This window comes from Aridibaculum aurantiacum (assembly GCF_017355875.1).
GTDB lineage: Bacteria > Bacteroidota > Bacteroidia > Chitinophagales > Chitinophagaceae > Segetibacter > Segetibacter aurantiacus.
The window spans coordinates 633770-691440 of the sequence record NZ_JAFEWC010000001.1 but is presented as its reverse complement, the minus strand read 5'-3'; the positions used below and the strand labels follow the sequence as shown (position 1 = coordinate 691440).

At 43.0% G+C, this 57671-nt stretch carries 55 protein-coding genes and 1 tRNA gene (2 of these 56 running past the window's edge); 29 read left to right on the top strand and 27 right to left on the bottom strand.

Annotated elements, in window-relative coordinates:
* The 4 genes from J4N22_RS03030 to J4N22_RS03015 all read left to right on the top strand — a co-directional run.
* Nucleotides 1-1197, top strand: the 3' portion of a protein-coding gene (locus J4N22_RS03030; RefSeq protein WP_207492234.1) for a KUP/HAK/KT family potassium transporter. The gene continues 798 nt to the left of window position 1, outside the view; 1197 of the gene's 1995 nt are visible here — the last part of the coding sequence; the start codon falls outside the window, past its left edge; it ends in the stop codon at nt 1195-1197.
* 3 nt (nt 1198-1200) lie between these two features.
* Nucleotides 1201-1506 carry a rhodanese-like domain-containing protein gene (locus tag J4N22_RS03025; RefSeq protein ID WP_207492233.1) on the top strand — a complete coding sequence of 102 codons (306 nt, stop codon included), beginning with the start codon at nt 1201-1203 and terminating at the stop codon, nt 1504-1506.
* 116 nt (nt 1507-1622) lie between these two features.
* Nucleotides 1623-2411 carry an alpha/beta hydrolase gene (locus J4N22_RS03020; protein ID WP_207492232.1) on the top strand — a complete coding sequence of 263 codons (789 nt, stop codon included), beginning with the start codon at nt 1623-1625 and terminating at the stop codon, nt 2409-2411.
* A gap of 39 nt (nt 2412-2450) precedes the next feature.
* Nucleotides 2451-3308, top strand: a complete 858-nt coding sequence (locus tag J4N22_RS03015) for an alpha/beta hydrolase (protein WP_207492231.1) — start codon at nt 2451-2453, stop codon at nt 3306-3308.
* On the opposite strand, the gene J4N22_RS03010 is transcribed toward J4N22_RS03015, so the two are convergent.
* From J4N22_RS03010 to J4N22_RS02995, 4 genes are all read right to left on the bottom strand, one after another.
* Nucleotides 3295-3906: a class I SAM-dependent methyltransferase gene (locus J4N22_RS03010; protein ID WP_207492230.1), complete on the bottom strand. Its 612-nt coding sequence runs from the start codon at nt 3904-3906 to the stop codon at nt 3295-3297. The genes J4N22_RS03015 and J4N22_RS03010 overlap by 14 nt on opposite strands.
* 274 nt (nt 3907-4180) lie before the next feature.
* Nucleotides 4181-4936: a uroporphyrinogen-III synthase gene (locus J4N22_RS03005; protein WP_242692032.1), complete on the bottom strand. Its 756-nt coding sequence runs from the start codon at nt 4934-4936 to the stop codon at nt 4181-4183.
* A 69-nt stretch (nt 4937-5005) separates the two neighbouring features.
* Nucleotides 5006-5977 (bottom strand): DUF4271 domain-containing protein, encoded by a 972-nt coding sequence (locus tag J4N22_RS03000; RefSeq protein ID WP_207492228.1) that lies wholly within the window; start codon nt 5975-5977, stop codon nt 5006-5008.
* 181 nt (nt 5978-6158) lie between these two features.
* The gene (locus J4N22_RS02995) at nt 6159-7904 is read right to left on the bottom strand and encodes a BamA/TamA family outer membrane protein (protein WP_207492227.1); all 1746 of its coding nucleotides are present in this window, start codon (nt 7902-7904) and stop codon (nt 6159-6161) included.
* 81 nt (nt 7905-7985) lie between these two features.
* Here J4N22_RS02995 and hemW point away from each other — a divergent pair, with 81 nt between their 5' ends.
* Entirely contained in the window at nt 7986-9107 is a 1122-nt protein-coding gene (hemW, locus tag J4N22_RS02990; protein ID WP_207492226.1) for a radical SAM family heme chaperone HemW, read from the top strand.
* A gap of 133 nt (nt 9108-9240) precedes the next feature.
* Here the strand turns inward: hemW and J4N22_RS02985 are convergent, their stop codons facing one another.
* From J4N22_RS02985 to J4N22_RS02945, 9 genes are all read right to left on the bottom strand, one after another.
* Nucleotides 9241-10239 (bottom strand): NAD(P)H-dependent glycerol-3-phosphate dehydrogenase, encoded by a 999-nt coding sequence (locus J4N22_RS02985; RefSeq protein WP_207492225.1) that lies wholly within the window; start codon nt 10237-10239, stop codon nt 9241-9243.
* Nucleotides 10240-10357: 118 nt separating this feature from the next.
* Complete coding sequence (locus J4N22_RS02980) at nt 10358-11725, bottom strand: efflux RND transporter periplasmic adaptor subunit (protein ID WP_207492224.1); 1368 nt, start codon at nt 11723-11725, stop codon at nt 10358-10360.
* Nucleotides 11726-11750: 25 nt separating this feature from the next.
* Nucleotides 11751-13175, bottom strand: a complete 1425-nt coding sequence (locus J4N22_RS02975; RefSeq protein WP_207492223.1) for a TolC family protein — start codon at nt 13173-13175, stop codon at nt 11751-11753.
* 60 nt (nt 13176-13235) lie between these two features.
* The gene (locus J4N22_RS02970) at nt 13236-14411 is read right to left on the bottom strand and encodes a trans-sulfuration enzyme family protein (protein WP_242692031.1); all 1176 of its coding nucleotides are present in this window, start codon (nt 14409-14411) and stop codon (nt 13236-13238) included.
* Entirely contained in the window at nt 14404-15777 is a 1374-nt protein-coding gene (locus tag J4N22_RS02965; protein ID WP_207492222.1) for an APC family permease, read from the bottom strand. Before J4N22_RS02965 ends, J4N22_RS02970 begins: the two co-directional genes overlap by 8 nt.
* Before the next feature lie 34 nt (nt 15778-15811).
* Nucleotides 15812-16255, bottom strand: a complete 444-nt coding sequence (locus J4N22_RS02960; protein WP_207492221.1) for a DUF2721 domain-containing protein — start codon at nt 16253-16255, stop codon at nt 15812-15814.
* Between the two features lie 92 nt (nt 16256-16347).
* The gene (locus J4N22_RS02955) at nt 16348-17346 is read right to left on the bottom strand and encodes a zinc-binding dehydrogenase (protein WP_207492220.1); all 999 of its coding nucleotides are present in this window, start codon (nt 17344-17346) and stop codon (nt 16348-16350) included.
* 116 nt (nt 17347-17462) lie between these two features.
* Nucleotides 17463-17672: a hypothetical protein gene (locus J4N22_RS02950; protein WP_207492219.1), complete on the bottom strand. Its 210-nt coding sequence runs from the start codon at nt 17670-17672 to the stop codon at nt 17463-17465.
* A 6-nt stretch (nt 17673-17678) separates the two neighbouring features.
* Nucleotides 17679-18857 (bottom strand): thiolase family protein, encoded by a 1179-nt coding sequence (locus J4N22_RS02945; protein WP_207492218.1) that lies wholly within the window; start codon nt 18855-18857, stop codon nt 17679-17681.
* Nucleotides 18858-19052: 195 nt separating this feature from the next.
* Between J4N22_RS02945 and J4N22_RS02940 the strand changes: the two genes are divergently transcribed.
* The gene (locus J4N22_RS02940; protein ID WP_207492217.1) at nt 19053-20075 is read left to right on the top strand and encodes a quinone-dependent dihydroorotate dehydrogenase; all 1023 of its coding nucleotides are present in this window, start codon (nt 19053-19055) and stop codon (nt 20073-20075) included.
* 115 nt (nt 20076-20190) lie between these two features.
* On the top strand, nt 20191-20721 hold the full coding sequence (locus tag J4N22_RS02935; RefSeq protein WP_207492216.1) for a YcxB family protein: 531 nt from the start codon (nt 20191-20193) through the stop codon (nt 20719-20721).
* 137 nt (nt 20722-20858) lie between these two features.
* On the opposite strand, the gene J4N22_RS02930 is transcribed toward J4N22_RS02935, so the two are convergent.
* Entirely contained in the window at nt 20859-21554 is a 696-nt protein-coding gene (locus J4N22_RS02930; RefSeq protein ID WP_207492215.1) for an RsmE family RNA methyltransferase, read from the bottom strand.
* A gap of 106 nt (nt 21555-21660) precedes the next feature.
* Here J4N22_RS02930 and J4N22_RS02925 point away from each other — a divergent pair, with 106 nt between their 5' ends.
* Nucleotides 21661-22077, top strand: a complete 417-nt coding sequence (locus J4N22_RS02925; RefSeq protein ID WP_207492214.1) for a hypothetical protein — start codon at nt 21661-21663, stop codon at nt 22075-22077.
* Between the two features lie 65 nt (nt 22078-22142).
* Here the strand turns inward: J4N22_RS02925 and dnaB are convergent, their stop codons facing one another.
* The gene (gene dnaB, locus J4N22_RS02920) at nt 22143-23762 is read right to left on the bottom strand and encodes a replicative DNA helicase (protein WP_207492213.1); all 1620 of its coding nucleotides are present in this window, start codon (nt 23760-23762) and stop codon (nt 22143-22145) included.
* Nucleotides 23763-24285: 523 nt separating this feature from the next.
* Between dnaB and pheT the strand changes: the two genes are divergently transcribed.
* The 3 genes from pheT to J4N22_RS02905 are packed head-to-tail and all read left to right on the top strand — an operon-like array spanning nt 24286 to nt 27326.
* Entirely contained in the window at nt 24286-26712 is a 2427-nt protein-coding gene (gene pheT / locus J4N22_RS02915) for a phenylalanine--tRNA ligase subunit beta (protein ID WP_207492212.1), read from the top strand.
* Nucleotides 26713-26726: 14 nt separating this feature from the next.
* Nucleotides 26727-27014, top strand: coding sequence for a hypothetical protein (locus J4N22_RS02910; protein ID WP_207492211.1), 288 nt, complete (start codon nt 26727-26729; stop codon nt 27012-27014).
* Nucleotides 27015-27023: 9 nt separating this feature from the next.
* On the top strand, nt 27024-27326 hold the full coding sequence (locus J4N22_RS02905) for a cell division protein ZapA (RefSeq protein ID WP_207492210.1): 303 nt from the start codon (nt 27024-27026) through the stop codon (nt 27324-27326).
* Between the two features lie 46 nt (nt 27327-27372).
* Here J4N22_RS02905 and J4N22_RS02900 read toward each other — a convergent pair whose 3' ends face one another.
* On the bottom strand, nt 27373-27780 hold the full coding sequence (locus tag J4N22_RS02900; protein ID WP_207492209.1) for a putative periplasmic lipoprotein: 408 nt from the start codon (nt 27778-27780) through the stop codon (nt 27373-27375).
* A 484-nt stretch (nt 27781-28264) separates the two neighbouring features.
* Between J4N22_RS02900 and rny the strand changes: the two genes are divergently transcribed.
* The 6 genes from rny (at nt 28265) to J4N22_RS02870 (ending at nt 34135) form a co-directional block, all read left to right on the top strand.
* Nucleotides 28265-29830: a ribonuclease Y gene (gene rny, locus J4N22_RS02895; protein WP_207492208.1), complete on the top strand. Its 1566-nt coding sequence runs from the start codon at nt 28265-28267 to the stop codon at nt 29828-29830.
* Between the two features lie 210 nt (nt 29831-30040).
* The gene (locus J4N22_RS02890) at nt 30041-30682 is read left to right on the top strand and encodes a TylF/MycF/NovP-related O-methyltransferase (protein ID WP_207492207.1); all 642 of its coding nucleotides are present in this window, start codon (nt 30041-30043) and stop codon (nt 30680-30682) included.
* Between the two features lie 130 nt (nt 30683-30812).
* Entirely contained in the window at nt 30813-31160 is a 348-nt protein-coding gene (rplS, locus tag J4N22_RS02885; protein WP_207492206.1) for a 50S ribosomal protein L19, read from the top strand.
* Nucleotides 31161-31305: 145 nt separating this feature from the next.
* Entirely contained in the window at nt 31306-31545 is a 240-nt protein-coding gene (locus tag J4N22_RS02880) for a Sec-independent protein translocase subunit TatA/TatB (RefSeq protein WP_242692030.1), read from the top strand.
* A gap of 56 nt (nt 31546-31601) precedes the next feature.
* Entirely contained in the window at nt 31602-33002 is a 1401-nt protein-coding gene (gene gatA / locus J4N22_RS02875; protein WP_242692029.1) for an Asp-tRNA(Asn)/Glu-tRNA(Gln) amidotransferase subunit GatA, read from the top strand.
* A gap of 68 nt (nt 33003-33070) precedes the next feature.
* On the top strand, nt 33071-34135 hold the full coding sequence (locus J4N22_RS02870; protein WP_207492204.1) for a lytic transglycosylase domain-containing protein: 1065 nt from the start codon (nt 33071-33073) through the stop codon (nt 34133-34135).
* A 45-nt stretch (nt 34136-34180) separates the two neighbouring features.
* On the opposite strand, the gene J4N22_RS02865 is transcribed toward J4N22_RS02870, so the two are convergent.
* The 4 genes from J4N22_RS02865 to J4N22_RS02850 form a co-directional block, all read right to left on the bottom strand.
* Nucleotides 34181-35464 (bottom strand): chorismate-binding protein, encoded by a 1284-nt coding sequence (locus J4N22_RS02865; RefSeq protein ID WP_207492203.1) that lies wholly within the window; start codon nt 35462-35464, stop codon nt 34181-34183.
* A 6-nt stretch (nt 35465-35470) separates the two neighbouring features.
* On the bottom strand, nt 35471-35884 hold the full coding sequence (locus tag J4N22_RS02860; RefSeq protein ID WP_207492202.1) for a hypothetical protein: 414 nt from the start codon (nt 35882-35884) through the stop codon (nt 35471-35473).
* Nucleotides 35885-36005: 121 nt separating this feature from the next.
* Nucleotides 36006-37268 (bottom strand): adenylosuccinate synthase, encoded by a 1263-nt coding sequence (locus J4N22_RS02855; RefSeq protein ID WP_207492201.1) that lies wholly within the window; start codon nt 37266-37268, stop codon nt 36006-36008.
* Nucleotides 37269-37453: 185 nt separating this feature from the next.
* A complete protein-coding gene (locus tag J4N22_RS02850) occupies nt 37454-39697 on the bottom strand; it encodes a RelA/SpoT family protein (protein WP_207492200.1) in 2244 nt (747 codons plus the stop codon).
* Nucleotides 39698-39825: 128 nt separating this feature from the next.
* Here J4N22_RS02850 and J4N22_RS02845 point away from each other — a divergent pair, with 128 nt between their 5' ends.
* From J4N22_RS02845 to J4N22_RS02815, 7 genes are all read left to right on the top strand, one after another.
* Nucleotides 39826-40119: a DUF3817 domain-containing protein gene (locus J4N22_RS02845; protein WP_207492199.1), complete on the top strand. Its 294-nt coding sequence runs from the start codon at nt 39826-39828 to the stop codon at nt 40117-40119.
* 67 nt (nt 40120-40186) lie between these two features.
* Nucleotides 40187-40268: transfer RNA gene (locus J4N22_RS02840), tRNA-Leu, on the top strand.
* Nucleotides 40269-40524: 256 nt separating this feature from the next.
* A complete protein-coding gene (gene tig, locus J4N22_RS02835) occupies nt 40525-41883 on the top strand; it encodes a trigger factor (protein WP_207492198.1) in 1359 nt (452 codons plus the stop codon).
* 254 nt (nt 41884-42137) lie between these two features.
* Nucleotides 42138-42830 (top strand): ClpP family protease, encoded by a 693-nt coding sequence (locus J4N22_RS02830; RefSeq protein WP_207492197.1) that lies wholly within the window; start codon nt 42138-42140, stop codon nt 42828-42830.
* Between the two features lie 35 nt (nt 42831-42865).
* Entirely contained in the window at nt 42866-43504 is a 639-nt protein-coding gene (locus tag J4N22_RS02825) for a ClpP family protease (protein ID WP_242692028.1), read from the top strand.
* Nucleotides 43505-43659: 155 nt separating this feature from the next.
* Complete coding sequence (gene clpX / locus J4N22_RS02820) at nt 43660-44895, top strand: ATP-dependent Clp protease ATP-binding subunit ClpX (protein WP_207492196.1); 1236 nt, start codon at nt 43660-43662, stop codon at nt 44893-44895.
* 123 nt (nt 44896-45018) lie between these two features.
* Nucleotides 45019-45231 carry a hypothetical protein gene (locus tag J4N22_RS02815; RefSeq protein ID WP_207492195.1) on the top strand — a complete coding sequence of 71 codons (213 nt, stop codon included), beginning with the start codon at nt 45019-45021 and terminating at the stop codon, nt 45229-45231.
* An 82-nt stretch (nt 45232-45313) separates the two neighbouring features.
* Here J4N22_RS02815 and J4N22_RS02810 read toward each other — a convergent pair whose 3' ends face one another.
* The 5 genes from J4N22_RS02810 to porX form a co-directional block, all read right to left on the bottom strand.
* The gene (locus J4N22_RS02810) at nt 45314-46453 is read right to left on the bottom strand and encodes an acyl-CoA dehydrogenase family protein (protein WP_207492194.1); all 1140 of its coding nucleotides are present in this window, start codon (nt 46451-46453) and stop codon (nt 45314-45316) included.
* A gap of 113 nt (nt 46454-46566) precedes the next feature.
* Nucleotides 46567-47541, bottom strand: coding sequence for a ComEA family DNA-binding protein (locus J4N22_RS02805; protein WP_207492193.1), 975 nt, complete (start codon nt 47539-47541; stop codon nt 46567-46569).
* 50 nt (nt 47542-47591) lie between these two features.
* Nucleotides 47592-48368, bottom strand: coding sequence for an MBL fold metallo-hydrolase (locus J4N22_RS02800; RefSeq protein ID WP_207492192.1), 777 nt, complete (start codon nt 48366-48368; stop codon nt 47592-47594).
* A 55-nt stretch (nt 48369-48423) separates the two neighbouring features.
* Nucleotides 48424-48708, bottom strand: a complete 285-nt coding sequence (locus tag J4N22_RS02795; RefSeq protein ID WP_207494571.1) for a hypothetical protein — start codon at nt 48706-48708, stop codon at nt 48424-48426.
* A 334-nt stretch (nt 48709-49042) separates the two neighbouring features.
* Nucleotides 49043-50596, bottom strand: a complete 1554-nt coding sequence (porX, locus tag J4N22_RS02790; protein WP_207492191.1) for a T9SS response regulator signal transducer PorX — start codon at nt 50594-50596, stop codon at nt 49043-49045.
* 305 nt (nt 50597-50901) lie between these two features.
* Between porX and J4N22_RS02785 the strand changes: the two genes are divergently transcribed.
* From J4N22_RS02785 to J4N22_RS02765, 5 genes are all read left to right on the top strand, one after another.
* Nucleotides 50902-52116 (top strand): HD domain-containing protein, encoded by a 1215-nt coding sequence (locus J4N22_RS02785; protein ID WP_207492190.1) that lies wholly within the window; start codon nt 50902-50904, stop codon nt 52114-52116.
* An 81-nt stretch (nt 52117-52197) separates the two neighbouring features.
* Entirely contained in the window at nt 52198-53256 is a 1059-nt protein-coding gene (lpxD, locus tag J4N22_RS02780; RefSeq protein ID WP_207492189.1) for a UDP-3-O-(3-hydroxymyristoyl)glucosamine N-acyltransferase, read from the top strand.
* A 108-nt stretch (nt 53257-53364) separates the two neighbouring features.
* A complete protein-coding gene (locus J4N22_RS02775; RefSeq protein WP_207492188.1) occupies nt 53365-54777 on the top strand; it encodes a bifunctional UDP-3-O-[3-hydroxymyristoyl] N-acetylglucosamine deacetylase/3-hydroxyacyl-ACP dehydratase in 1413 nt (470 codons plus the stop codon).
* A complete protein-coding gene (gene lpxA / locus J4N22_RS02770; protein ID WP_207492187.1) occupies nt 54770-55567 on the top strand; it encodes an acyl-ACP--UDP-N-acetylglucosamine O-acyltransferase in 798 nt (265 codons plus the stop codon). Before J4N22_RS02775 ends, lpxA begins: the two co-directional genes overlap by 8 nt.
* Complete coding sequence (locus J4N22_RS02765) at nt 55557-56174, top strand: ABC transporter ATP-binding protein (RefSeq protein ID WP_207492186.1); 618 nt, start codon at nt 55557-55559, stop codon at nt 56172-56174. Before lpxA ends, J4N22_RS02765 begins: the two co-directional genes overlap by 11 nt.
* A gap of 96 nt (nt 56175-56270) precedes the next feature.
* Here J4N22_RS02765 and J4N22_RS02760 read toward each other — a convergent pair whose 3' ends face one another.
* Both J4N22_RS02760 and tsaE read right to left on the bottom strand, forming a co-directional pair.
* The gene (locus tag J4N22_RS02760) at nt 56271-57485 is read right to left on the bottom strand and encodes an alanine dehydrogenase (RefSeq protein WP_207492185.1); all 1215 of its coding nucleotides are present in this window, start codon (nt 57483-57485) and stop codon (nt 56271-56273) included.
* A gap of 63 nt (nt 57486-57548) precedes the next feature.
* A protein-coding gene (tsaE, locus tag J4N22_RS02755; protein WP_207492184.1) for a tRNA (adenosine(37)-N6)-threonylcarbamoyltransferase complex ATPase subunit type 1 TsaE crosses the window boundary here: on the bottom strand, nt 57549-57671 show its end. Its footprint extends 294 nt past the window's final position; the window shows 123 of its 417 coding nt (coding positions 295-417); its start codon lies beyond the right edge, outside the window; it ends in the stop codon at nt 57549-57551.

Here is a 57671-nt window from a genome sequence, read left to right as displayed (position 1 = left end):
ACCATTACGCCCGAAGTGAAAGCAGCGCTGAACATTAACGCCTTTTACGACCTGATGCCACAATGGTTTGTGCTGGTAGGGGTGATCATTGCTACTACGGCTGCCATCATTGCCAGCCAGGCCATGATCTCCGGTTCGTTTACGCTTATAAGTGAGGCCATGCGGCTCAACTTATGGCCTAAGCTTAAGATCAAGTACCCGTCTGAAGAAAAAGGCCAGTTGTTCATTCCCGGTATCAACGCATTGCTTTTTGTAGGATGTATAAGCGTAGTGGTGTATTTCAAAGAGTCGAGCAGGATGGAGGCTGCTTATGGCCTGGCTATTATCGTTACCATGATAGCTACTACGGCGCTATTTGCTAATTATCTTGTTCTGCATAGGGTAAAGCCGGGCATCATCTGGCTATTCCTGGCACTTTACCTTACCATAGAAGTAGCCTTCCTGGTGGCGCTGCTTGAGAAATTCCCGCATGGCGGCTACATCACACTCATTGTAGCTTCAGGCATGTTTATCATTATGTATACCTGGTACAGGGCGCGAAAGATCAAGAACAGGTATGTGGAATTCGTCAGAATGGATCACTACATTTCGCAGATACAGGAACTAAGCAACGATAAAACGGTTCCTAAATATGCTACTCACCTGGTGTACATGACCAGCGCCAATAATCCAAAAGAGATAGAGCATAAAATCATTTACTCGATACTAAACAAAAAGCCTAAGCGCGCCGACATCTATTGGTTTGTACACGTAGATGTATTGGACGATCCATATACCTGCGAGTATACGGTTGATCATATCATTCCAAACGACATCATTCGTGTAGAGTTCAGGCTGGGCTTCAAAATGGAACAGCGCATCAACCTCATGTTCCGCCACGTAGTAGCCGACCTCGTAGCTAATAAAGAAGTGAATATTACCAGCCGCTACGAAAGCCTTGAAAGAAATAATGTGACAGGTGATTTCCAGTTTATAGTAATGGAGAAATACCTGAGCCAGGATAATGAACTGCCGTTCCTGGAACGTGTGATCATGAAGCTGTACTTCTGGCTGAAGGAGATCAGCCTGGGTGAAGAAAGAGGTTTCGGGCTTGACCCGAGCAACGTAGTGGTGGAAAAGTTCCCGCTGATAGTGGCACCGGTATCCAACCTGAAGTTAAAGCGGCTGTTCCCTGAGAACTATTATGAAGAAACGTAACAGATGAAGCAGATCACACCCAAAGAATTAAAAGCAAAGCTCGCTGCAGATAGCGAGCTTTTTCTTTTAGATGTAAGGGAAGATTGGGAACACGAGGCATTTAATATTGGCGGTAAACATGTGCCGCTTGGCGAGATCATGAACTATGCACCCAGTTTGCCCAAAGACGAACCTGTGATCATCTATTGCAAAAAAGGCGTACGCAGCCAGATAGCCATCCAGCGGCTTGAACAGAAATTTGGCTTTAATAATCTTGTAAACCTGGAAGGTGGTATGGAGGCATGGAAGCGAGAAGAGCAGAATTACTAAAGATTGTAGTTACCCAGCTGATCAAGAATATTATCAAGCTTTCTAGCTATTGAATGAATAGTATCAGTATTTATCTGTCAGCTATCGTACTTTGACCTCGCACTTCAGACATACCATTGAATAACTACATCCTCTATATAATCATTGGCTACATTGTACTACTGCTGCTTATTTACCTGGTGCAGGAGCGGTTCATCTTTAAGCCTGAAGTGCTCTCAAAGAATTTTGTTTACAAGTACGATATCCCTTTTAAAGAACTGTTTTTTGATATTGAGCCCGGCGTTTCAATCAATGGGCTTCACTTTTACCGCAACGACCCAAAAGGTCTCATCTTTTACCTGCACGGCAATACCCGCAGCATAAAAGGTTGGGCTAAATATGCCCGCGACTTTTACCGCTATGGTTACGATGTGGTGCTGGTGGATTATCGCGGCTTTGGCAAGAGCACCGGCAAACGAAGCGAAAAAGAAATGCTGAACGACATGCAGTACGTATACGAAGTACTGAAGCAGCAATACCCGGAGCATCACCTGGTGGTATATGGAAGAAGTATGGGCAGCGGCTTCGCCACTAAAATAGCCAGCGACAACAACCCGCGCTATCTCATTTTAGATGCGCCATATTTCAATTTTGTAAAAGTAGTGGAGCGGTTTGCCCCCATCCTGCCTATGCGTTTTCTGCTACGTTTCCACCTGCGCACCGACCTTTGGTTAAAGAAAGTACGCTGCCATACCTACATTTTGCATGGCACCAAAGATTGGCTGATACCTATAAAGCACAGCGAGGCACTGCAGCAGATCAACCCGCACAAGATCACGCTGATACGCATTCCAGGTGGCGGTCACAACAACCTTCCCACCTACCCTGCTTACCACAACTTTATTAGGGATATTTTACAGGAATAGCAGCCAGCGCCGGATGCACAAGCTATAATTTTGCACCACATGAAAACATCCATTCAAACCAGTAGAAAAAAGAAAAAGTTCTTGCGGTGGGCCAAGATCGGCCTGCTTGTATACTGCCTGGTAGGTGTGGCTGTTTATCACTTGCAGGAAAAGTTTTTGTTCCATCCAAAAGCTTTGGCCGCCAATGCTCCGTTTGATTTCAATGCGCCGCATACTGAAGTGAACATTCCTGTAGATGCCACTACTAATTACCACCTGGTACAGTTTACCACCAACCAGCCGGCTAAAGGTGTGTTGTTGTACTTCCATGGCAATATGAAAAATGTAAATCATTATGCTTCAGCTGCTACCAATATGACCAATGATGGTTACGAAGTTTGGATGATCGATTACCCGGGGTTTGGGAAAAGCACCGGAGAACTTACAGAAGAAGCTATGTACCAGCAGGCACTGCAAGTATATAAACTGGCGCGCACTAAGTACAAACCTTCAGACATCGTTATATATGGCAGGTCTTTGGGAAGCGGTGTAGCATCGCAGCTAGCCAGCATCAGGGACTGCAAGCGGTTGATCTTAGAAACACCTTACTATAGCCTTACATCAGTTGCTGCACGCTATTTCTGGATGTATCCACTTGACCAGATGATCCGGTATAAATTTCCTACAAATGAATACCTGGCAAAAGTGACAGCACCGGTTACTATTTTTCATGGCACCGCCGATGGCGTTATTCCTTATAGTAATGCACAAAGGCTAAAGGAGGTACTGAAGCAGCAGGATGAGTTTATTACAATTGAGGGAGGCAGCCACAACGATCTCCACCGTTTCGACCAGTTGAACGTGAAACTGCACAAGCTGCTTGAAGAGTCTCCTTCACTTACTTCTACTTCACTTTAAAAGCTGCGAAATAATAATTGTTGGCGGTAGCTACCAACTGCAGGTTTACATAGTGCGATTCTACGAAATCAAGAAAAGCTTTGAATTCATGTGTAGGCACAACAAATTCGTCGAAGAAAATGATGTCATCCTTTTTCAGGTAAGGCGCCAGCATGGTAAGCGCATATAAAGTCGCCGACCAAAGATCAGCATCCATCATCAGCACATTGCGGCGGCTCTTGTCTAGCTGTTGCAAAAAAGAAGGAAGCGTTTGCTGGAACAGACCTTTGAAAAACTGCCCCCGTGCATCTGGTATTTGCGGTAATTGATTGTTGTTGCTAAAAGCTCCTTTTTTAAAAGGTCCCCAATCTTCAGGAAGACCATCAAAGGTGTCAAATCCATAGAACCTGCTGTCTGCATTTTTGTTCCTTTCCATAAACCACCGAAATGATTCGCCACCAGCTACACCAAACTCAAGGTAATTGATAGGCTGAGTTAAGCCCTCCTGGTCTATCACCCACTGGTACATCGGGTACCGTTTGTTGTAATCCCACTTGCTCTTAAAATCATTGTATGCAACATGCCTGTTTTCGTGCGCCCATTTCGACAGTTTTGTCATGTAAACCAGGTTAAGAAACAAACCAGTGAAAGGAGCAAACAGCCTGTGCAATTGCAACTTTATGAACCAGGATTTTGTAAAACGGATGAGGGACAGCTTCATGCCGCAAAGAAAAGACAAAAGCATTGAAACTGAGAAAGCTAAGACTTCCATTAGTGGAAGAAAAGGATACAGTTTTTCTTGGAGGATCCCTTCCCACACCAGCATACACTACAACGGAGGCAATAAAAAAGCAGGTCGCGCTGGACCTGCTTTCCTTTTTATAAATTATCTCTTATTTCTTTTTTGTTTCAGCAGCTAAAAACTGTTCAAGTGCTGCCACCATACTAGGTGTTTGCGGAGCCGGTGCTTTTATTTCTAAAGTAAGTCCTGCATCCTCTACTGCTTTACTAGTATTGCCCCCAAATGCGCCAATACGCGTTCCGTTCTGCTTGAATTCCGGGATATTATCAAAAAGGCTTTTTACCCCGCTAGGCGTAAAGAAACAGATAACATCATAATCACCGCCTTTCATAATTTCCGAGATATCATTACTGATGGTGCGGTACATAAAGGCAAGTGCATGTTCACACTTATTATTCTTCAGCCAGTTTACAATCTCGTTATCCTGCTGGTTCTCGCTACATACATACAAGAACTTCTCGTTTTCCTTGTGCTTGTTTATCACATCAAACATGCTCTTGTTGGTACCATCTGCGCCGTAGAAAACTTTGCGCTTGCGATACAGGATAAACTTCTGGAGATAAAGAGCCACAGCCTCTGTGATGCAGAAATACTTGGTATCCTGGCTGATCGTCACCTTCATTTCTTCGCAAATTCGAAAGAAATGATCAATGGCGTTTCGGCTGGTGAAGATAACTGCGGAGTAATAGCTAATGTCGATCTTTTGCTTTCTGAATTCTTTAGCTGGGATACCTTCTAACTTGATGAAAGGATGGAAAACAAGGTCTATGTTATATTTCCTCGCTAACTCAAAATAAGGTGAACGATCATTTTCAGGCTTAGGTTGAGTGATAAGGATTTTTTTCATAGTGTTTTCGGCTGAAGCGGTTTTTGACCCGTTTTTTACCATGCTATGTCTTTCGGTGTTTGTGCAAAATTAAAGACTCTTATCCAAATAAATCATTAACGTCTTGTAAATCAGCAGGAGGGGTGTTATCTCAAATGCCAATACGTAAAAGAAGAAATGTAATAGGTTCACTTTCACCTCTCTACGCACCTGACCAAAAGCTAACACATACCTATAAAAGAAGAGAAGTGATATTACAACTACTGAAACTGTGATACCAACATCAATAACAATGGGTTGTGAAAACGCGATGACCAAGGTTATTGGCAGCAGTACCACGCCGATTATCTTATTAATAAGGTAGACGATGAAAATATAGGTTTCAGCAGACTGCTTTACATTGAATACCCAACCGGCAAAGGTCAAAAAAACATATTTGCCGGTATACAAAATGGTTAAAAATAAGGTACCATTTAGGAAGAGCAGCCAGAAGGATTCATCTACAACATTATAATGATCTACCAGTAGCGCCAGGTAAGCACCACCCGATAAGATGAAAAATAAGTTGAGTAGCAATGACGGTAGCGCACTTTGTAGCAGGTGCTCCCTCGTTTGCTTTTGCCTGAAAGATGGCTGGAAAAACAGGTGGAACACATTGGTGAAGTACCGCGGAAATACCAGTTTGATAAAGGCCAACAACAATAGCAAGCCAGCCAACAGGTAAAACATCTCGTCTTTATCTTCCCGTTCCCGCTCCTTTATAACCAGGTAAACGGGCGGTTCAGTCATCTGCAGGTAAGGATTGTCGAGCAGCTTGAGGAAAAGGCTGTCTACAGGGCGGGCTACAGGTAACTGCTTTACTGAAACCGTATCAGGAGCAGCCGCTACAGCTGTATCATTTGCGGTGTCAATTTGCCCTGACTGCGGCAACGGATTGGCTGCTGGTGATGTTTGTCTAACAGCAGGAGCACCAACCGGCGGAGGCACAGCGCCAGTGTCAGCCTGCGCAAAAACTGCACTGCCAAACAAGCTAAAAAATATGATGAGCAAAAGGTATTTCAACCGCGGTATAATTGGGCGCAAAAATATCTTTGTGCAGCCACAGTATAAAATAAATAAAGCAAGCCGGGGTTAGGGTTTAGATGTTAGGTGTTAGTTGGTAGTTGTTAGATGTCTAACCTTTACTTCTGATCTCCAATCTCTGATCTCTGACTTCTGACCTCTGACTTCCCACCTCTGACTTTTAAAATATACTCACATACCCAAAATGGATCTTCGATTGCCGTATGTCGAAGTTGAGGTCATTGCGCTTGCCTGCGGCATAGCTGAGGTTGAAGATGCCACCTTTGGTCTCAAAAGACAATCCGACACCGGCACCCAAATAAGTATTGCGCTGGCTGGTAATGGTATTGCTTGTCCAGCCAAAGTCGGTAAAAGTAAAAAAGTTTGAATTCAGCCCGAGCAGGTAGCGGTACTCAAGGGTTCCAACGGCAAAGCTGCTGGCAAAAATAGCTTCTTCATCAAAGCCACGCATGAGTCGGTAACCACCTACCTGGAAAAGCTCGTTCCTAAAAGCATTCGGGCTCTGGTACCAACCAGCTTGCACACCCGTTTTAACCACCGCTTGTTTGCCTACAGGAAAATATTTTCCAAACCTGCCACGCAGCCGCAGCTGGTAGGTTTGCAACTGGAGCGTATCGTACAGGCTGTTGTAATCAAAAGAAGGATCTTTAAGCGACATGATGGCGTTATTCTTCTTTACCGCCTTCTGTCCCACCCCTCCAAAAAGAGAAAACTCGATGCCGCTCCGGGGGTTGAAGCGATAATTGGTAGCATTCACATCATATTCAACACCAACGTTCAGAGAGCTTACATCCGCTACTGTAGGTAGCCTTTTTGTAAATTTTACCTGCAGCGTATCAACATCCAAAATGCTGGTTGATTGTGTCTGCACCACCACTTTTGCAGTCTTATTGCTCGAGAGCATATATAACAAACCAAACTGCCCGTTCACATTCAGGAAACTAGAATCCTTCTTGAAAAGCTCGAACGAAAAATCAAACCCGAACGGTGACTTGAAGACGTATGGCTGCATGTATTGCAGGTTCAGCCTCGGCGACTTCGGTTGGATCTGCTGCCACACTACACCTATTCTTTCACCCGTTCCAAAAGCATTTTGCAATTGCAGGTTAGCATCAATGGTAAATAAAAGTTTTCCTCCCAGCTGTTCATTCGCCGGAAGAAAGCCTGCCAGCACATTCACCTGGTTGCTGCGCTTTGGTTGCAGGTAAAGATTTACGAGGCTGCCGGTATTAAGCATCGTCAGATCCCATGGCTGGCTTTGCTGAACATAAGGCAGCTCCAGCAGCCGTTGATTTATTTTGGAAAGCGTTTGTCTTCTATACATTCCGCCCCGCGGCAGGTCGAGGTACCGGTGAATAAAGTTTTGTGAAATCCTTGCTGTACCCATCATTCGCACACTGTCTATCTTGTACGAAGGGCCTTTATTTACTAAAAGGTTTCCTGAGATCCTTCCGCTGTCAAACTGCACTTCAGCCAGCTCCACCTGTGCAAAAGGGAAGCCGGTATTTTCTAAATGATCTAGCAGCCGCTCCTGCAATAGCTGGTACTGAACCAGGTTTATTGGCTTGCCTTGCATGCCCACCGAAAGATTGGCCTGCTGCAACAGCGGCCAGTATTCCTTATTAATAAGTATGCATGCTTCCGAAAGTTTTTCTCCCAGGTAAACATGAACAACAGCCTGTGAGTCAGCAACAACAACCGTATCAAGGGAAGCGGCAACATAACCTTCTGCCTGCAGTATGGAGGGTAATCGATCTATGTAAGCGCGGCAGTTTTCCTGGTTGTTGAATAGCGTTTGCAACTTCAGTTTCTTAACTGCTGCACTGTCGGCATCAACCGGAAAATAGTGTAGCTGATAAGCTTTTTGAGCATTTGCAATAACAGGTGCAAAGGCCAACATTAACATCAACAAACTTCTTATAGAAACGTATCTGGTTACCTTTGCCATCTTTACAAAAACAAGTTTACAAAAGTTTTCGCGGCTTCCATGGCAGGCATCTATCTACACATACCTTTTTGCAGGAAAGCCTGCCACTACTGCAACTTCCACTTTTCTACATCTACTAAGCTGCAGGCAGATTTCGTGCAATCGCTGCTGAAGGAAATTTTGCTGCAGAAAGACTATTTACATGAACCTGTTTCAACCATCTATTTTGGCGGCGGCACTCCTTCTATTTTAGAAATAGAAGAGCTCCGGTTGATACTGCAAACGCTGAGGCAGCATTTTTCTATAACAGAAGGTGCCGAGATAACACTGGAGGCAAACCCAGACGATATAACTACAGGAAAACTAAGAGAATGGAAAGCTGCAGGAATAACCCGTTTGAGCATGGGTGCACAATCTTTTGCAGAAGCTGACCTGGTATGGATGAACCGGGCACACAATGCACAACAGGCGCTGCAAAGCATTCAATTGGCACAAGCGGAAGGTTTCCACAACATAACCATCGACCTGATTTATGGAACACCTACCCTAAGTGATGAACAATGGAAGCTGAATGTACAGCAGGCAATCGACCTGGGAATACCTCATCTATCATGCTATGCACTTACTGTTGAGCCTAAAACTGCACTGGAAAAACTGATCAGTAAGAACGAGCTGGCACCTGTAGACAACCAGAAACAGGCGCATCATTTTGAACTGCTGATGCAGTGGATGCAGGAAGCGGGTTATGAACATTACGAGATCTCCAATTTTGCAAAACCTGGCTACCGTAGCAGGCACAATAGCAGCTATTGGCAAGGCGTTCATTACTTAGGTTTGGGGCCGTCGGCGCATTCGTTCAATGGCAGCACTCGGCAGTGGAATGTCTCCAACAACGCGCTTTACATAAAAAGTCTAGAAAAGGACCAGGTGCCTTTTGAGATAGAATATTTAACGCCAACAGAACAAGTGAATGAATACCTGATGACTGCGCTCCGCACCATGGAAGGTGTTTCTCTTAAAAAACTACAGGAGGATTTTGGTGAGGAAATAACTGCTAAAGTGCTGGCAGCAGCCAAACCATATGAGCAGGCTCAGCACCTGGTGGAAGAAAATGATTATTTGAAAACTACAACCAGTGGAAAATTGCTGGCTGATGGAATAGCCTCTGATCTTTTCCAGTAACTACTGGTGCGACAACTTCCTGATGCACCACCTGCATAGGTTTACTACACCTACAATAGCAAGCAAAACAACGGTACCACTTCCAAATATTTCGAATGAAACAGGCATAACTAAAGGTACTGAATTGGCCGTTCTACTTCAGTACGTTCTCAATTTCTTTGAATGCATCGCATGGCTCCATATGCTCCCAAAGAATGCGGTAAATATTTTCTGCTATAGGCATTGTTGCACCATACTCCTGGTTGATCTTGAAAATACACTTGCTTGCATTGTATCCTTCAGCCACCATATTCAGTTCCAGCTTTGCTGCTCTAACAGAGTAGCCTTTACCTAGCATATTACCGAATGTTCTATTGCGGCTAAATAAACTGTAGCAAGTAACCAGCAGGTCGCCCAGGTAAACTGATGCGGCATAATTTACCGGCTCAATATTATGTTCTGCAACCACCAATTTTAAAAATTGCACCATTTCATCGGCGGCATTTGCTATGTATACGCTTTGAAAATTATCGCCATACTCCAACCCATGTGCAATACCAGCTCCCAGTGCATAAATGTTTTTTAGAACGGCAGCATACTGAGCACCCAGCACATCGTGGTTTACTACCACGTTCAGGTATTCTGTATGAAAATGATCGGCTATCTCTTTTGCGGCATCTTCGTTGGTACCAGAGAATGTGAGATAAGAAAGTTTTTCTGATGCTACTTCTTCTGCATGACAAGGACCTAAAACAGTATAGTAATCATCTAAAGGAAATTCAAAACGTTCTTCCAGGTAGTGGTTCAGCAACTTGTTACAGCCAGGCAAAATGCCTTTGATAGCAGAAACAATCTTTTTGCCTTTAAAGATGTCCTTCGGCAAGTTTTCAAATGCTTCCTCTACATATGCAGAAGGTATAGCCACTACAAGCACATCTGCATTAGCTACCACCTCTTCTATCTTGTGGTCCAGGTGAAGTAAAGATGTATTGAAATAAGCAGCATGCAGGTAATGAGGATTATGCCTCCGTTGCTTCATCTGGCGGATCGTGTTCTCGTTGCGCACCCACCAATGAATTGCCTGATCACCATCTGTCAGGATCTTTGCGAGTGCTGTTGCCCAACTTCCACTTCCTATTATTCCAAATTGCATGTACTGGTTTTAAAAGTGCGGCAAACATACAAAGAACCCTGATTTACCAATTACATGAAGAATGTATGCCATTGTATTCGTTATATATAGATAAGCAACTGCTAAGAACCACGCGCCACTATTTCTTTTCAAATACTTTTTCTTTGGTTGTTACCTGTACCTTATCTCCTTCTTTCATTGTTTTACTTACAATATTATAAGGACCTGTAATTACCTGGTCGCCCACCTTCAGGCCAGAAAGTATTTCTATGTAGTTGATGTCCTGTATGCCTGTCCGAACCTTCACTTTCTTCACCTTTCCATCTGGCTGCAATACAAAAACAACTTCATCTAATTCGTCCTCAGCTGATGCTGAACGATCAAATTCTGATGCTTCTGTTTCTTCTTCCTCTTTAGCATCTTTCTTATTTGACTTGTCGCTGTTCTTCAAACGTGTAGTGACCGCATTGATTGGAACAGCAATCACATTAGCCTGTGTTTTAGATTGTATATCTGCGCTTGCGTTCATACCTGGTCTAAAAGGAAATGTCTTTGGTTTGGAAGGATCGATCAGGTCCTGGTAGCTTTCGGGCAGTAATCTTATGTGAACCTTGTAATTGGTAACATCGCTGTTAGACATAGATGCCTGCGCAGCTGAAGTGCTGCTGGCAGCGATCTTAGTAACAAGCCCTTTGAACTTTCTTTTGTTGTAAGCATCTACTTCTACAATGGCTGTATCACCATAATGAACCTTAGGAATATCATTTTCTCCTACATCTACTCTTACTTCAAAAACATTCATATCGGCAATGCGCATCATTTCTGTTCCTGCCATTTGTGCCGTACCCACTACCCTTTCACCTTTCTTCACATTCAGCAAGCTTACTATGCCATTCATAGGAGCTACCAAAGTAGTTCTGCTCACATCTTTTGCTGCACGCTGCAGTTGTGCCCTTGCGCTTTGTACCGATGCTACGTTTCCGCGAATACCTTGCTGAGCTGCTTCATAATTGGCTTTAGCAGATTTCAGCGCCTGGTCTGCCTGTTCAAATTCAGCACGCGATATTACTTTTTCATCCAGTAATTGTTTTTGCCTGCTGTGGTTTGCCTGGGCCTGCTCCAGCGTTGCCTGCAGTGCACCTAACTGTGCACGTGCATTGCCCACCTGTGCCTCCTGTGCATTCACACCTGCAGCAGCCTGGTCGCGCTGCGTGCTGTATATGTCGGCATAAATTCGTGCAAGCACCTGGCCTCGTCGTACACTATCGCCTTCCTCTACATTCAGTTCTGTTATCTCACCGCTAATATCCGGGCTTACCTTCACCTCTACTTCTGGGTAAACTTTGCCACTTGCTGTTACTGTTTCTATGATGGTTCGGGTCACCACCTTTTCAGCCGTTACTTTCGTTCCTTCTTTTTTTCCTATAACTCCTGATGATTTTAATACTACCAATAGCAGTATCACTACCACCAGGCTAATGATTATCCATAATAATTTTTTGTTCATGCTAATGTATTTAAGGGGTTGGCGGTTATAGTTGTACTCCCATGCCTTTATAAAATTCCAAAACCTTCAGTTTAAAGATATAGTCGTAGCGGTTGCTTACTGCTTCTATACGTGCACGGTTCAGGTTGCCCTGCGTGATGAGGTAATCAAGCGTTCCGAGCAAGCCAACATCCAGCCGCTTTTGTGAGATATTGAAAGCGCGTTCAGAAGCTTCTACATTCCTGAGAGAAGCATTGTATATCTGCAAAGAAGCAAAGGCATCCTGGTAAGCGCTGTAGATATTTGATTTAAGCGTAAGTTTCTCCTGCTCGTCCTGCAATTGGGCCTGCTGCACGTTTACTTTAGCACGTTCCCATTGCGACCTTGTAGACCATTGATTGAAGATGGGAAAGTTGAGACTCAAACCTATAGCCTGTCCAAAGTTGGTATTGAGCTGGCGATGTAAAGCAATAGGCCTGGTTTCAAAAACAGCTTTAGGAGCTAAAACATTATATGTATTTCCAGAACCGTCTACAACCACTGCGCCTGTTGGCTGGTTCGGCTGAATTCCAATAAGGGTAGGCACACCAGCATCTACAAAACGAGTGTTCAAACTACCGAAAGCTGTAATAGTAGGATACATACTTGCTCGTGCTGATTTCGCTTGCATCTCAGACGCCTGGATGCGCATGCCGGTCATTAGTTGTACGGGTTGTGTAGTAACAGCAACTGCATATACATCTTCGGGCTGAAGCGCTGCAAGGCTTTCAACAGGTATGGTTTCCACAGGTGGCGCTTCTATATCGAAAGGCGTAGCAAGATCAATGTTCAGGTACGACTGCAGGGTGATCAGGGCCTGCTTTTCTAAAGCACGTGTTTGCAGTAACAAAGCTGAGTCCCTCACCAACTGCGCTTCAATCTGGATGGCATTCAGTTCTGGCTGAGAACCTGCGTTTACTAATTTTCGTGTGTTTGATAACTGAGCTCTTGTTTGCTCCAGTTGTACTTCATTTACTCTTATTTGTTCGCGGCGGAGCATTACCTGCAAAAAAGCATTTGCCACCAGTAGAGAAATATCATTCTTAGCGCGGCCCACACCTACTGCATCTGCCTTAGCGAACAATTCATTGGCAGCAATATTGTGCTTACGTGCACCCCAGTTAAAGATGTTGTACTGTGTTTGCAAACCAATATTCCCGGCTATGAAGTCGGAACTCTCAAGGGTACCGGTAGTAGGATTTTCGTTGAGACCATGCTGGTAGTTAGCGCTGATATTGCCATTCAAAGTTGGCAACCTGCTCATGCGTGCCTGCTGGTAAGATACCTGTGAGAGTTTAGCCTGGGCCAGCGCCTGCTTTACAGTAATGTTGTTGTTGGATGCATATTCTATACACTGGCGGATGCTCCATTTTTGTTGGGCAGAGGTGGCAAGTGTAATGAGCAATAGAAGGGTTGAAAGAAAAATTCTCATATGAACAAAAATACTGGAATTAGATACTCTATTTAAAGAACGTGATGAATGGATAAAAGATCACTGATCCAGCTTATTAAATGCTTGTTCTAAATCTGCAACCAGGTAAGCCGCATCCTCTAACCCTAAGTAAAGCCGTATCATCCTATGTTCAATATTAGCCGCATCAAACTCTTCTTTAGGTATGCCTGCACAGCGAGGAATGACCAGCGATTCATAACCACCCCAACTTACTGCCATCAATATATGCTGCAGGCTATTACAAAAAGTTTCTACCTGTTCTACATTGGATGCTTTCAAAACAAATGTTAGCAAGCCACATGCGCCTGTTAGTTGTTTTTGCGCCAGTTCATATTGAGCAAAGGTTTCGTCTAAGGGAAAAAATACCTGCTCCACTTTTGGATGCTGCTTTAGATAAGCTAAAACTTCTTTTGTGGTGCGGCTTCCTCTTTCGAGTCGTGCGGGTAAAGTACGAAGTCCACGCAGTAGCAGCCACGCATTGAACGGCTGGATACCGCTGCCGATATTCATATACTCGCTATTGAATATCTTTTCTATAGCTGCCCTGCTACCAGATAAGACACCAGCAACTACATCGCTATGGCCGCTTATATATTTCGTAGCCGACTGCAGAACAAGGTCTATCCCAAGCCGTATAGGTTTTTGGTATAAGGGCGTACTATAACTATTGTCGCAAATGGTGATGATCTGGTGCTGCTTAGCCAGGTCTGCAACTGCTTGCAGGTCTTGCATTGCATAGTCCCAGCTGTTTGGCGATTCCAGGTAAAAAACAGTTGTATTAGGAAGTATAGCTTCTTCAAAATTCTTCATATCAGTTCCATCTACATAGGTATGATGAACATTGAACCTCGGCAGAATAACTTCAAACATTCGCTGTGCCCATGAATAAGGTTTGCGAACAGAAACAATATGATCGCCTGCTTTTACATTGGCTAATACTGCGGCAAAAATGGCTGCGGCTCCACTATTGAAAACAAGGCAATCTTCCGCTTCATCCAGTGCAGCTAATTTTTTACGAAGTATATCAACAGTAGGATTTAAGCCCCGGCTGTACAGGTATGTAGCATATTCATCGGTGAATGCTTTGCGCATTTCTGCTACATCTTTAAAGGCAAAATTGCTGGTTTGCACAATGGGCGGCGCAATAGCATTGAAATATTGCTCCCGCTCTTCACCCAGTTCGGTAAGTATGTACGACAGGTCCATATTAATCATCCGTATTTTGTTCTACCGCAGTGGCAGGGTCAATATATTTTGGTGGCCGTTTCTTAATGACGAAGTAAAGAAGGATAAATCCTACCATCACACCTACACCAGTGATAGCAATATTGGTAGAGGTAACGGCTATACTTATACAAACAAAAACATATGCAGCTATAAACAACAGCGGCATCAGTGGATACAACCGCATTTTGTAAATGCCTTTTTTATCCAGGTGTTTTGTACGCTTTCGCAAAATGAAAATGGTAGCTGCCGATGTGGCCATACCAAATGAATCGAGGAAAATGCTAAAGGACAAAATGCGATCGAACGTTTCTGCAAAAAACACTACAACCATTGCTATGGCAGCAAATGTGGTGAGTGCTACTATATAAACATTTCGCCGCTGCCACCGCCGCTGAAACACTTCAGGCAACACGCCATCCTCGCTCATGGCAAACATGACACGCGGGTTGCTTAGCAGCGTCACATTTACATAAGCGAGTACTGAAAGAAATAGCAATACAGAAAATACATTGGCGCCTTGTGTTCCAAATAATTTACCCACCACCAACGATGCTATTTCCCTGCTGTTCTTCAGTTCGTTAAACCCGATGATATTGTAGTAAGCAATATTTACCAGCAGGTAAAGTAGAATGATGACGCCTATGCCGAGAAAGATACCTTTAGGCATAGTGCGAGGTGCATCTTTTATCTCGCTACCAAAGTTGATGGTTTGCTGGTAGCCGCCATAGGTAAATGAAACAGCCACGAGGCAAAGACCAAACGAGGTAAGGATGGTGGAGGTAGAAGCGCCTTCGTCTATAGGCTGTGTAAGCGGAACATTATTAGCGGCATAAGCTGGTGGGTATACAAGAGCAGCGATCAGCAGCAATACCATTGCGATCTTGATGATCATTAGCACATTCTGCGTCTTCGAGCTCATGCGAAGACCAAGCACATTTACACCATAAAACAGTGCAATAGCTGCAATAGCAATAGCCATCGAAACCGCATCCGTACTTCCTGGAAAGAAAACTCCTTTTATATACCCGGCACCAATCAATGCAACACCTGCAATGGAAGCCGCATTTGAAATGAGTATACTACAGTTAAGTGCAAATGCCAGTGAGGGATGATAAGCGTAAGAAAATATTTTATAGTACCCGCCGGTAACAGGGTAGCGCGATCCTATTTCTGCATAGGTAAGCGCTCCACATAAAGCTACCAGTCCACCTACTATCCAGCCTGCAAAATAGATGGATGGAGTAAGTGCAGCTCTCGCTGCGTCGCTGGCAGTTCTAAAAATTCCCATGCCTATCACCAGGCCAATGACGATCATGGTTAGCGAAAACAAGTTGAGCTTCTGGTTGCTTTGCATGCAGCTGTGTTAGTTGGTAATAATGTTACTTAGCTTAGTCTCTTTCAAACTTCTTCTTTATATACTTCACCAGCGAATGGTCTTCCAGTCCTTCCATATCGCTCAGCTCCAGTTCCAGCGCTTTGGTACTTACCTGTATCTCTACAAGAGAAAGCACGAGTGAAAGAATAAAAAATACCAAGCTAAAAGCAAATAAGATGTGCGCCCACGCCATGTTCTGTATATAGATGCAATACATGCAAAAGATGCAGGCAAGGAAACTCATTACGCCCATGGCCTGCATATTCTTAATAAGCCGCAGCCTGTAGCGCAGGTTTCTTATTTGTCCATGAATGATTTCTTTTTTATCGCCTTGCAAGTATTCTGCATGAAGGCTTCGTACCCTGTTTGCCAATGCAAGAAAACGATTGGTATGTGCTAGCATGATCAAACTAATAGCAGGAAACAATAGTGCAGGCGTGTTGATGCTGATCTCCATGCGTGGAAGTTACGTATAGCTATGGATGTAATAAGAACCTTAAGCTAAATTAAATGCAAGTCAACTGAAAACCTGTTCTAGCTATCGCTGTATCAGAAGCCTTGCAACACCAGCTTACCAAACTGGCTGGCCTCATCCATTTTGCGAATGGCAACTTCGGCATCGGCCATTGGAAAAATTTTATCAATGACAGGATGAATCTGATGCGTTTCAAACAGCTTGACCATTTCTTCAAATTCAGCCGGAGTACCCATTGTAGTGCCCATAATATTGAGGTGTTTCCAAAAAATCTTTTGCGGGTTGAGCGATGTGATGGGACCTTGCGTGCCGCCATAGAAAACGATGCGTCCACCAAGGTTTGCCAGGTCTACAAAATTTTTAAAACCATCGCCGGCAGCGCTATCAATGATTACATCAAATCCCTCTACTGCAGATTGAAATAGTTTATGCCAGCCATTGATCTTATAGTTAATACCCAGCTTTGCGCCCAGCTGTACAGCACGGTCAATCTTATCATCACTTCCCGAAGTAACATATACTTCAGCACCTGCAGCAAGCGCCAGTTTCATCGCCATCAGTGCTACACCTCCACCAATACCAGATATCAAAACTTTGTTTCCCTGTTTTACCTTACCACGTGTAAACAATGCCCGGTAAGCTGTAAGTCCTGCCAGGGGTATAGCCGCTGCTTCCTCCCAAGACAGGTACGCAGGTTTATTGAATAAAGCCGAAGCAGGAACTACTACATATTCAGCAAAAGTTCCATTATCAGGAAGACCTAATATTTTAAATTGTTTGCTATGGAAGTTGGGATCATCACCCCAATGAAGACCAGGGTTGATGATTACTTCTTTATCCAGCCAATGTTCATTTGCACCATCTCCTACTTCTGTTACTACCCCAGCCCCATCACTTCCTAAAATGATCGGGTAGCGCAATCCAGCGTATTGCCCTTTTTGTATCCAAAGATCACGATGATTGAAAGCTGCTGCTTTTATTCGAACCAATACTTCTCCTGCTGCTGGCTTGGGTGTTTCTACTTCCTGTACTTGTAATGACTGCTCCTTATCCTGTAAAACTATTGCTCTCATTATTTACAAATTATAGCATGCAAAGTTGTGGCTAAAACATACATCATAAGGCAAAAAAAAGCTCCGCATCGCGAAGCTTTATACCTAATACTTTTAAGAATTCAATCCATTCACTGCTATACTGTTTTCTCCTGTGTCATTCTCTTATAACGCTTGTAGTTGTCAACCATCCATACTGTGAATAATAGCAGCCTTACTACATCCTTAAACGTGTTGAAGTCCTGCTGGGCGTATGTTTCTAATATCAGTGAATATATACTTAAGGCTAAACCAGCAATAGCCAGGAACATAAACAGCAGGGGCACCCATGTTTTATTCCTCTTCATATAGTTTTAGTTGATGTTTTCTATGATACCAGCAATACCCTGGCCACCACCTACACATGCTGTCACCAATCCGTACTTCTTGTCCAGGCGCTTCATTTCATGTAGTATCTGTACGGTTAGTTTACTACCGGTACAGCCTAAAGGATGACCAAGCGCAATAGCTCCTCCATTGATGTTCACGATGTCAGGATTAAGACCCAGCTCACGAATCACTGCCACCGACTGCGATGCAAAAGCCTCGTTCAGTTCTACCAGGTCAATCTCATTCAGGTTCATGTTTACCTGTTGCAACACTTTAGGTACAGCAGCCACAGGACCAATACCCATGATGCGAGGATGTACTCCTGCATTCACACAACCTACCAACCTACCAATCGGTTTAAGCCCTAGTTCGTTCACCATTTTCTCGCTCATCACTAGTACAAAGCTGGCTCCATCGCTGGTTTGTGAAGAGTTACCTGCCGTTACCATTCCACCTGCTGCAAACGCTGGTTTCAGCTTACTGAGTGCATCTAAACTTGTATCAGCACGAGGACCTTCATCTGTATCTACAACATAAGAACGCTTCTTCTTTTTTCCATTCTCATCCAGGTATACCTGCTCTACATTTATCGGAATTATTCCAGGTTTGAAAAATCCATTTTGAATAGCATTGATTGCCTTTTGATGTGAGTGATAGCTGAACTCATCCTGTTCCTCCCGACTTACCTTATATTCTTTAGCAACAGCTTCTGCAGTTAAACCCATATTCAGGTAATAATCCGGCTCATCGCTGGCAATGGAATAGGCAGGAACTGTTTTCCAACCGGCTGTTGGCACCATGCTCATGCTTTCTACCCCACCTGCTATTATACAATCAGCCATACCCATTCTAATTTTGGCAGTAGCAATAGAAATGGTTTCTAAACCGCTGGCGCAATAACGATTTACTGTCATACCCGGCACATCAAAACCCAATGCCCTGGCGGCTATTATTCTTCCTACCTGCAAACCTTGTTCGGCTTCAGGTACGGCATTACCAACTATCACATCATCAACACGCGTTGGCTCCAGTTGAGGCACTGAAGCCACCAATCCTTTTATAACTTCAATCGCAAGATCATCAGGACGCTTAAAACGAAAACCTCCACGTTTGCTTTTGGTTACAGCTGTCCGGTATCCTGCTACTATATATGCTTCTTGCATGATTACAGATTTAGTTTCCAAATATAAGATAATAGGTTGCATAAACAACCAAACAGGCCGACTGGCTCACAGTTAACAATAAGTTCAGTTTGTGTATTTAACGAAAGGAATATTATGCAGGAAAACGAAGTCCAAGACTCACCTTCCTGTAAACCTGCTTGTTTATGTGCTTTTTCCAATTGAACTTCGCGGCTCATGTACAAATTACTCCGAAACCTTCTTTTCAATTTTGATGCTGAGGCTGTTCATCATTTTTCGATGAATTCACTGCAAATTGTGGGTAACCTTAAGCCGGCTCAAAAAATACTGGCAAAGGCGTTTTCTCATATAGACGCTTCGCTCCATCGCCACCTTTTTGGTCTTGATTTTAAAAATCCTGTTGGCCTTGCAGCTGGTTTTGATAAAAATGCCCTATTTATAAAAGAACTGGAGATGCTGGGTTTCGGACATGTAGAAATTGGAACCGTTACACCACAGCCACAACCAGGAAATGATACTCCCCGCTTGTTTCGCCTGCCACAGGATAAAGCGATCGTAAACCGGATGGGCTTTAACAACAATGGTGTAAAAGCTGTAGCTGCACGACTTCGTGCCACTGAACGCAACATTATTATTGGAGGCAATATTGGTAAGAATAAAGTTACCGCCAATGAGGATGCATGGAAGGACTACGAGATCTGCTTCAGGGAGTTGTTTGACTGTGTTGATTATTTTGTGGTAAATGTTAGTTCACCCAACACTCCCGGCTTACGCGAGTTGCAGGAACGTTCTTCTTTACAAAAAATTCTTGGTCATCTTCAAACCATCAACAAAGGGAATAGCAGGCCAAAGCCGCTGTTGCTAAAGATCGCACCAGACCTTACCACTACACAGCTGGATGAAATAATACAACTGGCAGAGGAGGTAGAGCTGGATGGACTGGTAGCCACCAATACCACCATCAGCCGTGAAAATTTACGTACACCTTCATCTAAAGTAGAAGCGATTGGAGCTGGTGGCTTAAGCGGTGCACCAGTTAAAGCAAGATCAACAGAAGTGGTAAAATATATAGCAAACGCTACCGGCGGAAGATTACCAATCATAGCCAGCGGTGGAATTTTTACAGGTGAAGATGCACAGGAAAAATTAGCTGCAGGTGCTTCCCTGGTGCAGGTTTGGACGGGCTTTATTTATGAGGGCCCGGCTATTGCTAAAAGGATCTGTAAGCATTTAAGTTGATCAGTTGATTGGTTGATCAGTTGATCGGTTGATAAGTCCAATAGCGTTAGTAAATTGATCAATCAAGTACTTCATAATTCATATTCATAGTTCATAGTTCATAATTATAACCCACATGCACATACGCGTACGGCTCACCGAAAAGATCATTAACGACTGCCTGCAGTTACACTACCACGACCAGCCTACAGGCCGCAGAATGAGGCAGCGACTGTACCTGATACCACTGGTGATGCTCGGTATAGCAGCATTTATTCTATACAATGAACTTCGTAGTCCTGCAGTTGGTCAAAATTTCTATATGGCTTTGTTGTATGTCAGCTTTGCTTTTATCTACTACTTCTTTATGCGTCACCGCATGATGCGTGCAGGTGGTAAACTTTTGAGGAACCTAGGTGAAAACTCGTCATTTGAAATGGATGTAAATGAAGAAGAACTGACCACGACCACAAAAAGCCAGTCTTTCTCACAACCATGGTCAAGCTTTACTGGCGGCCTTATCAGCAACAACAACGTGCTGCTTTACCAGGCAAACAACTCATTTTCTATGTTCAATCACAGCTTTTTCGAAGCAGGTGATTTCGATCGTTTTAAACAACTGGTACAAGACAATGTACAGCCGGTGATAGTGGTGAATAAAGATTAAAACAATTGCGGATTTCTGATTGAAGATTGCGATTGAAGATTTGTTTACACCTACTCAACTTGAACCCTCTCACCAATCAACCTATCAACTGATCAACTGATTACTGATCAACCTATCAACTGATCAACCAAACCTGCCTATACACAAAGCAAACTAGCCGCCACTACTCCTGCTGTTTCTGCACGCAGTCGTGTATCTCCAAGTGTAACAGGTTTATAATTATGTTCCAGTGCTAGTGCTATTTCTTCTTTAGTAAAATCACCCTCGGGACCAATAAGAATCTGAACAGATGATGCAGCATGAAAATCCCGCACATGATGCTTCTGTTCATCTTCGCAATGGGCTACCAGTTTTTCAGAAAAATCGGAGCTTTCTATGGCTTCTTTAAAAGCTACAGGCTGGTGTAAAACAGGTAGCCATACTTGCTGGCTTTGCATCATTGCCGAAACCACGATCTGCTTCATTCTTTCGTAACGGAAGTGCTGCTTTTCGGTACGGTGGCACAACAGCGGAATAATAGATGTAACGCCAATCTCAGTAGCTTTTTCCAGGAACCACTCAAAGCGGCTGGCGTTCTTTAAAAGTGAAATAGCAATGCTCACCTGCTTGTCTTTTTGCGGTTTATAAGAGCTTTCAGATATCCTTACTGAACATCTTTTTTTATGAGCATCTGCTACAACAGTTGTAAAAAGATTACCTCTCCCATCAGTAAGATGTAATGCTTCACCCTCCTTCATCCTAAGCACCTGTACAATATGTTTGGATGCATCTTCATTGAGCGTCATAAACTCACCATTGATTGCTTCATCATGAAAAAATATAGGCAGCGACATGGGTCAAAAATAACAGTAAATGCACTTATACCTGTGGTAGAAAGGTGACTACAGTTAATGCAACGGTTTCTCTTTTTGCTATGTCAAGCTGCTAAATCATAAAAACATGCAATACAAAAAATCTTTAGCTATAGTTGTTTTTACAGCTATTACGGCTTTTTATTCCTGTACTAAAAAAGCAGAAACAAGAAATGAACTGGTTGGTAAATGGAAATGGGTAAAAACAGAAGGTGGCATAGCAGGTCATATACTTGAAACCCCTGAAACTACCGGCCGCAATGTACAATTGCAGTTTCATCATTCAAGGCATTATGAGCTTCACACCAATGGCAGCTTATCAGCAGAAGGATCGTATACTTTGGAAACTAAAAAATGCATTCATGATCATGCTGATAAAACCTTCATTCGTTTTTCTGGCTCTACGCCTGCTCCTATGATGGTAGAAAAAACCATAGCCGATACGCTGGTTTTATCAGATGAAGCTTTTGATGGAATGAAAAGCAGTTATGTACGAGTACAATAAATGCATAAAAGAAGCCCTTCAAAAAACTGAAGGGCTTCGGTATGCTAAGTTAAACGTAAGCTTCTTTAGAAAGGTGGGGCCTCATCAAAGCCTTCATCAAATTCGCCACTATTCATCTTACTTCCTTTTTGAATGAATAAGCGGGCATTATCATCCACTCCACTGCCAGCTGCAGGGCCGCCTCCTGGCTGCACCGGCTTCCAGCTTCCACCGCCACCACTGCCAGCACCAGGATTGAATCCTCCACCACCGCCGGTACCAAAGTCGTCACTTTCTTCCTCTACAAATTTTTGTATATGAAGCAAAGCGCGCAGCTTAATGGTTTCCAAGCTACCATTACGGTGCTTGGCTATACGAACGTGCGTTTCACCACGGTTACTTTCGCCCATCTCGTTGGTGTTTATCTCGTAGTATTCCGGGCGATATAGGAACATTACCATGTCCGCATCCTGCTCTATCGCTCCAGATTCACGAAGGTCACTCAGCTGCGGCATCTTACTTTCTTTACGCGTTTCCACCGCACGGCTCAACTGGCTCAGCGCAATGATCGGCACACTCAATTCTTTTGCAAGCCCTTTCAGGTCACGCGAAATACGGCTGATCTCCTGTTCACGGTTTGTTTGCTTACCATCGCCACTGCCGCTCATTAGCTGCAGGTAGTCAATGATAATCAATCCAACTTTATGTTTATTCACCAGTCGTCTTGCCTTTGCACGAAATTCAAAGATGTTCAGACCGGCAGTATCGTCAATATAAATAGGAGCATCGCTAAGTTTGGTAACACCCTTTGTGTACAGCTGCTGCATTTCGTAGTCTTCCAATTTACCACGGCTGATCTTCTCCAGCATGATACCACTTTCCGCACTCAGGATACGCGCAACCAGCTGTGCAGAGCTCATCTCCAAACTGAAGAAAGCCACTGGAGTTGGTTTTTCGGGGTGTAGTGCAGCGCTACGCAAAAGGTTAAGTGCAAAAGCTGTTTTACCCACAGCCGGACGAGCTGCCAGGATGATAAGATCCGTTGCCTGCCAGCCATAAGTCACTTTATCCATTGAAGGGAAACCGGTTGGTACGCCCGATATCTCATCAGTCTTATTTCGAAGTTCGTCTATACGCTGGATGGTCTTTACCAACACGCTACCTATGTCATCGAAGTTCTTCTTCAGGTAGTTGTTGGTGATGTTGAACATCTTCGACTCACTCTCATCAAGCAGGTCGAATACATCCGTACTATCCTCGTAAGCATCACCAATGATCTCTCCGCTAATGCGTATCAGTTCGCGCTGGATGAATTTCTGCAGAACGATACGCGCATGCGCCTCAATATTTGCTGTAGAAACCACCATGTTGGTAAGCTTCGTTACTGCATAAGGACCACCCACCATGTCCAGCTCTTCCCGCATTTTCAGCTCTTCTACTACAGTAAGAATGTCTATAGGTAAACTCTTTTGAGCCAGCGATTGAAAAGTTCTGAAAATCCTTTGGTGAGCGTCTACGTAAAAACACTCAGGCTTTAGTATTTCTACTACAGTATCAAACGCACTTTTTTCCAGCATGATAGCTCCCAACACTGCTTCTTCCAGTTCTTTTGCCTGCGGTGGTACTTTACCATATACCATCGTACTCAGGTCAAGGGAAGGCTTCCGGCGGTTTTTCCGGTCTTTGTTCAGGTTGGTCAAATCCATTTATATGTAGTAAGGTGGTTAAGAAAAACGTCTTGTTTCACCGTTATCATTCATTCAAAAATGTTAAGAAAATGTTTCCCCAATATGTCTTGAATGTTATGAGAAGTGGTGAGGAGGGCGAATATAGACTCGAATATTTTCAGGAAAAAAATTTTGCTGCTTCTATATTTTTACCATAGTTGTTCCTGCTGCTATCCCCATAAAACATGGGGTTATTCACCAATAAAAAAAGCTTGTGCACAATCTTAAAAATTTTTCACCCGCTGCTGCAGTATTATCCACACAAGTTGTGCAGAAAGAAAAATGAGAAAAAAATGATTTTGGTACAGCAGGCGCTTCAGCAGCAGCGGGGAAATATTTCCACGGAAAATTTTCATCTTTTATTCCCATGCTACTTAGAAAAGCCATATATAACCGCTGTTTTTCATCATCCCAATTAAAAAATTTTACAGCCTGTTTTACCGATTCTTAATGCTGCCCTGCACCTGCTATATTTGCACATCTTAATAAAGCAGCATCTTCCATGACGATAAGTTACAATTGGCTCAGTTCGTATTTACCCGTTGCAGTTGAACCACAAAAACTCTCAAAAATCCTTACCTCAATAGGTTTAGAAGTAGAAAGCCTGGAGCAGTACGAAAGTATAAAAGGCGGATTAGAAGGAGTGGTAGTGGGTGAAGTAGAAACCTGTTCTCAACATCCTAATGCCGATAAACTAAAGCTGACCACGGTAAATGTGGGCAAAGCTGAGCCGCTGAAGATTGTTTGCGGTGCCAGCAATGTAGCTGCAGGACAAAAAGTGCTGGTAGCTACCATTGGTGCTACTATCCATCCTACAACTGGCGAGCCTATGACCATGAAGGCTGCAAAGATCCGCGGCGAAGAAAGCCAGGGAATGATCTGCGCGGAAGATGAACTGGGATTGGGAAACAGTCATGAAGGAATAATTGTACTTCCCTCCGATGCTAAACCAGGCACTCCTGCCTCTGAAGTTTTTCCTGTTTACACTGATTGGATATATGAGATTGGTCTTACACCTAACCGTATGGATGCTATGAGCCATTTGGGTGTAGCGCGTGACGTGTGTGCTTACATCACCATTCACGATAGAACAGATGCAAAACCGAAAACACCTTTCAGCAATGCTTTTAAGGTAGACAACCAGTCGCTGCCCATAAAGGTGACTGTAGAAAATAAAGATGCTTGTAAAAGATATGCAGGTGTAAGTATAACTGGTGTAACCGTAGCAGACAGCCCGCAATGGCTAAAGGATAAGCTCGTTGCTATTGGCCAACGTCCCATCAATAATATAGTAGACATCACAAATTATGTGCTGCACGAAACAGGGCAGCCACTGCATGCTTTTGATGCCGATGCTATAAAAGGAAACCATGTGGTTGTAAAGAACCTGGAAGCAGGCTCTGGCTTTGTAACATTAGATGAAAAAGAAAGAAAGCTGGAAAGCGAAGACCTGATGATCTGTAATGCAGAAGAAGGAATGTGCATAGCAGGTGTATTTGGTGGAGCTCACAGTGGTGTTACTGAGGCTACTAAAAATATTTTCCTTGAAAGCGCCTGGTTCAATCCGCCCAGTATCCGCAGAACTTCATTCCGCCATGGATTGAGAACAGAGGCTGCTGCACGGTTCGAGAAAGGTGTAGATATTTCTAATACGGTAAACGTGCTGAAACGCGCTGCACTTCTTATAAAAGAAGTTGCCGGTGGCGAAATAGCATCTGATGTAGTAGATGTTTATCCTGATCCTGAGCCAAAAACTGAAGTAGCGCTAAAGTTTCACTACCTGAAAAAGCTGAGCGGTAAAAACTACCACCCAGACTCTGTCAGGAAGATCCTTACCAGTCTTGGATTTGAGATTCTGAAAGAAGGTATGGATGAGATACGTGTAGCAGTGCCTTTCAGCAAACCGGATATTTCGCTTCCGGCAGATATAGTGGAAGAGATATTACGAATAGATGGGCTGGATAATATCGAGATAAATGGTGAAATGCATTTTACGCCAGCCATTGATGAGAACACTGCTAAAGAAGCGCTGAGAGAAAAAGCAGCGGCTTACCTCGCAGGGCTTGGCATGAGCGAGATCGTTACCAACTCCATCACAAACAGCCAATATTATACAGAAGAGCAACAAGCACTAGCAGTTAAAATGATCAACAGCTTGAGCGCAGAACTGGATACCATGCGCGTTTCGATGCTGGAGACTGGATTGGAAACTATATCCTACAACATCAACCGCAAAAACACCAACCTGCAGTTTTTTGAATTCGGTAAATCTTATTCAACAACCAAAGTTGGCGAATACAGGGAGCAGGAGCAACTGGCTATTTATCTAACAGGTACTATTGGCCAGGACAGCTGGAACAGCAAAAGCAAACCTATAGATTTTTACCAGGCAAAAGGTATTGCAGCTGCCGTGTTACAACTAGTTGGAATTGGAACTCCAACCATCACTGTTCAAGAAAGCAACAACTACAGCATTCTGCTAAAGGCTGCATTGAAAAATACCAGCCTACTCACCGTAGGAGAAGTGTCTCAGCAAAAGCTGAAGCAGTTTGATATTAAGCAGCCGGTTTACTTCATAGAAGTACAATGGAAGGAAGTACTGGATCTTGTTACAAAACAAAACATCACATACAAAGAAGTTTCAAAATTCCCTGCTGTTCAGCGCGATCTTGCTATCGTAGTTGACAAAGCACTTCAGTATAATTCAGTGCAATCAGTGGTTGAAAACCTGAAATTGACACGCCTGCAACAGGTACAACTGTTTGACATTTTTGAAAGCGAAAAGTTAGGTGCAGGTAAAAAATCCATGGCCATCAGCTTCACTTTCCTTGATGCTGAAAAGACAATGACGGATAAAGAAATTGATTCGATGATGAATAAGATCATCCAGTCGTTTGAGAAAGAATTGTTGGCTGAAGTAAGAAAATAACTGAAATTAGGCAGATGCAAAGCCTGGACGAACAAGTAAAACGTATAGAAGCAAAAGTGCAGCAATTGCTGAAAGAGTACCGGCAATCGCAGCGCGAAGTGCAGCGTTTGCAGGAAGATAAACTGGCTTTGCAACATCAGTTACAGGTGCAGGTGCAAAAGTCAAATGAACTGGCGCAGACTATATCTGTGATGAAGATCCATTCACTTACTGAAAACGATACCTCTAAAAAAGAGCTGGAGAAAAGGATTAACTCGTACCTGAAAGAAATTGACAAATGCCTTGCACTGCTCCAGGCTTAAAGTTTCAATATGGCTGAAAATGATAACCTGATTCCTGTAAACATCTTGATTGCTGACCGCAGTTACCGGCTTAAGATTGAGCCTGAGGACGAGGAGATGGTACGACGGACCATGAAGATGATCAATGAGAAGATTGTTGAGTACCGCATGGAGTTCTCTGGCAAGGATATGCAGGATTATGTGGCTATGGTACTGTTGTGGTTTGCTACCGAACTGCAGAAACCATCTACCACCGCACCGGTTAATAATTCTGAAGCCATTAATAAACTGCAACGGCTGGAAGAGCTGATCACCAAATCGCTTGAAAATTAAAAAAGCTCCTGTTAGTACAGGAGCCCATGTAGGATACGGACCAGCTTTACTTCATATTTACTTTATAAACTGAAGAACAAAACCAGGACCCAGTTGTAGTGGTATACTTGATCATATAAGTAGGAGTTGCTCCTTTAGGATCATTATCAACCACTGTATAATTTTTTACTTGCACAGAATTTTGATCTTTATACTCTACGTATATCTGGCAAAACAAAGTTTCATCAGAACCGGCTAAAACTTCTATACTTTGTAAGTTCTTTTCGTACTCAGTTGCAAATTTCAATGTCACCTGCTTATTCCCCGATTGTGACGCACTTACATTAACCACAGAAATATTAGGGTTTTTCAACACTAGTTGTTGATTACTGTTGTTGGCCACTTGTACATCTGCTTGTTTGGTACAGCCTGAGATAAGCAGTGCAAAAAGGATTCCGTTAAAGAATCTTTTCATACATAAAAATTTAAAAGGAATAAATGCGGGTATCAGCTTAGCGGCTATTCAAGAAGATATTGGAGGATAACAGAAAAGATGGTACTACAAGAAGAAAGGATGCATCCGTTGATACACAAAACCCACTGAAGGAGAACCATTTAAACAAAATGAACCGACTTGTGTACGCGCAAAAACCTTATCAATTTTATCTCTATATATAACAGCTTGTATTTTCAACCAGCAGGTATTTATTATTTTAAATATGCAGGTATTCTTGCATTCCAACTTCAGAAAAAATATTTCTAATTAAAAAGAAAAATAGATTCTAACTGGCTTAATTAGAAGGAATTGTTGCAGGATTTTCTTGCAAAAACGAGCGGTTTTAGCTACCGTTTTTTATCACCTATTATAATTATCTTCGCCCCCTTACACCTCATTCAATTACAAAATCAAAAATCTGATTTGGGATGGGACATTATAACCAATAAAAAACAACTATAGCATGGATCCGATCATAATATCCATAATCGCAGTCGTAGCAGGAGTGATTGTAGGAGTAATAATAGGAAAATTCGTATTTGCAAAAGATACCCGTAAACAAGTAGAAGAAGCAGAACAACAAGCTCAAAAAATTATTTCAGATGCACAGCTCCAGGCAGAAACGCTGAAGAAAGAGAAAATACTGGAAGCGAAAGAAAAGTTTGTACAGCTAAAGAGTGAGCACGATAAAGAGGTACTGGACCGTAATCGTAAGATCAGCGATGTTGAGAACAGGCTTAAGCAAAAAGAAGTTAGCATCAATCAAAAAGAGAATAATCTTGAAAAGCAGCTGAAGGAGAATGAGGCGATAAAAGAAAACCTGAACAGGCAGATAGAGGTAGTAAACCAGAAACGCACAGAACTGGAAAAACACCAAGAGGAACATATTCGCCGCTTAGAAAAAATTGCTGGACTTACTGCTGAAGAAGCAAAGAATCAACTGATAGAAAGCCTGAAGCAGGAAGCACATACACGTGCCCTTGGCTTGCAACAAGAAATACTGGACGACGCTAAGCAGAAGGCTAACAAGGAAGCAAGGAAGATCATTATACAAACTATCCAAAGGACAGCCGCCGAACAAGCTATAGAAAATGCCATTACTGTTTTCAACCTGGAAACAGATGAGATTAAAGGGCAGATCATTGGTAGAGAAGGTAGAAATATACGTGCTATAGAAGCTGCCACCGGGGTAGACCTGATAGTAGATGATACCCCTGAAGCAATTGTACTTTCTTCTTTCGATCCGCTTCGTAGGGAGATCGCACGTCTCTCTCTACAGCGCCTTATTTCAGATGGCCGTATTCACCCTGCACGTATAGAAGAGGTGGTGGAGAAAACAAGGAAGCAACTGGAAGAACAAATTATGGAGATCGGTGAGCGCACCGTTATAGAATTAGGTATTCATGGCCTTCACAAAGAGCTGGTACGTATCGTAGGTAAAATGAGGTTCCGTTCTTCTTATGGACAAAACCTGCTGATGCACAGCCGGGAAGTTGCAAACCTTTGTGGCCTTATGGCAAGCGAACTAGGCATGAATCCAAAACTGGCTAAAAGAGCCGGGCTGCTTCACGATATTGGTAAAGTACCTGACGAAGAAACAGAACTGAGCCACGCATTACTTGGTGCTAAGCTGGCAGAAAAGTATGGCGAAAATCCTGCAGTGGTAAATGCCATTGGTGCTCACCACGATGAAATGGAGATGCAATATGTTATCTCGCCTATTATACAAGCTTGTGATGCTATTAGCGGTGCAAGGCCGGGCGCACGTCGCGAAATCATGCAGCAGTACCTGCAGCGCATAAAAGAACTGGAAACACTTGCTCTGGGCTACCAGGGAGTAGAGAAAGCTTACGCCATCCAGGCAGGAAGAGAACTACGCGTAATAGTAGAAGCCGATAAGGTAACGGATAACGATAGCGACAAGCTTAGCTTTGAAATAGCGCAGAAGATACAAACTGAAATGACTTACCCGGGCCAGATAAAAGTGACAGTGATAAGAGAAAAACGTGCTGTGAATATAGCCAGGTAATTAACCTCAACTTAATGTGAACCACCGCCTTTGCGGTGGTTTTTTGCGTATATAGGCTACTTATGCAACTGATTTCATAAAGGTGCAGTCATACTAACTATGCCGCAGCTTTCACTGCCGCTCATCCAATATTTTCTCCAAAGCCATCCGTATTCATTGATCAGCCAATTGTCTGAAACATTAATCCCCCTTTCGGAAACAATTGCGTTTATGAAGTCATTTGTTGCATTTCCATCAGATAAGGACAAAGTTCTTTTGCCCCTGGTCACGCCCCGCAATAAGTCTGGTAAATTACTTGCTCACGTAGAAATATACAAACAGGTTGCGTCCCTCAATGGAAGCATCGTAAAATGTGGAATTGCTGCAGAAGAAGGTTTTGTAAGATTCATGGCACTGAAACAAGCCATGAAGCCATCACAGAACCGTCACATGATAGCATTTGAAAAGTTTAGTTATACCAACCAGCATATACCAGATCCTTTATTGAACCTGAAGATTAAGAATGTAGGGATCGCAATCAAGGATAATCAACAGGCGATGATGCGGAAGGCAAATGCAGAAGATATAGAGTTCATTCCGGGGCACGTAGACGACTCCATAGCTGCATACCTAATAGAAAATCCTGAACTGAAGATCTCTTACCTGAACATTGACCTCGACAATTACGAAATGACAACCACCTCACTTGAATTCTTTTATCCAAGACTGGTGCTGGGCGGGGTGATTATTTTTGATAATTACCATAAACAACAGGAAGAATACAAGGCTGTAAGAGATTATTTTTTCGGAAAGCCAGTATCACTTAATTGCTTCTCGCCTAAAAATGGGCCTTATTATTTGTATCGCCACTAAACTGCCTTTAGATGTCGTAGGTTTGCAGCATCTAAACCATCAGAAGCGAAGGGAATGCTAAAAAGATGAAATTAGTTTTTGAAATTAAAAGCTTCACCCTTACCTTCGCACTCCGCAAAAATATTTTGATATGAACGCTGTAGCTTACGTGCATGAGCAGTTGACTGCTACCAAACAGGTGCCTAAATTTAAAGCCGGTGACAACGTTACCGTAAATTATAAGATTATTGAAGGAAACAAGGAAAGGATCCAGTCTTTTAAAGGAGACGTGATCAAGCGCCAGGGCCAGGGAGCTACTGCTACTTTCACTGTTCGTAAAATATCTGATGGCGTAGGTGTAGAGCGTCTGTTCCCTGTGAACTCACCAAACATTGAATCAATCGTACTTCACAAAGTAGGTAAGGTTCGTCGTGCTAAACTGTTTTACCTGCGCGAAAGAAGCGGTAAGAGTGCAAGGATTAAAGAAAAAAGATATTAATCTACTGGTAGTTAAATACTTGAACGGAAGCCGAAGGTTTCCGTTTTTTTATTTGAACCATAGCGTCACTTTATACGTATTTTAAGAGCAGTGGCTGTAAAAACAACTTTATAAGCCTATTTTTGTAATCTAAATTGTCTGAATTATGACGAACCTATTTATAGGAATGCCTGGTGGAAGTGAGTGGATACTAATTGTTTTGGCCATCCTTATTCTTTTTGGCGGTAGAAAGATCCCTGAATTTATGCGTGGCATTGGAAGAGGCATTCGCGAATTCAACGATGCAAAATCGAATGTAAAGAGAGAAATAGAAGAAGGAATGAACGAAAATGAGGTGAAAGCGTCTACGACTACTACTTCTACTACTCCTACTCAGCCATCTTAATTTTAAAAGGCTGCAGGTTGTTTAGCTTTAGCACCATTACTAGGTATATAAACGAATTGAAGAACGGTACTACCACTTGCGTGGATGCCGTTCTTTTTTATTTACAGCAAATCAAAGAACATCAGCACCTGAACGCGTGGTTGGAGGTGTATGAAGAGGAAGCGCTGGCCCGGGCAAGGCAGCTGGATGAAAAACGATCAGCCGGCGAAGGTATAGGTGCTTTACATGGCGTAGTTGTAGGACTTAAAGACGTTATATGCTTTACCGGCCATAAAGTCTCTGCTGCTTCTGCTATCCTGGCTGAATACACCTCTATATATAATGCTACTGCTACCGAAAGATTGCTACACGAAGATGCCATCATCATAGGCCGGCAAAACTGCGACGAGTTTGCCATGGGTAGCAGCAACGAAAATTCGGCTTTTGGACCGGTACTAAATGCTGCAGATCTCACACGTGTACCGGGAGGCTCATCAGGAGGATCAGCCGTAGCTGTACAGGCAGGTATGTGCATGGTAAGCTTGGGCAGCGATACAGGAGGATCAGTACGACAGCCAGCGGATTTTTGTGGTGTAGTTGGTTTTAAACCTACCTACGGCACCATTTCCAGGTATGGCTTAATTGCTTACGCATCTTCGTTCGACCAGATCGGCATTTTTGCCAACACAGTAGATGATGTAGCACTTGTGCTGGATACAATAAGTGGTGCAGACGACTACGACAGCACCATGATTCAAAAACCCGCCACCATTTCTTATCCTGTAGAAATTGGCGAGCAAAAACAACGGTATTGCTACTTCAAAAATGCGCTTGAACATCCCAGCTTAAATGGTGAAATTTCTACCCATGTAAATTCCTTTACAGAAATTTTAACAGCTGCTGGACATACAGTAGAAGCTATTGATTTTGAACTACTTGACTACATTATTCCTACTTATTATATTTTAACAACTGCAGAGGCTAGTAGCAACCTTTCGAGGTATGACGGGGTACGTTTTGGGAAGAAATTTTCCCACTCAATTACCGACATCAGCGAAGCTTATAAAGGTGTAAGAAGCGAAGGTTTTGGCGCGGAAGTGAAGCGCAGAATCTTACTTGGAACCTTCGTTTTGAGCGCCGGTTACTACGACGCCTACTTTACTAAAGCCCAACAGGTTAGGCAGCTTCTAAAGACGCAGACGGATACGATATTTCAACAATACGACGCCATACTACTACCCACTGTTCCCTCTCCTGCTTTCAAGCTGGGAGAAAAGAAAGACCCGGTTGAAATGTTCCTTGCTGATATCTATACGGTGTATGCTAATTTGGTAGGAATTCCTGCTATTTCTATCCCACTATTCAAAACCGCCGACAACCTGCCCTTTGGCTTGCAGGTGATGACTTCTCGGCACAATGACCTACCTTTGCTGGCCTTCGCCAAACAGATGATGGATCTGAAAGAAGGTAAAATCTAAGTTCTTACCAAAGCCAAAGGCTCAACCAAAGCTGCTTCAAACCCGATTTCATTAACTAAACATTCGTAATGCTATTCATGAAAAATGTGAACCTCCTTGTTAAGCTACGTCGGCTTGTAAAATCTATAGCAGTCAGTTTAATTATTGTAACCCTTGGTATCGTAACAATCGCTTTCAAAAGTGCAACCAACGATACTGACAATAAAAACCCCAAAGAATCAGGCCAAACTAAAGATGGATTTAAAAGCCTGTTTTCTGCCAGCACTTTCGACCCTGCTAAACCTTACATCTCTCAGCTAAACCCTAAAGCTGTTCCTTTTGTACAAGATTATATACAAAAGCGTGGAACCGCCCTTGAGAAAATGCGAGTATGGGGCAAACCATACTTTGACATGTATGATGGTATCCTGAGCAAATATGATGTTCCTAAAGAACTGAAATACCTTTCTGTAATAGAATCGCAGCTACAACCAAATGTGGTATCTGTAGCTGGTGCGGTTGGTCCATGGCAGATAATGGCTTCTGAAGCCAGGCGTATGGGCTTGAAAGTAGGTGGTAAAGTAGACGAAAGAACTAATTTCCTCAAGAGCACCCACGCAGCTGCTAAAATTCTAAAAGAACTCTACGGCCAGTTCAACGACTGGATCCTTGTGGTGGCAGCCTATAATTGCGGTGCAGGAAGAATGCGCCAGGCAATCAGGAAAAGCGGGAGCACCAACTTCTGGGAGCTACAAGCTTACCTGCCCCTGGAAACCCGTAACCACGTGAAGAAGTTCATAGGTACGCACTATGTGCTGGAAGGCAACGGCGGCCTGACTACAATGACTGCTGCCGAATTGAAGGCCGTAAAGCCGGTAGCTGCTCTTCAGCCTGTAGAAGATGCTAATACTTCTATAGTAGAGATCAGTGGCAAGTACAATTCGCTTGTAGTTGCTAAACAACTAGGGATGGAAGTCACGGAATTCAATAAGATGAACCCGCAATTCGACAAGGTTTTGTCGATGGGAAATAGCTACAACCTCCGTCTCCCTAAGGAGAAGGTAAATATGTTCTCAAGCAAGAAAAACAACATTCTGAACGAATCAGTTCAGTTTATGATCAATTCATCAAATGCTTTTTCTGCTGGTCAATAATTGGTGTTGATGATTTTTTATGAGGCTGCCTACGGGTAGCCTCTTTTATTTTTCGGAAAGCACTTTTTCAATTGCTTGCGCTTTTAGCAGGCACTCCTCGTATTCCTGTTGCGGATCGCTTAGGTATGTTATACCGCCACCAACTTGGTAAGAAAGGTATTTGCTGCTACTATTGTACATTATACTTCTTATAACCACGTTGAAGTCAAAATCACCAGCAGGCGAAATATAGCCTACTGTACCGGAGAAAATACCGCGCTTCGTCTTTTCATATTGCTCCACCAGTTCCAGCACCCGCCGCTTAGGAGCACCGGTCATGCTACCCATTGGAAAGGTAGCAGCTAATACTTCTGCAATACCTACAGATGGAGGCAAGGTGCCAGATATAGTAGAGATCATCTGGTGCACATTTGGAAAAGAATAGAGGCCAAGCAGCTCCTCTACCTTTACAGAACCCTGTGTGCAAATTTTTGCCAGGTCATTTCGCACCAGGTCTACTATCATTACATTTTCACTGCGCTCTTTCTGTGTGCTTAACAGCCGTTGTTTATTGGCGTCATCGGCTGTTTTATCTTCATGATTACGAGGCGCAGTGCCTTTTATTGGCTGAGAAATGATCCGTTTGCCTTCTTTACGTACATAACGCTCAGGGCTGGCACAAGCCAGGTATTTGTCATTTACCCGGTAATACGCAGAAAAAGGATTGGGAGATACCTCCTGTAAACGCTGGTATACCTGCACTGGATCAAGCACAACATGATGGCTGTAGAACTCCTGGCAGAAGTTGATCTCATAGCAGTCGCCACGCTTTATATGCTGCTTTAGCTGCTCTATTATTGCCAAGTACGCTGCGTGTTCTATGCGTGGCAGCAGCTTAACAGCAGGCAAAGCTTTTATAGGAAACTCCTCTTCCAGTATTTCCTTGAAAATGGTGGCAGCATCATCGATTGTTACACCTATTTGTAACTGCTGCTGGTGCAGGCGTAGAACCACTTGCGGAACAAAAAGAAAAGCATCAGGAAAACCTATTCCATCAGGATGAGAAGAAGTAAGCGGTTCAAGATAATTCTTACAGTCGTAGCTAAAGTGGCCAAAGATGTAATCAGCGGCAGCGGAGCAAAATGAAGAAAGAGAATATAGGAAATCTTCGGCTGGTTCAAAGTGTTTCAGGACACCCACTCCTACCAGGCATTCTTCTGAATGATGTGGCAGGCGGTATTGCTGGTTGTCTAAAAAACAACAAATGTTGAACCGGTTAGCCCAGCTCAACATTTTCAGTTTTATATCCTGCACATGTTCTACAGGAAAATCGTAAAATCTTCTTATCACGGTTGATTAAAAATCATCGTCTTCATCATCAAAATCAGAAGAAGACCCTGCAAAAAGATCTTTGAACTCATCATCAATCTTGAAGTCTTCATCATCGTCCGCTGATTTTTTACCGCCGGCCTTTTTACCAGATTTAGGCAGGTCAAATTCATCAAAGTCAGGATCCCAATCATCGTCTTCCTCCGGCTTTTCCCATTCGTCTGCTTCTTCCTCTGCTACGTCGTCATCGTCTTCCTCTTCATCAGCAGACTTAGCATTTTTTATAGCATTTAAAAATTCAAATGCCGGATCATCCAGCACATCGATCTCCTGCTCTTCGCCTAATAACGATTTATTTTTTGGAGCCATTAGTAAATCAACATTTTCAAATTCTGTTGATATGCCGGTAGTATTGGTTTTATTATCAGATTTAGTTGCCATTTTCTAAATAAGATTTATAAGTAAATTTTCAAACTGTTTTGGTTTCTGCCAAATAAGTTCAGCAGTTGCTGGTAAATATCTTTTCCAAACGCCTTTCTCATGCAGGCACTTGTAAAGGCTGTTATAGTTCCACTATCTGATCGCGTCCGGGACCGTTAGAAACATATTTTACAGGTGCACCAACAAACTCGTTGATATACTTGACATATGAATGCATGGTTGCCGGCAAAGCAGCAGTATCTTTTATAGCAGTGGTGTCTGTATTCCATCCTTCAAACTGCTCGTACACAGGCTCCACTTTTGCCTTCGATATCTGGTAAGGAACTTCAGTGGTTGGTGTACCATTGACAATATAAGATGTACACATGTTCAGCTCTTTGAAAGAGTCAAGTACATCTGCTTTTGTCATGATCACTTTGGTAACACCATTGATCATGCAGGCATATTGCAGTGCCACAAGATCCATCCATCCGCAGCGGCGTGGACGGCCGGTAGTAGCACCAAATTCGCTTCCTATTTTTCTAAGCTCCTCGCCTGTTTCATCAAATAGTTCTGTTGGGAAAGGACCGCTTCCTACACGGGTGCAGTAAGCCTTCGTTACGCCCATTACCTCGTTTATTTTTTGCGGAGCAATACCCAAACCGGTACATACACCAGCAGAAATTGTATTAGATGAAGTAACGAATGGGAATGTTCCAAAGTCTATATCCAGCATACTTCCCTGTGCTCCTTCTGCCAGTACTTTCTTGCCGTCCTTGATCTGGTTATTAACGTAGTACTCTGTGTTTACAATATTCAAAGTGCGCAAAAATTCTATGGCTTCAAAGAATTCATCTTCCCAATCAGAAATGTCTTCATTGAAATGGAAATTATCCAGCAACTTCTGGTGCTTCAGCCTTAGTTTGATATAGTTCGTGATAAAGCTTTTATCCAGGATATCGCCAACACGGATGGCATTGCGGCCTGTTTTATCCATGTATGCAGGTCCAATACCTTTCAAAGTACTTCCTATTTTATCTGTGCCTTTCGAAGTCTCAGAAGCTTTATCTAAAGCACGATGTGTAGGAACAATGATATTGGTACGTTGAGAGATGTACAAGTTCTTCTTTACATCTATTCCGAACGACTCTACCAGAGCACATTCTTTACGAAGCGTAACAGGATCGAGCACCACACCACCACCAATCAGGTTTATCGTGTTTTGGTGAAATATACCTGAAGGAATTTGGTGCAGTACAACCTTTTTATCTTCTACATACAAAGTATGTCCTGCGTTTGGTCCACCCTGGAAACGGGCTACTATATCGTAACCTGGAGCAAAGTAATCTACGATCTTTCCTTTACCCTCATCGCCCCATTGTAAACCAAGTATTACATCAACCATTGGGAGTTTTATTTAAGAGCCGCAAAAGTAGTGGAATGAAATGGGAAATATTGGAACAACTGAGAAGAGACGAAAAATGACTGGTAGGACTTCCTATGACAGCTGAGGACTTCAACCGAATTGCTTGAAAACAGCAGTTGATAATCCTTAAGCGGCCGCTTCAACACTGCAGCCAGCTCTGCCTGCTATTCCGTATCAAAACGATCCACAGTATGGATGCCATCCAGTGTTTTCAGCCTGTCAACCAACTCTTCCAGTTCTTCCTTGTCGTGTACAAATACTTTAATGGTTCCTTCAAAAAGACCTTCCCTTGATTCAATCGTAAGTGCAGAAATATTTATCCGCAGGTCGCCGGAAATGATGGTTGTTATCTTATTCACCACGCCTACGTCATCCATTCCAATGATCTTGAGCCCGGTAAGGAAGCTGATCTCTTTGTTCTTGGCCCACTTTGTCTTTACCACCCTGTGGCCATAGTTAGCCATCAGGCTGGTAGCATTAGGGCAGTTGGTGCGGTGAATTATCAAACCTTTACCTGTACTTACAAAACCAAAAACGTCATCACCGGGAATAGGATTACAACATTTGGCGAGAGAATACATGATCTTGTCGGAGCTCTCGCCAAAAATGATGAGTTCCGAATCTTTTTTGCTGTAATGCGTTGGCTGCTCTACAGATATTTCCTGTATTTGCTTTACTGGCTTTGGTGGCTCCAGCTTATCACCTAGAACATTGAATTCTTTCAGCTCACGCAGGTCATTTTTCTTTACGGCTATTTCGTAAAAAAAATCAAGCTGAGAATTGTATTTGTAATAAGAAACCAGCACATCAATATTATGCTGCTGGTAGGCAGCGCCCATACCATCCAGCTTACGCTGCAGAATATATTTACCCTCTTCAGCTATGCTGCGTCTCTCTTCTTTAAGCGCATCTTTAATCTTACTCTTAGCCTTGGCTGTTACTACAATGTTCAGCCAATCGTCAGAGGGTTTTTGTTTATTACTTGTAATGATCTCTACCTGGTCGCCACTGCGCAATTTGTGGCTGATTGGCACCAGCTTGTGATTGATCTTTGCTCCAATACATTTACTACCTACCGCACTATGTATGCTGAAGGCAAAGTCTAAAGCAGTACTTCCAATCGGAAGCATTTTCACATCACCTTTAGGTGTGTAAACGTAAATTTCCTCTGCAAGGAAACTCACCTTGAAATCCTGCAGGAAATCTACACTATCTGTATCCTGGCTCGTAAGCACCTCACGTATCTGCCCAAACCATTTGTCGAAACGATCTTCTTCTGAATTGCCTTCTTTGTACTTGTAATGCGCAGCCAGACCTTTTTCAGCTATTTCATTCATCCGCTTGGTGCGAATCTGCACCTCCACCCATTTACCCTGCGGGCCCATAACCGTTGTATGCAAGGCTTCGTATCCATTGCTCTTAGGATTGCTCAACCAATCGCGTAGTCTTTCTGGTGAAGGCGTATACTCATCCGTGATGATGGAGTAAACCTTCCAGCAATCTTCTTTTTCGCGAAAAGCAGGTGAATTAAGAATGATACGGATAGCAAAAAGGTCATACACTTCCTGGAAAGCAACGCCTTTCTTCTTCATCTTATTCCAGATAGAATGGATGCTTTTAGGCCTGCCATATATCTCAAAGTTGAACTGGCCACGCTGCAGCTTCTCTTTTATGGGTCGTATGAACTCATTGATATATCGAGTACGTTCACGTTTGGTCTCAGCCAGCTTTTGCGCAATCTCTTTGTACGTTTCCGGCTCCATGTATTTCATGGCAAGGTCTTCCAGCTCCGTCTTGATATTGTAAAGCCCCATCCGGTGCGCAAGTGGCGCATAAACCCACACCGTTTCACTGGAGATCTTCAGCTGCTTTTCGCGCTTCATGCTGTCCATGGTGCGCATGTTGTGCAGCCTGTCAGCTAGTTTTATTAGTATAACCCGAGGATCGTCAGTAAGTGTAAGTAGTATCTTTTTGAAGTTCTCAGCCTGCTGGCTGGTGTTGGTGTCTATTACATTGGAAATTTTGGTCAAACCATCTACAATGCGTGAGATCTCGTGACCGAATCCCCGCTCCACATCTTCAAGAGAGATCTCAGTATCCTCAACTGTGTCGTGAAGAAGCGCGCAGATGGTACTTCTTACACCCAAACCTATTTCTTCAACACATATCATAGCCACAGCTATGGGGTGAAGAATGTATGGCTCGCCGCTTTTGCGACGCATAGTTTTATGCGCATCGGCAGCCATTTCGAAAGCATGGCGCACCATCTCTTTATCGCCTTTTTTGATTTTAGGACGTAAAGCCCTTAGTAATGCGCGATAATGCCGAAGTATCTCCTTCTTCTCCTGCTCTTCCGTCAAATTATATTTTGCCACCACAGGCGCTGTGGGTACTGTTTCTTCTGCCATTGTAGCTACGAATTTACGGAAACAGCAGCATTGCTTTTCTTACAAGGTGTTAACGATATACTTGAATAGGCGGTTCTTCAGCAAGTTTTTAACCATTCTTGAGATACTATTTGCCGCATATTTGCCGCATGAATTTATCTACAGCAATAGGAAGATTAAGATTAACAGGCATTGCAGAAGGCATTTCACTGCTGGTGCTGCTGTTTATAGCCATGCCGCTTAAATATCTGGCAGATATGCCTTTGATGGTGAAATGGGTGGGATGGGCGCACGGGGTGCTGTTCATCGCTTTTATTGCCGCAGCCTTCTTTGTGTACTTGCAAAAGAAGATCTCATTCAAGATGGTGGCTATAGCCTTTGTAGCTGCCTTTTTACCCTTTGGCACTTTCTGGTTCGATAAGCAGATAAAAGACGTGAAATAACGTTCTGAAACTTTTTTTAAAAAAAATGCTGTTCGTTTTTCGGATTCTCCTACTTTTGCCACCCGCTGCGGATGTGGCGAAATTGGCAGACGCACCAGACTTAGGATCTGGCGCCGCGAGGCGTGTAGGTTCGACTCCTATCATCCGCACTCTAAACCCGGTTCTTGCAACCGGGTTTTTTGTTTCCCCTTGTTTTCGAACAAACAGTAGAAGCATCAATAACCACCTTATTTCCAGGTTTTGCAATACCCACTACTTCATTTTCTATAAATGATTTTCGTTATAATCCATAGCCTGCAGCATTACCTGCACTTTTTCCCATACTAACACTTACCTTCGCAGCCCGAAAATTCGGTCTGCCGGTGTTTACCGGTGGCATTAATTATTCAAAAAAATAAAAGTAGTATGGCTACTGTTTCAAGAGAAAACATAGGACTGCTGAACGACAAGATAACCGTTACACTTTCCAAAGAAGATTACTTGCCAGCCTTCGAGCAATCGCTGAAGAAGTACGCAAAAACTGCTAACATCCCTGGATTCAGAAAAGGAATGGTTCCTACCAGCATGGTTAAAAAGATGTACGGTAGCAGCGTGTTCACAGATGAAGTATTACGCTCTGTAGAAAAAGAACTGAACAACTATATGACACAGGAGAAGCTGGACATATTTGCCCAGCCGCTTCCTTTAGATAATGATGCACGCCAGCTGGATATGAACAATCCTGCTGATTATTCTTTTGCATTTGAAGTAGGTCTGAAGCCTGTTATCGATATCAACCCATCTAACATTTCTGTTGTCCGTCACAAGGTGCAGGTAACTGATGAGATGATTGATGCCGAAGTAGAGCGTCTTCAAACCCGTCATGGGAAAATGACTGAGCCTGAAGAAGTGAATAGCGAAGACATCGTGCTAAATGTAACTTTTGTAGAGACCGACGCAGAAGGAAATGAAATAGAAGGTGGCATCAACAAAGGCAACTCTGTTCTGGTAAAATATTTTGCTGAAGCCTTCCGCAGCCAGGTAATGGGCAAAAAGAAAGATGATTCAATCCAGCTTACGCTAAACGAAGCTTTTGATGAGAAAGAAAGAGAGTGGATACAGAGCGATCTTGGATTGAAAGATGATGCTACTGCCGGTGATAAACATTTCAAATTGAATATTTCAAAAGTAGGACTGGTAGAGAAGGCCGAAATGACAGAAGATTTCTTTACCGCTGCTTATCCTGGCAGAAATGTGGTGAACGAAGACGACCTGCGTAAAGCTGTTCGTGAAGACCTGCAGGCACATTTTGATGCGCAAAGCCGCAACCAACTACACGACCAGATATACCACGCGCTGGTAGACCATACACACATCGATTTTCCAGAAGCTTTCCTAAAGCGCTGGATGGAAAAAGGTGGCGAAGAGCCCAAGACTGCCGAACAGGCAGAGCAGGAGTATCCTTCTTTTGCCAATTCATTAAAGTGGTCGCTGATAAGCCAGCAGTTGATGCAACAGCACAATGTGCAGGTAGAGCCACAGGAAATAAAAGATTTTGCGAAGCAGCAGATCATGGGCTACATGGGCGTTCAAAGCCTGGACGAAGCACCATGGCTCGATAGCTATGCTGACAGCATGCTGAAGGATCAGAAGTTCATTGAGAACACTTACTACCAGCTACAGACCACCAAAATCTTTGGAATATTGGAAGGGCAGGTAAATGTACAGGAAGACACAGTGACGCCTGAGCAACTGGCAGCTATGCAGCATAATCATGCTCACTAATGTTAAGTAGCTGTTTGATGAGCATCTAATTTTAAAGAACTCACTACACGATAAGTTAAGGCCAGACATAGTCTGGCCTTATTTTTTTGTACCCTGCATCACTGCCGAAAAAAGGTGGAATGAGTGATTATGTTGAATTCTTCTACTGCCACCTTATGCTATTATGGCGCAAATTTCATTTTGCATGCTATTTGAACTACGGCTTAATCTATTAAATAACAACACTTATCTTCACTTCAATAAATCGTTTATAAATGAATTTTGGAAATGAATTTGAAAAATTTGCTGTGAAAGGCCGCGGAATTAGCAGCGCCACACTGCATAATTTTACACAACACCAGGTAACCAACCTTACTCCTTACATCATAGAAGAAAGACCATTGAACGTAGCTAGCATGGATGTATTCAGCCGGCTAATGATGGATCGTATCATTTTCCTGGGCGAAGGCATCAATGATTATGTTGCCAACATTGTTACAGCCCAGCTTCTTTTCCTAGAAAGCACGGATCGCAGCCGCGACATCCAGATGTACATTAATAGCCCGGGTGGTAGCGTGTACGCAGGTTTGGGTATTTACGATACCATGCAATTCATTGGACCGGATGTATCAACCATTTGTACCGGGATTGCTGCCAGCATGGGTGCAGTATTGATGTGTGCCGGTGTAAAAGGTAAGCGTACTGCCCTAAAGCATGCACGTGTAATGATGCACCAGCCAAGTGGTGGCATTGGTGGACAAGCCAGCGACATCCTGATAACTGTGAATGAAATAAAGAAGATAAAGCAGGAACTATATGAGATCATTGCTTTTCATTCGGATAAAGATCCGGAGCAGGTAGCCAAAGACAGCGACCGCGATTTCTGGATGAGCGCCGAAGAAGCAAAACAATATGGCCTTGTTGATGAGGTATTGCTAACCAATCCTCGCAAGCAGAAGAAAGACTAACTCATTTTTTGAATTACTTAAATAACCTTCTATAAATGATCACTTCAAAATATATAGTAAATCCATTTGTGATGGATGAGGACGACGAGAAACCAAAAGAAGATACTTCTACCTCGCCTGAAACGAAAGTATTGGCCAAAAAACTAGAAAAGCAATTTTTTGAAAAAAGGGCTGTATACCTCTGGGGCGTAGTAGATGATAAAAGTGCACGTGACATTGTTACCAAACTCCTTTTATTAGAAAGCGATAAGCCAGGAGAAGAGATCAAATTTTACATCAACAGTCCGGGTGGAGTAGTAACCAGCGGTATGGTAATCTATGATACCATGCGTATGATCAGCTCGCCTGTAAGCACTATTTGTATGGGCCTTGCTGCGAGTATGGGCTCTATTATATTGAGTGCCGGCGTCAAAGGAAAACGTTCAATTTTCCCTCATGGCGAGGTAATGATACACCAGCCTAGTCTTGGCGGCTACTACCAGGGTACAAGTGCAGACCTTGAGATACAAGCTATTCAAACGCAGAAGACAAAAGAATTAGGCGCAAGGATACTGGCTGAAAATTGCGATAAATCGTTCGAACAGATCATGAAAGACTTTGACCGCGACTACTGGATGGATGCAAAAGAGGCCGTAGAATACGGTATAGCTGATAGTATATTAGAGAAACTGTAGATATTTAGTTAATTTAAAGCCGCTGCTATGCTACCTGCAAAATAAAGCAGGTCACTATGGCAGCGGTTTTTTATTTTTGCGGACTCGTAACTCAAATAACCTGATAACCCTGCATGGCCGCGTATTTGTGGCAAATGCATTTGAAGTATATAAACATGGCAAAACAAAGTCATTTACATTGTTCGTTTTGTGGAAGAAGCCGTGATGAGGTTAAGATCCTTATTGCTGGTCAAGATGGGCACATCTGTGAAAATTGCGTAGAGCATGCACAGGAGATCATTGCACAAGAACTCCAGCTAAAGACTGAGAGCCAGCCAACTTCCTTTAAACTTACTGTCCGTAAACCTACCGAGATAAAGAAGTTTTTGGATGAATATATAATAGGACAAGACGACGCTAAAAAAGTGTTAGCTGTTGCTGTTTACAATCACTACAAAAGACTCCAGTACAAACAATCTGACTCTGAAATCGAGATTGAAAAAAGCAATATTGTTATGGTAGGTGAAACCGGTACGGGTAAGACCTTACTGGCTAAAACCATTGCCCGTTTGCTGAATGTTCCATTTGCCATTGTAGATGCTACTGTATTTACCGAAGCAGGTTATGTAGGTGAAGATGTGGAGAGCATGCTAACACGTTTGCTGCAAAACTGTAATTACGATGTAAATGCTGCAGAAAGAGGTATAGTTTATATAGATGAGATAGATAAGATCGCACGCAAAGGCGATAACCCATCTATAACCCGTGACGTTAGTGGCGAGGGTGTACAACAAGGTTTATTGAAAATGCTGGAAGGTACAGAAGTGCTTGTACCACCTCAAGGAGGACGTAAGCATCCTGAACAAAAGATGATAAAGGTGAACACTCAGAACATCCTGTTCATTTGCGGTGGTGCTTTTGATGGCATTGACAAAGTGATAGCCAGGAGAGTGAATACTAACGCGATTGGTTTCAATGTAAATAAGGATATGCAGGAGTACCAGAAAAAGAACCTGCTGCAGTTCATCAATGCACAAGACCTGAAATCATTTGGCCTTATCCCGGAATTGCTGGGTCGTCTGCCTGTGGTTACACATCTTAATCCTTTGGATGCAGAAACACTTCGTGCTATACTTACTGAGCCTAGGAACAGCATTATAAAGCAGTACCACCGCCTGTTCGAAATTGAAGGTATACATCTAACAATCGACTCAGACGTATATGATTTTATGGTTACCAAAGCCATGGAATATAAACTAGGCGCACGTGGTTTACGCAGTATCTGCGAAAGCATTTTTGTAGAGGCCATGTACGAACTACCAACTTCTGGACAGAAGGACCTACACATTACTATGGAATATGCTGAGCGTCAATTTAGCAGGAGCAAGATGAGTATGCTGAAAGTAGCTTAAGCTATTGTTTTACATATTTAAAAAAACGCAGATTACCACTGCGCTTTTTTGTTTTACTAAATGAAAATCATTGTGTGTTTCAATACTGGTATCATTCTTTTATTTTAGCCGAAAACAATCTATATGAATGAAATAGTAGAACGCGTAGCGGCTCAAGCAGGCATTTCGCCAGAACAAGCGCAAAAAGCTGTAGAAGCTATCGCAGGTTTTGTAAAAGAAAAATTTCCAATGCTTGAAGGAGCAGTAGAGAACATGTTCAAATCAGGTGGCGGAAATGATACCGGCGGTACTGGTTTAGGAAACCTTGGCGGTTTCGGCGGCTTTGGACAGAAGTGATTGAATAAGAAAGGGAAGCAACAGCTTCCCTTTTATTATCTTGTTATTCTCCGATAGTTTTAGAAAAATTCATCTAGAGGATCTAGTGCAGAACTTCCCTTGCTATTACCAGTTTTTGCACTTCGCTTGTTCCCTCTCCTATTGTACAAAGTTTGCTATCGCGGTAATGTTTTTCTACAGGAAAATCTTTTGTATAGCCGTAGCCACCAAAAACCTGCACTGCATCGGTAGAAACTCTTACAGCTACCTCACTTGCATAATATTTAGCCATAGCAGCCTGCCGGGTCATTTTTTCACCGCGCATTTTCAGGTCGCATGCTTGCTGCGTAAGTAATTCGGCTGCCTCTATTTCAGTAGCCATATCTGCTAGCTTGAAACTAATTCCCTGGAAATTTGATATCGGCTGATCGAATTGGTAGCGCTCTTTTGAATACTGAAGGGCAGCTTCGTATGCACCACGTGCTATACCAATACTCAATGCTGCAATAGAAATACGGCCGCCATCTAAAACCTTCATGGCCTGGCGGAATCCATCTCCTACTTCACCTAGCCGCTGCGCATCGCTGATACGGCAATTGTCGAAGATCATTTCTGCAGTTTCGCTGGCGCGCATTCCTAGTTTATTTTCTTTTTTACCTCCAGCAAAACCTGCCATTCCTCTTTCTACAATAAATGCTGTGCTGTTGCCACTGGTACGAGGTTCGCCTGTACGGCAGATCACTACAGCTACATCTCCGCTTATACCATGCGTGATCCAGCTTTTAGTACCATTCAGCACCCAATCATCGCCATCGCGTACTGCAGTTGTTTTCATATTTCCTGCATCGCTGCCTGTGTTTGGTTCGGTAAGTCCCCATGCACCCAGGTATTCTGCAGAAGCTAATTTTGGCAGGTATCTCTGCTTTTGATCTTCATTGCCAAACAACATTATATGGCCGGTGCACAATGAATTATGTGCAGCCACACTCAGTCCTATCGATCCACAAACTTTCGATATCTCCTGTATTACGGCATTATACTCATAGTAAGAAAGACCGGAGCCGCCATACTCCTCCGGCACCAATACACCCATGAGACCTAGTTGACCTAGCTGCTTAAAAATATGAACAGGGAATTGTTGTGTTTCGTCCCACTCCATAACGTGGGGCTTAATGTGCTGCAAGGCATAATCACGCGCAGTTTGTGCAACCTGCAGCGTCAGTTCAGATGTTTCAAAATTCATTTATCAATCGTTAGTGAGCGGCAAAAATAGTGGAATACCCTTGCGGAAGTTCAACTGCAAGAGATTAGAACAACCTGGTGTTCAAAATTTAATACATGTGGCTGATGCAACCTTTATTGCTCTGCAACCACCACGTATGGCGCCAGCTTATCGAACAATTCGTTAGAGATGATGTCTATCTTTTTCAGGTCTTCAATCTTCTTGAACGAACCATGCTGCTGCCGGTAAGCAACAATAGCATTGGCAATATTCCACTTCAGGTAAGGATGTGACTTCAGCAGGTTTACATCAGCCTGATTAATGTTGAAGGTTCTTAGGTTCGGGTTCCTGCATACCAGCCTGTCCTTTATTTTCATGTAAGTAGAATCAGGAAGTGCGTAAGTTTCAGCTACCTGTTCTACCCTCGCAAATCCACCAAGCTTATCCCTGAAATTAATAATACGTGCTGCCAGTTTGCTACCTATCCCCGGAAGTGCAATGAGTGCAGTTGTATCTGCTTCGTTTATATCTATTGTTCTTGGAACATTGGCGATAGTTGGCCTTGAAGTAAAGGAGGCAGTAGAAACAGGTGTTTCTTGTTTTCCAAAGGTCGAATTGCCATTGTCTGCTATTCGGATGTAAGGTATCAGCCTGTCTGCTTCATCAGTGCGCAACCCGTATATTTTCCGGATGTCTTCCGGCTGCCGAAACTTAAAACCTTTACCAGTGAACTTCATGATGGTTTGAATGGTTCTTTCACGCAGACCCAGTCTTTTCCAACCAGCTTCATCCAATGTGTTTGGATCGAAAGCAAAGAGCTCTCCTTTTACAGCAGGCTCTTTACGATAAGGTGTAGTAGTAAAATGTCCATCGTGATCATCATCATCATATCTTCTTGCTGTAAATGACCGGCTGCTATCAATGGTGATCTTAAGCTGTGATAGTTCCTGCTGAAATTGGGCATGGCTATATGGCTCCCGCTTCTTCTTAAAATACCGGGGAGAAAAATAGATGACAACACCCAGGATCAAAATGATCAATAAGCTAATCCTATCCTTGCGGGAAAAGGTAAGGTAGTCTTTTACAAAAACCTGCCACTTACGTTGCATAACGAAAGCATTTTCAGGTGAATAATGCGGGGGATAAAAGCAGCCGGGATTTAAATATATAGCTTCAATCCATCATATGCAAGAGCAACAGCTGCTGGAAGTTCGCTCATTATTTGCTGGTGAAGCCCAAGCTGGTGACTGATATGCGTGAAATAAGCCTGTGGAATTTTTAGCTCGTGTACAAGGTCAACTGCCTCTTGCAGGGTGAAATGAGAAATATGTGCTTCTTTTCGCAAAGCATTTAAAACAATAATCTCACTACCTTTTACCTTTTCTTTCTCTGCCTCATCTATCCTGTTGGCATCGGTTATATAGGTAAAATTTCCAAACCTAAAACCCATTACCGGCATCTTATGATGCCATACATGTATGGGTTCAATAGGAATATCTCCAATGTAAAACAGCTCCTCGCCTACCTCATGCAGGGTCACTTTTGGAATGCCGGGGTACTTCAATTCCTGGAAAGCATAAGGGATCTCATTTCGGATTCCTTCCAATGACATTTTACTTCCATACACCTCGGTTGGCCTGTTATTGAAAAACTGGAAAGGCCGGGTGTCGTCTATACCTCCAACATGGTCTTTGTGAGAATGAGTGATAAGAACAGCATCGAGCTCTTGTACATTGGCTCGTAGCATTTGGTAGCGAAAGTCAGGAGTAGTATCTACAACAATGGTTGTGGTAGGTGACTGCACCAGTATGCTGCTGCGAAGGCGCTTATCATTTCTATCATGTGAAAGACAAACTGAACAACTACAACCAACCATGGGTACACCAGTACTGGTGCCTGTACCAAGGAAAGTTATGGTTAATGGTGGTGTGGTCACAGTTTACAAACCTACTGGAAAAACATCATGAAAATTTTGAACGAGGAAATCGACTTTATTCTGTATCCCCGGTTTCTACTTTAGATTTTTTCATCAGGTCGTCGTACATCTTTTGCGATTCATGGGTCAACTGGTCATAATTGATAACCAGTTGCGGCAGCAATTCTATCAATGTATTTATTCGACCTTCTACCTGTAGAAATTTATTCAGCACTACAACTTTCTTAGACTCTAAAATGCAATAACCACTTTGAAATGTACCCCGCTCATAGCGGATAACATATTCGCTCTCCTGCATTATTTTTTCAATCTTATTTAGTGTCGACTGGTTGTATTTCATATCCTTCACACGCCTTAAACAGGCTCTTTTTCGTTTTTACAAATGTACCATAGGGGGTGGCGGAACAATGAACGTTTTATCCACAGCACAAGTGGGAGGTAAGAAGTACGAGGTACGATAACACCGGCGTCGAACTCCTATGATTATTTTACTTTGTCTTCCACATCTCCTACCTTATGTATCATCGTACGCACTTCCAATTTTTCACTTCGGCCTCAGTTATTTCAAATTTCCTGCTTCGTACAAATTAAAAAATCAACGTGTATTTCAACTTCGCACCTTGTTCTTCTTATTTCGTACTTCTCCTTCGTACCTCGTAGTTCCCACCTCGTATTTAGACCTTGCTTGTCATCTTGATAATTGGAACGATCATCTCTTCCATACTTACGCCACCATGCTGAAATGTATTTCGGTAATAGTTCACAAAGTGATTGTAGTTATTGGGATAGCATAAGAAGCCATCTTCTTTGGCAAAGATGTACGATGAGTTAACATTAGGCACCGGCAATCCTGCCTGCCGCGGATCTTTAAATGCAAGCACATCCTTTGGTTCATAATTCAGGTTGCGGCCATGCTTATAGCGCAGGTTGGTTGTAGTTGCTTTATCTCCTATCACTTTATAAGGTGTCTTCACCTTTACCGTTCCATGATCTGTTGCCACTATAAGGTTTACCTTTTTATCAGCAATCTTTTTCAACGCCTGGTTAAGTGGTGAGTGTTCGAACCAACTGCGGGTAATGCTGCGGTAACTGATCTCATCACCAGCAAGCTCTTTCAGCACTTCCATTTCGGTGCGAGCATGGCTAAGCATATCTACAAAATTGTAAATAATAATATTCAGGTCGTTGCCCATCAGGTTATGAATATTATTCACCAGTTGAAGACCATCATTGTTATTTACCACTTTGGTGTAGCTATACTTCATCTCTTTTCTCAATCGCTTCAGCAAGCCCTTGAAGAACGTTTCTTCATACAGGTTCTTTCCACCCTGTTCATCATCATTTTTCCATTCTACCGGGAATTGCTTTTCAATATCCATGGGCAGCAGTCCTGAGAAAATGGCATTGCGCGAATACTGCGTAGCGGTTGGTAAAATGCTATAGAATGTTTCTTCTTCCAGTATGCGGAAGTTCTCGGTGAACATTGGCTGTATTGCTTTCCATTGATCAAAGCGAAGGTTATCGATCAATAAGAAAAAAGTTGGAACTCCTTTTTCTACGTGTGGCAGCACTTTAAACTGCAGCAGGTTGTGGCTCATTACCGGTGCAGGATTCTTTGGATCAACCCAAGATGCATAATTCCTACTCACAAACTTGAAGAACTCAGTATTAGCCTCCTGCTTTTGACTTTGTAGTATCTCCTGCATCTCAGGGCTATCGCTCTTTTCCATTTCCAGCTCCCAATACACCAACTTTTTATAAATGTCCATCCAGTCGTTGTAATCGGGATTGTTATTCAGCGCCATGAACAGATGCCTGAACTGTTGCTGGTAAGCTGTAGTTGTTTTCTCTGCTACCAGCCGGCGATTATCTATTATCTTTTTTAGGCTTAGCCAAACCTGGTTAGGGTTAACCGGCTTTATCAAATAATCGCTTATCTCGTTCCCAATGGCTTCGTCCATCAGGTTTTCTGTTTCATTTTTTGTGATGAGCACCACTGGAATGGCGCTGTTTACTTCTTTTATCTGCGCCAGTGTTTCAAGACCAGTAAGACCTGGCATACTTTCATCCATCAACACTACATCCACTTCATTTTCCTTCACATACTCTACAGCGTCAAAACCATTGGTCAAAGTCTGTACCTCGTAACCCTTATTTTCTAAAAAGATCTTCTGGCTTTGTAAACTTTCGATCTCATCGTCCACCCATAAAATTTTTGCTAAGGCCATAGTATGTTGTAGGTTTTATTTTGATCCGTATGAACACGAGCCGGAACACGCTCTTTTGTGGCTGCATAAACAACAAATTTCTTACCGCCATCTTCCTTTCACCAACTTAGTTAGCCTAAATGCTACATAACCAATGTCTCTTCAACTGTAAGATTGGTTGGTGAATGTACACATTAGCCTCATTAACAAGCACAAAGATGGTGACGTTAACAGTTTGGCAACAGAAGGCTTTTATTTTCTAACCTACAGAAAATAAACCCTTTCTATCATTGGTCATCCTGTAGTTTTACATTTTAAATCATTATATGGCTTCATTCTCCCGCAAGATCATCAACGATCCCGTTCATGGTTTTATCACTGTTAGTCACCCGCTGATCCAACAGGTGATAGCGCATCCATATTACCAAAGGCTTAGAAGAATTTACCAGATGGCGTTGGCGCATCTTGTTTACCCTGGTGCTGTCCACACCAGGCTGCATCACTCCTTAGGCGCATATCACCTGATGAATAGTGCGCTCACTGAATTATGCAGTAAAGGAGTGGAAATAACCGAAGAAGAACAAGTGGCGGCTAAGGCTGCTATTCTACTTCATGATATAGGACATGGACCTTTCAGCCATGCGCTTGAAAATATTTTGCTGCGCGGTGTACACCACGAAACCATGAGCCTTAAGCTGATGCACAGCATGAATGAACAACTGGGCGGAAAACTAACAATGGCCATCGATATTTTCACTGATAAATACCCGAAGCGTTTTCTGCACCAACTGATAAGTGGACAACTGGATGTAGACCGGATGGATTACCTAAGCCGCGATAGCTTTTTTACCGGTGTAAGCGAAGGCGTAATTGGTTATGATAGAATTTTAAAAATGCTGGTGGTTCACAACGGTGAGCTGATGATAGAAGAAAAAGGAATTTTCAGCGTAGAGAAATTCCTGGTGGCGCGTCGCCTGATGTACTGGCAAGTTTATTTACACAAAACAGTATTGGCTGCAGAGAAAATGATGGTAAAGATCATTGAGCGGGTAAGGTACTTAACAGAAAAAGGAGATGGCTCTTTACAAACGCATACTCCTATTGACTTCTTCCTCCACAGGTTTGATGGTGTTATAACCGACGATGTACTAGAAAAATTCTGCCAGATGGATGATTATGATTTCATGCACGCCATCAAAATGTGGCGCCACCATCCTGATACCATTCTAAAAACTTTATGTACGAATATTCTGGATCGTAAACTTTTGAAAGTGCGACTGCAGGCTGACCCAATAAATGAAAGTACGCTGCAGCAGAAAATTGAAAGTGCTTGTCAGAAGTTAAACATCACCCAAGTGGAAAGCGGGTACCTGGCTTTTACTGGCGAAACCATAAATACCATGTACACCATGAAGGATGAAAGGATCAATATCTTATTCAAAAACGGGCAGGTGAAAGATATTTCGCAGGTAGACAATGCCTTGATACATAAAACAATGGCAACCCCTGTAAAAAAATTCTACATTTGTTTTTATGAATAGTTTTGCAGCTATTCAATCCGGCGTTTTCAAAAGAAGGATGATTTTTGCTGTGAGCTCGTTGCCACGGCTAAAAACAAAAACATGACATTTACGGCAAATCAAATAGCGGTTTTACTACAAGGAAAAATAGAAGGAGAACCGGACTGTAGCGTTGATAGTTTTGGCAGAATAGAAGAAGCGAAAAAAGGACAACTTGCGTTTTTAGCCAATCCCAAATACGAAGATTTTTTATATACCACAGGAGCATCCGTCGTTATTGTCGGCGAAAAGCTTCAACTGAAACATCCTGTTCAGAGCACACTTATCCGCGTGGCTGATCCTTACTCCGCTTTTGCCAGTTTACTGCACCATTACCAGCAATTAAAGACCAGCCAGCTCAATGGCGTTCAGGAACCTTCCTATGTGGCAACCACTGCTACCAAAGGTGAAAATGTGTACATCGGCGCTTTCGCCTATGTTGGTGATGGCACGAGCATTGGCAACAATGTGAAAATTTTCCCTGGCGTATTTATTGGCAACAATGTAAAGATTGGCGACAACTGTATTTTTCACCCAGGTGTTAAGATCTACCACGATTGTGTACTCGGCAAAAACGTGGTCATACATTCTGGCACGGTGATAGGCGGCGATGGCTTTGGTTTTGCGCCGCAAGCCGATGGCACTTTCAAAAAGGTTCCGCAGATTGGTAACGTGGTCATAGAAGACAATGTAGAGATCGGCTCTAATGCTACTATTGACCGTGCTACCATTGGTTCTACCGTAATACGCGCTGGTGCCAAGCTTGACAACCTGATACAGATAGCCCACAATGTAGAAGTAGGTACAAACACGGTGATTGCAGCGCAAGCTGGTGTAAGTGGCAGTACCAAAATAGGCAACAACGTAATGATTGGTGGCCAGGCAGGTGTAGTAGGTCATATACAAATAGCTGATGGTAGCCGCATAAACGCTCAAAGCGGCGTAAGCAAAAGCATTAAAAAGCCAAAATCATCTGTTACTGGGTCTCCTGCTTATGAATATGCGAGTGCATTACGCAGCCAGGCTGTTACCCGCAACCTTCCCGAACTTGAAAAAAGAATAACTGACCTGGAAAACCTGGTAAAACAATTACTGGAAGAAAAGGCTCAGTATAATGTATAAATAGCTGTATATCGAAGCTTTTGAATAAACCCTGCACCAGTAGTTGCAGGGTTTTTACTTTTTATAGAAAAGCATAGTTTTCATACTTTCGCCACTTTTAAAGGAGCTATGCACAGTAACGGACAAACATTTCAACATACACTCGCAACAGAATTTAGTATATCGGGACCCGGTATACATACAGGGCACCTGGTAAATATGGTGGTTAAACCTGCGGCTCCTAATACAGGAATAAACTTTCAACGGGTAGACCTGGAAGACAGGCCTGTGGTAAAAGCAGATGTTGACAATGTAGTAATGACCAACCGTAGTACTGCCATTGAGAGCAATGGTGCACGCATTTATACCATTGAGCACCTGATGGCTGCTTTTGTGGGTATGGGTGTAGATAATGCACTGGTAGAACTAGACGGTGATGAAGTTCCAATACTGGATGGTAGCGCACATGCCTTTGTAGAGGCCATTGAAAAAGCTGGTGTAAAACAACAAGAGGTAGCCAAGATATTTTACAATATTGAGCACAACATCACATTTGTAGATGAGGAAAGAGGGGTTGAAATGGTGGCGCTTCCTTTTACTGAATACCGCGTAAATGCGCTAATTGACTTCAATAGTCCTGTACTAGGAACGCAGCATGCAAGCCTGAAAGACATTAAAGACTTTAAGAACGAAATAGCTCCCTGCCGTACATTTTGCTTTTTCCATGAACTGGAGTGGCTGCTGGATCATGACCTGATAAAAGGTGGTGACAGGAACAATGCAGTAGTAGTGGTTGACAAGCCAGTAACCGACAACCAGGTAAAAAAATTAAAAGCACATTTTCCGGATATAGAGATTCCTAAAGGGCAAGGCTACCTGAACAATGCAGAACTAAGATTTGACAATGAGCCGGCTCGTCATAAACTGCTGGATGTAATCGGTGATCTTGCATTGGTTGGATTTGCATTTAACGCTCATATCATAGCAAGCAAACCTGGCCATGCTGCCAATGTGATGTTTGCTAAAAAGCTGAAGGAGCATATTAAAAAAGTGAAGCAAAAAGGTGAGATACCTGTATATGATCCTACGAAGCCGCCGCTTTTTGATGTGCACGCTATAGAAAAGCTTTTGCCTCACCGCTTCCCGTTCCTCTTGGTTGATAAGATCATTGAACTTACCGATACAAAGGTTGTAGGAATTAAGAATGTTACTTACAACGAGCCATTCTTCCAGGGACACTTTCCTGGTAATTGTGTGATGCCAGGTGTTCTACTTGCAGAAGCGTTGGCTCAGTGCGGTGGTATATTAGCCATACCAAAAGACACAGAAGATAAATACGATACTTACTTTCTTAAGATAGACAACTGTAAGTTCAAACAAAAGGTAGTACCTGGCGATACGCTGATCCTGCACATGGAGCTGGTAAGCCCGATAAGAAGAGGACTGGTAGAAATGAAGGGAACTATATACGTAGCGGGTAAAATAGCAGCAGAAGCAATATTGGTTGCTCAAATAGTTAAAAGAACAAAGCAAGATGATTAGTCCTTTAGCGCAGATACATCCAGGGGCACGCATAGCTGAAAATGTACGTGTAGACGCGTTTTCGGTTATAGAGGACAATGTAACTATCGGAGAGGGTACGCATGTAATGCCTAATGTTACCATCTTTAGCGGCACCACTATTGGCAAAGGCTGTATCATTTTCCCAGGCGCAGTACTTGGCGCCATACCACAAGACCTGAAATTTGTTGGTGAAGAAACTACTGTAGAAATAGGCGACAACACCACGATACGCGAATGTGTAACCATAAACAGGGGCACAAAAGACAGGTGGAAGACTAAGGTGGGCAGCAACTGCCTGCTGATGGCTTATGTACATATAGCGCACGACTGCTTTGTTGGCAATCATGTTATTCTTGCTAATGCTGTTCAACTGGCAGGGCATGTAACCATAGATGACTATGCCATTCTGGGTGGTTTGTCAGGTGTTCACCAGTTCATCCACATAGGTGCGCATGTTTATATAGCAGGTCAAATTCTCATTCGCAAAGATGTTCCTCCTTATGTAAGAGCTGCCCGCGATCCACTGGCTTATGTTGGTATAAACAATGTAGGCCTTACACGCCGCGGCTATGCAAAAGAAGTGATTGATGAGATCTCTGCCATCTATCATATCCTGTTTGTACAAGGGCATACTACATCTAAAGCAATTGAGATAATCAACGAAACATTGGCTGATACGGAGGTGAAGAGAGATATCATTGGCTTTGTAGAAAATTCAAAAGCCGGGATAATAAAACGCTCTGTAAAATCCGGGCTCGATGACTATTAAGCTTACCAATGCAGGTAAACGCTTCAACCGCGATTGGATTTTCAAACAACTTTCCACTGAGATTTTCCCTGGTAATACCGTAGCCATTACAGGTGCTAATGGTAGTGGCAAAAGCACTTTGCTGCAAGTGATCAGTGGCAACATGGCCATTAATGAAGGCAAGGTAGAATGGCAGGTGGATGAAAAGCTGGTGGATGAAGAAAAAGTGCATCAACACTTATCTATTGCTGCTCCCTACCTGGAGGTTATTGAAGAAATGACTGCTACTGAATTTCTCCAGTTTCACCACCAGTTTAAGAAATTGATCCCCGGCATTTCCATTGAAGAAATTTTACAGATTATAGGCTTGCAACAAGCAGCACATAAGCAGATCCGCTACTATAGCAGTGGTATGAAGCAAAGGGTAAAACTAGCACAGGCTTTCTTTTCCGATGTTCCTTTATTGCTGCTCGATGAGCCATGCACCAACCTGGATGCTACAGGCATAGCACTGTATCATAAACTGGTAGAAGATTATACAAAAGGAAAAACAGTAATAGTAAGCAGTAATGATGAAGTAGAATATGCTTTCTGCAAGAGGACACTTTCTATAATGGATTACAAATAGCTTCTCCTACGAATCAGGCTAGCCTTCACGCTAACATCCAACATCTAACATCTAACGTCTCTCTCCTCACGCCTCTCTCCTCACGCCTACCCACAACTACCTCCTGCTGGCGATCAGCAAATTCAGGTCAGTGTATCTAAGGTCGAAACGCTGGCTTAAATAGAAATTAGTTAGATGACCTTTGTACATGTAAATTCCATGGCGAAGATTGAAGTTGTGCCATACCATTTCTTCAAAGCCACCTTCTTCACTTACATCTAGCAGTAGTGGCATTAGCACATTACTGATAGCCTGGCTGGCAGTACGGGCAAAGCCGCTCGGAATATTCGGAACACAATAATGGATGACATCGTGCTTTACAAACGTTGGCCGCTGGTGACTGGTTATTTCACTGGTTTCAAAGCATCCACCGCGGTCAATACTTACATCTATTATCACACTGCCAGAACGCATATTGGTCACCATCTCTTCGGTTACCACCACCGGTGTACGACCAAACTCACTGCTCATAGCACCCACAGCCACTTCGCAACTCTTTAATTGCTTGGCCAGGATCTTAGGTTCAATTACGCTTGTCCATACTCTTACACCTAGATTATTCTGCAGGCGTTTTAACCGGTACACATTGTTATCAAAAACTTTTACAGAAGCACCCAGTGCCAAAGCTGTACGTGTGGCAAACTCTCCTACTACACCTGCACCAATGATGATAACTTTTGTAGGAGGAATACCGCTTATACCTCCTAGTAAAACACCCTTTCCGCTATTGGCGCTGCCGAGGTATTGTCCTGCAATCAGCATGATAGCACTGCCGGCTATCTCGCTCATACTCCTAACAATCGGGTAAGTGCCGCTGTCGTCTTTCAGGTTTTCAAAACTAAGTGCAGTGATGCGTTTCTCCATCATGAACTGCAGGTACTCGCTACGCATGGCAGAAAGATGAATAGGCGAAACGATCACCTGGCTCATTTGCAACAGCGGGAGATCTTCTGCTACTACAGGAGCACTCTTTACAAGAATAGGCGCTTTAAAAACCTCCTGTTTTTCGTACACAATTTTAGCTCCTGCTTCGCTGTAATCTTTATCAGTAAACTTACTGCCATCGCCAGCCTTTGTTTCCATTACCACCTGGTGTCCATTGCTTACCAACACACTTACACCCTCTGGCGTTAGTGCAATACGATTTTCCTGGAACGCAGTTTCTTTTGGAATGCCAATATGCAATTGAGCTCCACGAGCCTTCACATCAAGCGTTTCTTCAAGCGTTTCGTAGGTAAATGAAGTACTAACCAGCGGTTTCAATGACGACATGTAGAGGCGTGTTTTTGGTGGATAAAGTTACTGCTTAAATAGGTAGCTGATATTAAGAGCTGCTTAATGCTTTGCCGAGCTGATCATCCTTGTCTGCGCATCTATTAATTGAATGGTCAGGTGAAGACAATCATCGGGCAATAGCATTGCAGCCTTTTCCGGCCACTCTACCAGGCATAAATTACC

Excerpts from the sequence above, each read along its gene's own strand:
- J4N22_RS03025 (WP_207492233.1), top strand. The coding sequence starts at position 1,201 with ATGAAGCAGATCACACCCAAAGAATTAAAAGCAAAGCTCGCTGCAGAT.
- J4N22_RS03015 (WP_207492231.1), top strand. The coding sequence starts at position 2,451 with ATGAAAACATCCATTCAAACCAGTAGAAAAAAGAAAAAGTTCTTGCGG.
- J4N22_RS03010 (WP_207492230.1), bottom strand. The coding sequence starts at position 3,906 with ATGACAAAACTGTCGAAATGGGCGCACGAAAACAGGCATGTTGCATAC.
- J4N22_RS03005 (WP_242692032.1), bottom strand. The coding sequence starts at position 4,936 with ATGAAAAAAATCCTTATCACTCAACCTAAGCCTGAAAATGATCGTTCA.
- J4N22_RS02995 (WP_207492227.1), bottom strand. The coding sequence starts at position 7,904 with ATGTTAATGTTGGCCTTTGCACCTGTTATTGCAAATGCTCAAAAAGCT.
- hemW (WP_207492226.1), top strand. The coding sequence starts at position 7,986 with ATGGCAGGCATCTATCTACACATACCTTTTTGCAGGAAAGCCTGCCAC.
- J4N22_RS02985 (WP_207492225.1), bottom strand. The coding sequence starts at position 10,239 with ATGCAATTTGGAATAATAGGAAGTGGAAGTTGGGCAACAGCACTCGCA.
- J4N22_RS02980 (WP_207492224.1), bottom strand. The coding sequence starts at position 11,725 with ATGAACAAAAAATTATTATGGATAATCATTAGCCTGGTGGTAGTGATA.
- J4N22_RS02975 (WP_207492223.1), bottom strand. The coding sequence starts at position 13,175 with ATGAGAATTTTTCTTTCAACCCTTCTATTGCTCATTACACTTGCCACC.
- J4N22_RS02970 (WP_242692031.1), bottom strand. The coding sequence starts at position 14,411 with ATGATTAATATGGACCTGTCGTACATACTTACCGAACTGGGTGAAGAG.
- J4N22_RS02965 (WP_207492222.1), bottom strand. The coding sequence starts at position 15,777 with ATGCAAAGCAACCAGAAGCTCAACTTGTTTTCGCTAACCATGATCGTC.
- J4N22_RS02960 (WP_207492221.1), bottom strand. The coding sequence starts at position 16,255 with ATGGAGATCAGCATCAACACGCCTGCACTATTGTTTCCTGCTATTAGT.
- J4N22_RS02955 (WP_207492220.1), bottom strand. The coding sequence starts at position 17,346 with ATGAGAGCAATAGTTTTACAGGATAAGGAGCAGTCATTACAAGTACAG.
- J4N22_RS02950 (WP_207492219.1), bottom strand. The coding sequence starts at position 17,672 with ATGAAGAGGAATAAAACATGGGTGCCCCTGCTGTTTATGTTCCTGGCT.
- J4N22_RS02945 (WP_207492218.1), bottom strand. The coding sequence starts at position 18,857 with ATGCAAGAAGCATATATAGTAGCAGGATACCGGACAGCTGTAACCAAA.
- J4N22_RS02940 (WP_207492217.1), top strand. The coding sequence starts at position 19,053 with ATGTACAAATTACTCCGAAACCTTCTTTTCAATTTTGATGCTGAGGCT.
- J4N22_RS02935 (WP_207492216.1), top strand. The coding sequence starts at position 20,191 with ATGCACATACGCGTACGGCTCACCGAAAAGATCATTAACGACTGCCTG.
- J4N22_RS02930 (WP_207492215.1), bottom strand. The coding sequence starts at position 21,554 with ATGTCGCTGCCTATATTTTTTCATGATGAAGCAATCAATGGTGAGTTT.
- J4N22_RS02925 (WP_207492214.1), top strand. The coding sequence starts at position 21,661 with ATGCAATACAAAAAATCTTTAGCTATAGTTGTTTTTACAGCTATTACG.
- dnaB (WP_207492213.1), bottom strand. The coding sequence starts at position 23,762 with ATGGATTTGACCAACCTGAACAAAGACCGGAAAAACCGCCGGAAGCCT.
- pheT (WP_207492212.1), top strand. The coding sequence starts at position 24,286 with ATGACGATAAGTTACAATTGGCTCAGTTCGTATTTACCCGTTGCAGTT.
- J4N22_RS02910 (WP_207492211.1), top strand. The coding sequence starts at position 26,727 with ATGCAAAGCCTGGACGAACAAGTAAAACGTATAGAAGCAAAAGTGCAG.
- J4N22_RS02905 (WP_207492210.1), top strand. The coding sequence starts at position 27,024 with ATGGCTGAAAATGATAACCTGATTCCTGTAAACATCTTGATTGCTGAC.
- J4N22_RS02900 (WP_207492209.1), bottom strand. The coding sequence starts at position 27,780 with ATGAAAAGATTCTTTAACGGAATCCTTTTTGCACTGCTTATCTCAGGC.
- rny (WP_207492208.1), top strand. The coding sequence starts at position 28,265 with ATGGATCCGATCATAATATCCATAATCGCAGTCGTAGCAGGAGTGATT.
- J4N22_RS02890 (WP_207492207.1), top strand. The coding sequence starts at position 30,041 with ATGAAGTCATTTGTTGCATTTCCATCAGATAAGGACAAAGTTCTTTTG.
- rplS (WP_207492206.1), top strand. The coding sequence starts at position 30,813 with ATGAACGCTGTAGCTTACGTGCATGAGCAGTTGACTGCTACCAAACAG.
- J4N22_RS02880 (WP_242692030.1), top strand. The coding sequence starts at position 31,306 with ATGACGAACCTATTTATAGGAATGCCTGGTGGAAGTGAGTGGATACTA.
- J4N22_RS02870 (WP_207492204.1), top strand. The coding sequence starts at position 33,071 with ATGCTATTCATGAAAAATGTGAACCTCCTTGTTAAGCTACGTCGGCTT.
- J4N22_RS02860 (WP_207492202.1), bottom strand. The coding sequence starts at position 35,884 with ATGGCAACTAAATCTGATAATAAAACCAATACTACCGGCATATCAACA.
- J4N22_RS02855 (WP_207492201.1), bottom strand. The coding sequence starts at position 37,268 with ATGGTTGATGTAATACTTGGTTTACAATGGGGCGATGAGGGTAAAGGA.
- J4N22_RS02850 (WP_207492200.1), bottom strand. The coding sequence starts at position 39,697 with ATGGCAGAAGAAACAGTACCCACAGCGCCTGTGGTGGCAAAATATAAT.
- J4N22_RS02845 (WP_207492199.1), top strand. The coding sequence starts at position 39,826 with ATGAATTTATCTACAGCAATAGGAAGATTAAGATTAACAGGCATTGCA.
- tig (WP_207492198.1), top strand. The coding sequence starts at position 40,525 with ATGGCTACTGTTTCAAGAGAAAACATAGGACTGCTGAACGACAAGATA.
- J4N22_RS02830 (WP_207492197.1), top strand. The coding sequence starts at position 42,138 with ATGAATTTTGGAAATGAATTTGAAAAATTTGCTGTGAAAGGCCGCGGA.
- J4N22_RS02825 (WP_242692028.1), top strand. The coding sequence starts at position 42,866 with ATGATCACTTCAAAATATATAGTAAATCCATTTGTGATGGATGAGGAC.
- clpX (WP_207492196.1), top strand. The coding sequence starts at position 43,660 with ATGGCAAAACAAAGTCATTTACATTGTTCGTTTTGTGGAAGAAGCCGT.
- J4N22_RS02815 (WP_207492195.1), top strand. The coding sequence starts at position 45,019 with ATGAATGAAATAGTAGAACGCGTAGCGGCTCAAGCAGGCATTTCGCCA.
- J4N22_RS02810 (WP_207492194.1), bottom strand. The coding sequence starts at position 46,453 with ATGAATTTTGAAACATCTGAACTGACGCTGCAGGTTGCACAAACTGCG.
- J4N22_RS02805 (WP_207492193.1), bottom strand. The coding sequence starts at position 47,541 with ATGCAACGTAAGTGGCAGGTTTTTGTAAAAGACTACCTTACCTTTTCC.
- J4N22_RS02795 (WP_207494571.1), bottom strand. The coding sequence starts at position 48,708 with ATGAAATACAACCAGTCGACACTAAATAAGATTGAAAAAATAATGCAG.
- porX (WP_207492191.1), bottom strand. The coding sequence starts at position 50,596 with ATGGCCTTAGCAAAAATTTTATGGGTGGACGATGAGATCGAAAGTTTA.
- J4N22_RS02785 (WP_207492190.1), top strand. The coding sequence starts at position 50,902 with ATGGCTTCATTCTCCCGCAAGATCATCAACGATCCCGTTCATGGTTTT.
- lpxD (WP_207492189.1), top strand. The coding sequence starts at position 52,198 with ATGACATTTACGGCAAATCAAATAGCGGTTTTACTACAAGGAAAAATA.
- J4N22_RS02775 (WP_207492188.1), top strand. The coding sequence starts at position 53,365 with ATGCACAGTAACGGACAAACATTTCAACATACACTCGCAACAGAATTT.
- lpxA (WP_207492187.1), top strand. The coding sequence starts at position 54,770 with ATGATTAGTCCTTTAGCGCAGATACATCCAGGGGCACGCATAGCTGAA.
- J4N22_RS02765 (WP_207492186.1), top strand. The coding sequence starts at position 55,557 with ATGACTATTAAGCTTACCAATGCAGGTAAACGCTTCAACCGCGATTGG.
- J4N22_RS02760 (WP_207492185.1), bottom strand. The coding sequence starts at position 57,485 with ATGTCGTCATTGAAACCGCTGGTTAGTACTTCATTTACCTACGAAACG.